General features: G+C 69.2%; 50 protein-coding genes and 2 pseudogenes (2 of these 52 running past the window's edge). 19 read left to right on the top strand and 33 right to left on the bottom strand.

Translation table 11 applies throughout. The features are described from left to right. The 3 genes and pseudogenes from LK06_RS22035 to sigE form a co-directional block, all read right to left on the bottom strand. Positions 1–1,195, bottom strand: a pseudogene (locus tag LK06_RS22035) (S1C family serine protease) (it extends 697 nt beyond the left edge of the window). 126 nt (positions 1,196–1,321) lie between these two features. Then, entirely contained in the window at positions 1,322–2,410 is a 1,089-nt protein-coding gene (locus LK06_RS22030) for an anti-sigma factor family protein (RefSeq protein ID WP_078858886.1), read from the bottom strand. Further along, a complete protein-coding gene (gene sigE, locus LK06_RS22025; protein ID WP_039658016.1) occupies positions 2,407–3,120 on the bottom strand; it encodes an RNA polymerase sigma factor SigE in 714 nt (237 codons plus the stop codon). Before sigE ends, LK06_RS22030 begins: the two co-directional genes overlap by 4 nt. Positions 3,121–3,354: 234 nt before the next feature. On the opposite strand from sigE, the gene LK06_RS22020 reads away from it, so the two are divergent. Then, positions 3,355–4,053 (top strand): O-methyltransferase, encoded by a 699-nt coding sequence (locus tag LK06_RS22020; RefSeq protein ID WP_071659144.1) that lies wholly within the window; start codon positions 3,355–3,357, stop codon positions 4,051–4,053. Between the two features lie 84 nt (positions 4,054–4,137). Here the strand turns inward: LK06_RS22020 and LK06_RS22015 are convergent, their stop codons facing one another. Then, entirely contained in the window at positions 4,138–4,305 is a 168-nt protein-coding gene (locus tag LK06_RS22015) for a DUF3117 domain-containing protein (protein WP_018544333.1), read from the bottom strand. Between the two features lie 375 nt (positions 4,306–4,680). On the opposite strand from LK06_RS22015, the gene chcB reads away from it, so the two are divergent. Then, entirely contained in the window at positions 4,681–5,484 is an 804-nt protein-coding gene (gene chcB, locus LK06_RS22010) for a 2-cyclohexenylcarbonyl CoA isomerase (protein ID WP_039658013.1), read from the top strand. Positions 5,485–5,546: 62 nt separating this feature from the next. On the opposite strand, the gene LK06_RS22005 is transcribed toward chcB, so the two are convergent. Together LK06_RS22005 and LK06_RS22000 are read right to left on the bottom strand one after the other, a co-directional pair. After that, positions 5,547–6,179: a DNA-3-methyladenine glycosylase I gene (locus tag LK06_RS22005; RefSeq protein WP_039658011.1), complete on the bottom strand. Its 633-nt coding sequence runs from the start codon at positions 6,177–6,179 to the stop codon at positions 5,547–5,549. Beyond that, a complete protein-coding gene (locus LK06_RS22000) occupies positions 6,176–6,538 on the bottom strand; it encodes a DivIVA domain-containing protein (protein ID WP_039658010.1) in 363 nt (120 codons plus the stop codon). Before LK06_RS22000 ends, LK06_RS22005 begins: the two co-directional genes overlap by 4 nt. Before the next feature lie 124 nt (positions 6,539–6,662). On the opposite strand from LK06_RS22000, the gene folP reads away from it, so the two are divergent. Then, positions 6,663–7,523, top strand: coding sequence for a dihydropteroate synthase (gene folP, locus LK06_RS21995; RefSeq protein ID WP_043408115.1), 861 nt, complete (start codon positions 6,663–6,665; stop codon positions 7,521–7,523). A gap of 313 nt (positions 7,524–7,836) precedes the next feature. Here folP and LK06_RS21990 read toward each other — a convergent pair whose 3' ends face one another. Both LK06_RS21990 and dapE read right to left on the bottom strand, forming a co-directional pair. After that, a complete protein-coding gene (locus LK06_RS21990; RefSeq protein ID WP_039658007.1) occupies positions 7,837–8,595 on the bottom strand; it encodes an LOG family protein in 759 nt (252 codons plus the stop codon). Between the two features lie 153 nt (positions 8,596–8,748). Then, positions 8,749–9,828 (bottom strand): succinyl-diaminopimelate desuccinylase, encoded by a 1,080-nt coding sequence (gene dapE, locus LK06_RS21985; RefSeq protein ID WP_043433723.1) that lies wholly within the window; start codon positions 9,826–9,828, stop codon positions 8,749–8,751. 97 nt (positions 9,829–9,925) lie between these two features. Here dapE and LK06_RS21980 point away from each other — a divergent pair, with 97 nt between their 5' ends. Further along, positions 9,926–10,915: a heavy metal transporter gene (locus LK06_RS21980; RefSeq protein ID WP_174673913.1), complete on the top strand. Its 990-nt coding sequence runs from the start codon at positions 9,926–9,928 to the stop codon at positions 10,913–10,915. 286 nt (positions 10,916–11,201) lie between these two features. Beyond that, positions 11,202–11,654: a hypothetical protein gene (locus LK06_RS21975; RefSeq protein ID WP_039658004.1), complete on the top strand. Its 453-nt coding sequence runs from the start codon at positions 11,202–11,204 to the stop codon at positions 11,652–11,654. Positions 11,655–11,790: 136 nt separating this feature from the next. On the opposite strand, the gene LK06_RS21970 is transcribed toward LK06_RS21975, so the two are convergent. Further along, positions 11,791–12,918, bottom strand: a complete 1,128-nt coding sequence (locus LK06_RS21970; RefSeq protein ID WP_052318935.1) for a bifunctional succinyldiaminopimelate transaminase/glutamate-prephenate aminotransferase — start codon at positions 12,916–12,918, stop codon at positions 11,791–11,793. Between the two features lie 121 nt (positions 12,919–13,039). Beyond that, positions 13,040–13,360: a ferredoxin gene (gene fdxA, locus LK06_RS21965; RefSeq protein ID WP_039658003.1), complete on the bottom strand. Its 321-nt coding sequence runs from the start codon at positions 13,358–13,360 to the stop codon at positions 13,040–13,042. Positions 13,361–13,500: 140 nt separating this feature from the next. Here fdxA and LK06_RS21960 point away from each other — a divergent pair, with 140 nt between their 5' ends. Beyond that, a complete protein-coding gene (locus LK06_RS21960) occupies positions 13,501–14,658 on the top strand; it encodes a GNAT family N-acetyltransferase (RefSeq protein ID WP_071659143.1) in 1,158 nt (385 codons plus the stop codon). Positions 14,659–14,687: 29 nt separating this feature from the next. Continuing rightward, positions 14,688–15,554 carry a transglutaminase family protein gene (locus tag LK06_RS21955; protein WP_039658002.1) on the top strand — a complete coding sequence of 289 codons (867 nt, stop codon included), beginning with the start codon at positions 14,688–14,690 and terminating at the stop codon, positions 15,552–15,554. A 15-nt stretch (positions 15,555–15,569) separates the two neighbouring features. On the opposite strand, the gene LK06_RS21950 is transcribed toward LK06_RS21955, so the two are convergent. The 8 genes from LK06_RS21950 to LK06_RS21915 form a co-directional block, all read right to left on the bottom strand. After that, positions 15,570–16,184, bottom strand: coding sequence for a response regulator transcription factor (locus LK06_RS21950; protein WP_039658001.1), 615 nt, complete (start codon positions 16,182–16,184; stop codon positions 15,570–15,572). 10 nt (positions 16,185–16,194) lie between these two features. Then, positions 16,195–17,373, bottom strand: coding sequence for a sensor histidine kinase (locus LK06_RS21945; protein WP_043433727.1), 1,179 nt, complete (start codon positions 17,371–17,373; stop codon positions 16,195–16,197). Between the two features lie 5 nt (positions 17,374–17,378). After that, positions 17,379–18,119, bottom strand: a complete 741-nt coding sequence (locus tag LK06_RS21940; protein ID WP_039658000.1) for an ABC transporter permease — start codon at positions 18,117–18,119, stop codon at positions 17,379–17,381. Then, a complete protein-coding gene (locus LK06_RS21935; protein ID WP_043433721.1) occupies positions 18,116–19,045 on the bottom strand; it encodes an ABC transporter ATP-binding protein in 930 nt (309 codons plus the stop codon). The genes LK06_RS21940 and LK06_RS21935 overlap by 4 nt, the downstream gene beginning before the upstream one ends. Positions 19,046–19,350: 305 nt before the next feature. After that, the gene (locus LK06_RS21930) at positions 19,351–21,765 is read right to left on the bottom strand and encodes a membrane protein (protein WP_039657997.1); all 2,415 of its coding nucleotides are present in this window, start codon (positions 21,763–21,765) and stop codon (positions 19,351–19,353) included. Between the two features lie 155 nt (positions 21,766–21,920). Further along, a complete protein-coding gene (locus LK06_RS21925) occupies positions 21,921–22,337 on the bottom strand; it encodes a DUF6113 family protein (RefSeq protein WP_039657995.1) in 417 nt (138 codons plus the stop codon). Continuing rightward, on the bottom strand, positions 22,334–23,245 hold the full coding sequence (gene mshB, locus LK06_RS21920; protein ID WP_052270339.1) for an N-acetyl-1-D-myo-inositol-2-amino-2-deoxy-alpha-D-glucopyranoside deacetylase: 912 nt from the start codon (positions 23,243–23,245) through the stop codon (positions 22,334–22,336). Before mshB ends, LK06_RS21925 begins: the two co-directional genes overlap by 4 nt. Before the next feature lie 321 nt (positions 23,246–23,566). Then, entirely contained in the window at positions 23,567–23,761 is a 195-nt protein-coding gene (locus tag LK06_RS21915; protein WP_039657993.1) for a hypothetical protein, read from the bottom strand. A 226-nt stretch (positions 23,762–23,987) separates the two neighbouring features. Between LK06_RS21915 and LK06_RS21910 the strand changes: the two genes are divergently transcribed. Beyond that, positions 23,988–26,120: a S9 family peptidase gene (locus tag LK06_RS21910; protein ID WP_039657992.1), complete on the top strand. Its 2,133-nt coding sequence runs from the start codon at positions 23,988–23,990 to the stop codon at positions 26,118–26,120. Positions 26,121–26,230: 110 nt separating this feature from the next. Here the strand turns inward: LK06_RS21910 and LK06_RS21905 are convergent, their stop codons facing one another. Genes LK06_RS21905 through LK06_RS21885 form a run of 5 tightly spaced genes read right to left on the bottom strand, consistent with a single transcriptional unit; the run spans position 26,231 to position 31,846 of the window. Beyond that, positions 26,231–27,328, bottom strand: a complete 1,098-nt coding sequence (locus LK06_RS21905) for an ABC transporter ATP-binding protein (RefSeq protein WP_039657990.1) — start codon at positions 27,326–27,328, stop codon at positions 26,231–26,233. Next, positions 27,312–28,295 carry an ABC transporter ATP-binding protein gene (locus LK06_RS21900; protein ID WP_039657988.1) on the bottom strand — a complete coding sequence of 328 codons (984 nt, stop codon included), beginning with the start codon at positions 28,293–28,295 and terminating at the stop codon, positions 27,312–27,314. Before LK06_RS21900 ends, LK06_RS21905 begins: the two co-directional genes overlap by 17 nt. 7 nt (positions 28,296–28,302) lie before the next feature. After that, positions 28,303–29,295 carry an ABC transporter permease gene (locus LK06_RS21895; protein WP_043433719.1) on the bottom strand — a complete coding sequence of 331 codons (993 nt, stop codon included), beginning with the start codon at positions 29,293–29,295 and terminating at the stop codon, positions 28,303–28,305. Further along, positions 29,288–30,211, bottom strand: a complete 924-nt coding sequence (locus LK06_RS21890) for an ABC transporter permease (protein ID WP_039657985.1) — start codon at positions 30,209–30,211, stop codon at positions 29,288–29,290. Before LK06_RS21890 ends, LK06_RS21895 begins: the two co-directional genes overlap by 8 nt. A gap of 6 nt (positions 30,212–30,217) precedes the next feature. Further along, the gene (locus tag LK06_RS21885) at positions 30,218–31,846 is read right to left on the bottom strand and encodes a peptide ABC transporter substrate-binding protein (RefSeq protein ID WP_039657983.1); all 1,629 of its coding nucleotides are present in this window, start codon (positions 31,844–31,846) and stop codon (positions 30,218–30,220) included. Positions 31,847–32,321: 475 nt separating this feature from the next. Between LK06_RS21885 and LK06_RS21880 the strand changes: the two genes are divergently transcribed. The 6 genes from LK06_RS21880 (at position 32,322) to LK06_RS21855 (ending at position 39,522) form a co-directional block, all read left to right on the top strand. After that, entirely contained in the window at positions 32,322–33,350 is a 1,029-nt protein-coding gene (locus tag LK06_RS21880; protein WP_174673912.1) for an ABC transporter permease, read from the top strand. A gap of 79 nt (positions 33,351–33,429) precedes the next feature. After that, positions 33,430–35,199 (top strand): ABC transporter substrate-binding protein, encoded by a 1,770-nt coding sequence (locus tag LK06_RS21875; protein WP_039657979.1) that lies wholly within the window; start codon positions 33,430–33,432, stop codon positions 35,197–35,199. Between the two features lie 119 nt (positions 35,200–35,318). After that, positions 35,319–36,299 (top strand): ABC transporter permease, encoded by a 981-nt coding sequence (locus tag LK06_RS21870; RefSeq protein WP_039657978.1) that lies wholly within the window; start codon positions 35,319–35,321, stop codon positions 36,297–36,299. A 52-nt stretch (positions 36,300–36,351) separates the two neighbouring features. Further along, entirely contained in the window at positions 36,352–37,389 is a 1,038-nt protein-coding gene (locus tag LK06_RS21865; protein ID WP_039657976.1) for an ABC transporter ATP-binding protein, read from the top strand. 24 nt (positions 37,390–37,413) lie between these two features. Beyond that, on the top strand, positions 37,414–38,457 hold the full coding sequence (locus LK06_RS21860) for an ABC transporter ATP-binding protein (RefSeq protein ID WP_086083457.1): 1,044 nt from the start codon (positions 37,414–37,416) through the stop codon (positions 38,455–38,457). Positions 38,458–38,781: 324 nt separating this feature from the next. Further along, positions 38,782–39,522, top strand: a complete 741-nt coding sequence (locus tag LK06_RS21855) for a class I SAM-dependent methyltransferase (RefSeq protein ID WP_039658154.1) — start codon at positions 38,782–38,784, stop codon at positions 39,520–39,522. A gap of 252 nt (positions 39,523–39,774) precedes the next feature. Here LK06_RS21855 and LK06_RS21850 read toward each other — a convergent pair whose 3' ends face one another. Continuing rightward, positions 39,775–40,902: a M48 family metallopeptidase gene (locus LK06_RS21850; protein WP_159025323.1), complete on the bottom strand. Its 1,128-nt coding sequence runs from the start codon at positions 40,900–40,902 to the stop codon at positions 39,775–39,777. 393 nt (positions 40,903–41,295) lie between these two features. Beyond that, positions 41,296–42,417 (bottom strand): ABC transporter ATP-binding protein, encoded by a 1,122-nt coding sequence (locus tag LK06_RS21845; RefSeq protein WP_086083455.1) that lies wholly within the window; start codon positions 42,415–42,417, stop codon positions 41,296–41,298. 22 nt (positions 42,418–42,439) lie between these two features. Between LK06_RS21845 and LK06_RS21840 the strand changes: the two are divergent. Then, positions 42,440–42,613: pseudogene (locus LK06_RS21840) on the top strand (zinc ribbon domain-containing protein); the annotation flags it as partial. Between the two features lie 70 nt (positions 42,614–42,683). Here the strand turns inward: LK06_RS21840 and LK06_RS21835 are convergent. The 6 genes from LK06_RS21835 to LK06_RS21810 form a co-directional block, all read right to left on the bottom strand. After that, positions 42,684–43,748, bottom strand: a complete 1,065-nt coding sequence (locus tag LK06_RS21835) for an ABC transporter ATP-binding protein (RefSeq protein WP_043435709.1) — start codon at positions 43,746–43,748, stop codon at positions 42,684–42,686. Positions 43,749–43,758: 10 nt separating this feature from the next. Further along, entirely contained in the window at positions 43,759–44,739 is a 981-nt protein-coding gene (locus LK06_RS21830; RefSeq protein ID WP_039657939.1) for an ABC transporter permease, read from the bottom strand. A gap of 83 nt (positions 44,740–44,822) precedes the next feature. Continuing rightward, a complete protein-coding gene (locus tag LK06_RS21825; RefSeq protein WP_039657941.1) occupies positions 44,823–46,631 on the bottom strand; it encodes an ABC transporter substrate-binding protein in 1,809 nt (602 codons plus the stop codon). 150 nt (positions 46,632–46,781) lie between these two features. Further along, the gene (locus tag LK06_RS21820; protein WP_039657943.1) at positions 46,782–47,816 is read right to left on the bottom strand and encodes an ABC transporter permease; all 1,035 of its coding nucleotides are present in this window, start codon (positions 47,814–47,816) and stop codon (positions 46,782–46,784) included. 573 nt (positions 47,817–48,389) lie between these two features. Continuing rightward, positions 48,390–50,306: a translational GTPase TypA gene (gene typA / locus LK06_RS21815; protein ID WP_039657944.1), complete on the bottom strand. Its 1,917-nt coding sequence runs from the start codon at positions 50,304–50,306 to the stop codon at positions 48,390–48,392. Between the two features lie 162 nt (positions 50,307–50,468). After that, on the bottom strand, positions 50,469–52,664 hold the full coding sequence (locus LK06_RS21810) for an ABC transporter family substrate-binding protein (protein ID WP_039657946.1): 2,196 nt from the start codon (positions 52,662–52,664) through the stop codon (positions 50,469–50,471). 295 nt (positions 52,665–52,959) lie between these two features. On the opposite strand from LK06_RS21810, the gene LK06_RS21805 reads away from it, so the two are divergent. The 4 genes from LK06_RS21805 to LK06_RS21790 are packed head-to-tail and all read left to right on the top strand — an operon-like array spanning position 52,960 to position 56,837. Next, positions 52,960–53,247 carry a hypothetical protein gene (locus LK06_RS21805; protein ID WP_039657948.1) on the top strand — a complete coding sequence of 96 codons (288 nt, stop codon included), beginning with the start codon at positions 52,960–52,962 and terminating at the stop codon, positions 53,245–53,247. A gap of 27 nt (positions 53,248–53,274) precedes the next feature. Beyond that, a complete protein-coding gene (locus tag LK06_RS21800) occupies positions 53,275–54,093 on the top strand; it encodes a hypothetical protein (protein WP_039657950.1) in 819 nt (272 codons plus the stop codon). Positions 54,094–54,114: 21 nt separating this feature from the next. Next, positions 54,115–56,070 (top strand): fumarate reductase/succinate dehydrogenase flavoprotein subunit, encoded by a 1,956-nt coding sequence (locus LK06_RS21795; protein WP_039657952.1) that lies wholly within the window; start codon positions 54,115–54,117, stop codon positions 56,068–56,070. Further along, positions 56,067–56,837 (top strand): succinate dehydrogenase/fumarate reductase iron-sulfur subunit, encoded by a 771-nt coding sequence (locus tag LK06_RS21790; protein ID WP_039657954.1) that lies wholly within the window; start codon positions 56,067–56,069, stop codon positions 56,835–56,837. Before LK06_RS21795 ends, LK06_RS21790 begins: the two co-directional genes overlap by 4 nt. Here LK06_RS21790 and LK06_RS21785 read toward each other — a convergent pair. Both LK06_RS21785 and LK06_RS21780 read right to left on the bottom strand, forming a co-directional pair. Beyond that, positions 56,818–57,123: a hypothetical protein gene (locus tag LK06_RS21785; protein ID WP_159025227.1), complete on the bottom strand. Its 306-nt coding sequence runs from the start codon at positions 57,121–57,123 to the stop codon at positions 56,818–56,820. The two genes, LK06_RS21790 and LK06_RS21785, sit on opposite strands and share 20 nt — an antisense overlap. Positions 57,124–57,198: 75 nt before the next feature. After that, positions 57,199–57,354: the 3' portion of a glycoside hydrolase family 18 protein gene (locus LK06_RS21780; protein WP_052270338.1), read on the bottom strand. 906 nt of this gene lie beyond the right edge of the window; only the last 156 of its 1,062 coding nucleotides appear in the window; its start codon lies beyond the right edge, outside the window; it ends in the stop codon at positions 57,199–57,201.

Below are 57,354 nucleotides of genomic sequence, written 5' to 3'. Positions count from 1 at the left end.
CGCCGTGCACCTGCACGACGGCGAGGTCGTAGCCACTATCCCGGCCGACGACCTTGGCCTTGGCCAAGTCGCCGCTGCTGAACGTCACGGATACCTCGCCGTCCGACCCAGCGGATTCGACGACGTGGTTGTTGGTGAGGATGTGCCCCTCGGTGTCGAGCACGAAGCCGGTGCCGGTGCCCGCCTCGTCGGCCCCGGTGACGTGCAACGTGACGACGCTGGGCAGCGCGCGGGCGGCGATCCCGGCCACACTGTCCGGCGCCCGCCCGGCGGGCACGCCCCCGGCCTGCGGAAGGTGTACACCACCGCCCAACCCGTCACGCTCGACATAGGCTCCGGCGACCCCACCGATGCCGGCGGAGACGAGCGCGATCACCAGAGCCCACCCGAGCAGGCGCCGCTTCGCCCGTCCAGCGTGTTGGCCATACGTCGACATGGCGGCAGCGGTCTGCTGCCCCGGGGCGTGTGCGAGCGCTTCTTCCTCGGGTGAGCCCGCGCCCCAGGGACCGTAGCGGCCCCAGGGGGCGGCCACGGCCCCTGACGACTCGGGAGTGGCCACTGCCGACGCCGGGGCCGGAGCCTCAGCCGGCGGCGCAGAAGCCGCCGGCACGGATGCCGAAGCCACCCTTGGTGCAGGCGCCGGTGGACGGACCACAGGGACCGGTACGGGGCTGCCGGGTGCCGGCGCCGGTGCCGACGGAGTGGCGGTCTGAGGTACGGCCGCCCTCTGCACCGGAGTGACCGTCGGGTGCTGCACGGGCGGTGCCGGAGCCCAGGGGCCTGGCTCGCCGTACGGTGGGGTGCTGTAGGGGTCGGGGGCGTGCAACGGCGTCGGGCGCTCGGCCGAAGCGGCCCAGGGGGCGCTGCCCGCCGCTTGAGCCGCAGCCCGGCCCGGTCCTCCCACCACGCCGGGCCCGTCGCCGTCCTCCCGTTCGCCCTCCCGCGGGGCCGGTACGGGAGACGCCACCGGCTTGGCCAGCTCGAAATCCCCTTCGGCGTCACCGGCCGCGCCCCCTGGCGCTCCCGTATCGGCTCCGCGTTCCGGCCCGATCACCGGACGGTCCGGCTCGGTTCCCGGCGCGGTCTCATCGGCCAGGACGCCTTCCGGTACGACGCTCTCGCTTGCCTCGGCGGCCGCCACCGCCGCCGCGCCCTCCAGCCCTCTCCCCGGCGGGACGCGGTTCCCCTCGTTCATGCTCTCTCCACGGCTGACCGCGCGCTCGGGCAGCGGCAACGGAACGTCGACTCTGCACCCGGACCATCGCCGCGGGCACGGTCCTCACGGGATTCAACCAGGTTCGCGGTCCGGTGCAGAGACCCGTCAGGGGGTCTGGTGGGGAGCGGTCGGGGATGCCGGGTGAGCGAGGGCCGTGGGGGACGCCGGGTGAACGGGCGACGCCGGGTGAACGGGGGGCGTGGGGAACGCCGAAGGAGCGGGGGTGGTGTCGGGGACGGGGGCAAGGGCGGGCAGCAGACCGGAGCCGGTCGCCGCGGGAGGTACGGACCGGTTACGCAGGGGGAGGAACACGGAATCGTGCAGCGAACGTATCAGCGGGGACAGGACGGCCGCTCCCGCGGTCACCGGCGCCGTCAGGCTTCCCGCGCTGTCGTCCGGAGCCCGTTTCGGAACGGGGGAGGACGCTCCGGGCAGCAACGGCGCGGACAGGGAGGTCGGTGCCATCGGCGTCCGGCCCATTCCGCCCTGGGTGAGCAGTGGTCCCACCGAACGGCGACGTTGGGTGTCGGGCGTGGGCGCTCCCGTCCCCCTGCCGGTGCCCGTGCCCGCCGAGCCGGCCGGGAACACGTTGCTGCCGGTTCCGGTGCCGCCACCGCGGGCCTCTGCAGTCATGCCGCCCGAACCCGCGAGGGTCACTCCGCCGAGGGCCACCGCGGCCAGTGAAACCGCGCCGGCGGCGACGAACGCGAACCGCAGACCGCGCGGGGCCGAGCGGCCGTCGTCCGGGCGGCCGACAGGCTGGATGCGGAAGCCGCGCTCCTGCCGCTCGGGGGCGGGGTGGTGCGGTCGGGCCGGAACGTATCCGAACGCGAAGCGTTCACCGCGCCGCATTCCGAAGGCCCCGGAGGTTCCGGAGTCCGGCACGTCTGCGTGGGGTCCACCCCTGGACGACGGCGTGCCGCCGCCGTCCAGGCCTCCTCCCCCGGGAAGGCCCTGAAGGCGGGCCAGGAAGCTCTCCGAGGGCGGAGGCGGGGCCGCCTCGGCGAACACGTTCTTCAGCGCGCGCTGCGCTTCCGCCTCCGCCTTGCACCGTGCGCAGGTGGCCAGGTGTGCGAGGACCCGCTCACGCGTTTCATGCCCGAGCTCTCCGTCCACCAGGGCGGAGAGCCGGTCTCCCAGATGCTGCTCTGCGAGGTGCGCCTTCTCGACTGGGTTCGGCCATGTTCCACTCACGCGGTCGCGCCCCCTCCCCCCAGAGCGGGCACGCGGGTCAGGAAGGAGCGCCGCTCGGCCGCGCGGGCCTCCGGGGAGCGGTGCGCGAGGGCTTTGCGTAGCTGGGAGCGGCCCCGGTGGATACGGGAGCGCACGGTGCCGAGCTTCACGCCCAGGGTCGCGGCGATCTCCTCGTACGACAGCCCCTCGATGTCGCACAGCACGACGGCGGCGCGGAACTCGGGCGCAAGCGTGTCGAGGGCCTGCTGGACGTCGGCGTCGAAATGGGCGTCATGGAAGAGTTGCTGTGGGGTGGGCTCGCGGCTGGGCAGACGCTCGGCCGCGTCGTCACCGAGGGCGTCGAAGCGGATACGCTGCTTGCGCCGGACCATGTCCAGGAAGAGGTTCGTGGTGATGCGGTGCAGCCACCCCTCGAAGGTGCCCGGTGAGTAGGTCGACAGGGACCGGAACACCCGGACGAAGACCTCCTGGGTGAGGTCCTCGGCGTCGTGTTGGTTACCTGTCAAACGGTAGGCCAGGCGGTAGACGCGGCTGCTGTGCGTGCTGACGATCTCCTCCCACGTGGGCGGAGTCCACGCCTGCCCGTCCGCGTCGGTGGAGAAGGTCGCGGTCTGGGCGTCGCCTGCGGCGAAGCCGGCGGCGTGGCTGTCAGCAGCGGTGTAGGTCACGGATTTCGGCCTGCCCGCCGACCCGAGGAAGCGCCGCAGCACTCCACCCCGATCCCCGGGCGTGGCCGCACCTCCCCTGTCGGCTCTGGTGGTGTCCAGTGGAGCCCCTACCATAGCCACCTCGCCCGTTAGCTCCGGATAAGCGGTTTTACGAGAATTTGATACTTGCTGATGCGACGCGCACGGCTGTATCAGCACGCGCTCGGTGTCCTGAACCACCTCTTACCCCCCGTTGCCTCCCCGGTCACCCGGTCAACCCTTTAAACGCCCGGTCCCATCTGCGGGTTCCCGACGCCAACGGATACAGTCACGCCGAGGCAACCGCGGGGACAGGAGAGGGTCATTACCGGCAACCGGCAGACGAGCTGGGCGTTCGCCGACGCCTATGTCGCCGAGGACGAAGCACTGCACTGGGCCCGTGAGCGGGCCCTGGAGGCAGGGCTGCGCTCGGTGTCTCCCGGCACGGGATCCGCGCTGCGACTGCTCGCCGCCTCGGTGGACGCCAAGGCGGTCGCGGAGATCGGCACCGGCTGCGGGGTCTCCGGAATCCATCTGCTGCACGGCATGCGTGCGGACGGGGTGCTGACCACGGTCGATCTGGAACCGGAGCACCAGCAGTTCGCCCGGCAGGCCTTCCGCGCCTGCGGCTTCGCCAGCAACCGGGCCCGCTTCATCCCGGGCCGCGCCCTGGACGTGCTGCCCCGGCTCGCGGACGCGGGCTATGACCTCGTCTTCTGCGACGGGGACCGCCTGGAGTACGTGGACTATCTCGCTGAATCGTTGCGCCTGCTGCGTCCGGGGGGCCTGGTGGTCTTCGAGGGCGTCTTCGCCGACGGCCGCACGGTCGACTCGGGGCCACAGCCGCCGGAGGTGCTCCGCCTGCGGGAGCTGCTGCGCACGGTGCGCGAGAGCCAGGAGCTGGTGCCGTCACTGCTGCCGGTGGGCGACGGGCTGCTGTGCGCCGCCAAACGGTAAGACCGCGGGCCAGGACGGCCGGGAACACGGCTGCCCCGACACCGCGTACGGTGCCGGGGCAGCCGGGAGGACAGATGACTAACGTCAGACGACGACCTTCTTGAGGGCATCGCCGAGCGCCTCGGCCTCGTCAGGGGTCAGCTCGACGACGAGTCGACCGCCGCCTTCGAGCGGAACGCGCATGACGATGCCCCGCCCCTCCTTGGTCACCTCGAGCGGGCCATCGCCCGTCCGCGGCTTCATGGCCGCCATGCTCGTTCCCCTTCCTGAAACCAGCTCATCGTCTGCCGACGGCCCCGGAAGGGGCATCCACGAACCGAAACGGACACGCGACACCGGCATCGAACACATTGCTTCCCAGCCATTATCCCGCATCGCAGGACCCGATGACCAACATCGGTCGGCATCGCTTGGGCAACGCGCGCGAGCAAAACCACCCAATTCGGCGATGTGGCTGCGATACTGCGCCACCGTGCGGACACCCACCAGCCGACTCCACTCCGGTTTTCTTTGACGCAGGTCACACGTCCGGTCCGGCTCTTGGACGGCGATCTCCGCCATGCTGTCCTTCAGACATGGACGTACTGAGCGGTACGTCACCATCGGCGACACCGGAGGGGATGCCCCATGGCAGACACCGTGCTCTACGAGGTGAGCGACGGACTCGCGACGATCACGCTGAACCGCCCCGATGCGATGAACGCGCTGAACGTCGCGTCCAAGGTCGCCCTACGGGAGGCGGCGGAGGCAGCGGCCGGGGACTCGGCCGTACGGGCGATCCTGCTGACCGCCGCCGGAGAACGCGCGTTCTGCGTGGGCCAAGACCTCAAGGAGCACATCGGACTGCTCGCCGAGGACCGGGAGACCGGGGCCGGGCAGACGATGAGTACGGTCAAGGAGCACTACAACCCGATCGTGCGGGCCCTCGCCGGGGCGCCCAAGCCGGTGGTCGCAGCGGTGAACGGAGTCGCGGCCGGGGCCGGCCTCGGCTTCGCGCTCGCGGCCGACTACCGGATCGTGGCCGACACAGCGGGCTTCAACACCTCCTTCGCCGGCGTCGCGCTGACCGCAGACTCCGGGATCTCCTGGACCCTTCCCCGTGTGGTCGGCCCCAGCCGCGCCACCGACCTGCTGCTCTTCCCGCGCAGCATCAGCGCCCAGGACGCCCTTGAGCTGGGCATCGCCAACCGGGTCGTCCCCGCGCCCGAGCTGCGAGCCGAGGCCGAGAAGACCGCGCGGGCACTGGCCCAGGGCCCGACGGTGGCGTACGCGGCACTGAAGGAGGCGGTGGCCTTCGGCCTGACGCACTCCCTCGCCGAGACGCTGGAGAAGGAGGACGAGCTGCAGACCCGCGCCGGGCAGTCCGAGGACCACGCGATCGCGGTGCAGGCGTTCGTGAACAAGGAGAGGCCGAAGTACCTCGGCCGGTAGCCGGCGATCGTGTGCCGTGGCGGGGCGCTGGGAGGCTACGGCCCCAAACGCCCGCTACGGCGTCACCGGCCCGGTGCCGGAACTCCCCCTGAGGGGGCACCGCGAGACGGACCGGAGGTACGCGCGACGCAGGCTTCCAGGTGATCGTCCACCAGCCCGCACGCTTGCATCAGCGCGTACGCCGTCGTCGGGCCGACGAATCTGAGACCACGCTTCTTCAGTGCCTTCGACAGGGCGGTGGACTCGGGGGTGATCGCCGGAACGTCGGCAAGGGTCTTCGGAGCCGGGCGGCCGGCCGGATCCGGAGCGTGGGACCAGATCAACTCGTCCAGCTCGCCCGTTGCCCAGCCGGCGAGCACCCGCGCGTTCGCCATCGTCGCGTCGATCTTGGCGCGGTTGCGGATGATGCCGGGGTCGGCCAGCAGCCGCTCGCGGTCCTCATCGGAGAAGGCGGCGACCTCCTCGATGCGGAAGCCGGCGAAGGCAGCACGGAAACCGGGGCGGCGGCGCAGGATCGTGATCCAGGACAGGCCGGACTGGAAGGCCTCTAGGCTGACCCGCTCGAAGAGGGCGTCATCTCCGTGGACCGGGCGGCCCCACTCCTGGTCGTGGTAGGCCACGTAGTCCTCGGTGGACAGGGCCCACGGACAGCGCAGGCCCCCGTCCGGCCCGGCAAGGGCGGCTCCGTCGCTCATCGCTGGTCCCCCTGCTCGGGCTGCTCGGGCTTGTCCAGCCGGACCTGCCCGGTGACGGCTCGGGCTCCGGCCAGCGCGGCTTCCAGATCGCCGATCCGGGCGTCCCGCTCGGCGAGTTCGGCGGCGAGACGGCCCAGTGCGTCATCGACGTCGGCCATGCGGTAGCCGCGCGGGACGACCGGGAAGCGCAGGTCCTCCACATCGGCCCGGTCCACCGGGCGGTCGGCGGGCAGCGGATCCTCCAGCCGCTCCGGCGCCACCTCGGGCAACGCGCCGCCCTCACCGCCGCTCACCACGGCGAGTGTCACCGCGGCGACCACGACGGCCAGCGCGACGATCAGGAACAAGAACATCACCATCGCCGAGGGTCCCCACACTCTGTGCCGGATGCTGAAACTGTCAGGGTCCGATCGTGCCATGCGAGTCTGGCGGCTAGGGTCGCAGGCGCCGTACTGCGGGACGCACGAGGAGAGGTCACAGCGGATGCTCAGGCTGGGCAGGCGGGAATTCGGGCCGCACGAGCTGGTGGTCATGGCGATCGTGAACCGGACCCCCGACTCCTTCTACGACCGAGGAGCCACCTTCCGCGACGAGCCGGCGCTCGCGCGCGTCGAACAGGCCGTCGCCGAGGGCGCCGCGATCATCGATATCGGCGGGGTGAAGGCCGGGCCGGGCGAAGAGGTGACGGCCGAGGAAGAGGCCCACCGGACGGTCGGCTTCGTCGCGGAGGTGCGACGCCGGTTCCCCGATGTGATCATCAGCGTGGACACCTGGCGGGCCGAGGTCGGCGAGGCCGTGTGCGAGGCGGGCGCGGACCTGCTGAACGACGCGTGGGGCGGGGTGGATCCCGGACTCGCGGAAGTCGCGGCGCGGTACGGGGTGGGGCTGGTGTGCACGCACGCGGGTGGTGCGCAGCCGCGGACCCGCCCGCACCGAGTGACGTACGACGACGTCATGGCCGACATCCTCGGCGTGACCGTGGGACTGGCCGAACGGGCGGTGTCGCTGGGCGTGCCGCGGGAGGCGGTCTTGATCGACCCGGGGCACGACTTCGGGAAGAACACACGGCACAGCCTGGAGGCGACGCGGCGGCTGGACGAGATGGTCGCGACGGGCTGGCCGGTGCTGGTGTCCCTCTCCAACAAGGACTTCGTGGGCGAAACACTGGACCGCCCGGTGAAGGAACGGTTGCTCGGTACGCTCGCCACGACGGCGGTGTCGGCGTGGCTGGGGGCTCAGGTGTACCGGGTCCATGAGGTTGCCGAGACGCGCCAGGTGTTGGACATGGTCGCGTCCATCGCCGGGCACCGGCCTCCGGCGGTGGCGCGCCGGGGGCTGGCCTAGGCCGGCCCGGGGCGCACGGGATCGAGCAGCCTCCCGCACGGGAACGGCCGGCGTTCCGAAGCCGGGCCCCCTGAACGATCCGGAAGCCGGCTCTCGCTCCGGGAACGGCCGGAACGCCCCCCGTACGGGCAGGGGCGACCCCCTGGTGGCGGTTGGCCCCTGGTGTGGCCCGTACCGACCCGTGCGGCCCGTACCGACCCGTGGAGCCCGTGGAGCCCGTGCTGTCCGTGCTGTCCGTGCTGTCCGTGCTGTCCGTGGGGAGTACGCAGCGATCAGCCGGGGGGCGCTTCCGTTCGGCGGGAACGGGCCCGCCCTATCGCCCTGTCTCCTTCGAGACCAGTGCCACCGCCTCCTCCACCTCGTCCGTCACATGGAACAGCAGGAGGTCCTTGTCCGCGGCCTTGCCCTGTGCCACTAGTGTGTTCGTCAGCCAGGACACCAGGCCGCCCCAGTACTCGCTACCGAAGAGCACGATCGGGAAACGGGTGACTTTCTGGGTCTGAACCAGGGTGAGGGCCTCGAAGAGCTCGTCCAGCGTGCCCAGCCCACCGGGCAGGACCACGAAGCCCTGCGCGTACTTCACGAACATCATCTTGCGGACGAAGAAGTAGCGGAAGTTCAGGCCGATGTCGACGTAGGGGTTGAGTCCCTGCTCGAAGGGCAGCTCGATGCCGAGTCCGACCGAGATGCCGCCCGCCTCGCACGCGCCCTTGTTGGCCGCCTCCATCGCGCCCGGGCCACCGCCCGTGATCACCGTCCAGCCGGCTTGCACCAGACCGCGGCCGAGCCGGACGCCCGCGTCGTACTCGGCCGAGTCCACCGGCGTACGCGCCGAACCGAACACGCTGATGGCGGGCGGGAGTTCGGCGAGGGTACCGAAACCCTCGATGAACTCCGACTGGATGCGGAGCACACGCCAGGGGTCCGAGTGGACCCAGTCCGTAGGGCCGCCCGCGTCCAGCAGCCGCTGGTCCGTCGTACTGGACGTCACCTGGTTCCGCCGTCGGAGGACCGGTCCGAGCCGCTGCTCGTCCGGCGGCTGTTTCTTCCCCTCGGGGTTGCCGGTAGCCATGTGCGCTCCCTCCGCTTGCCGGTAGTTCGACCTCAGCCTAGATCTACGCGGGTTACGGAGGGAGGACGTGCGCGTGTCCGCCACGAAGCGCGGTGCGGCACGGCTTGGCGCGGCACGGCGCTGAACGACCGTGCACGGCACCGCGCCGCGCCACTACGCACTGAGCCAGTTCCGCAGGCGCTCCTCACCCGCGAGGATCTTCGCGGTCTCCACTCGCTCGTCGCGTTTGTGGGCCAAGTGCGGATTGCCGGGCCCGTAGTTGACGGCGGGGATCCCGAGCGCAGAGAACCGGGACACGTCCGTCCAACCGTACTTCGGTCGCGGGGTGCCGCCCACCGCCTCGATGAAGGCCACCGCGGCCGGATGGGTCAGGCCGGGCAGCGCTCCACCGCTATGGTCGTCGATGACGAACTCCTCGACGTCGCATTCCGCGAACACCTCGCGAACGTGCGCGATCGCCTCCTCCGCCGTGCGGTCGGGGGCGTACCGGAAGTTGACCGTCACCACGCACTCGTCGGGGATGACGTTGCCCGCGACTCCGCCGCTGATGCCCACCGCGTTCAGTCCCTCGCGGTACTCCAGGCCATCGATGACCGGGTACCGCGGCTGGTAGGAACCCAAACGGGCCAGGATCGGGGCCGCCGCGTGGATGGCGTTGGAGCCCATCCAGCCACGCGCCGAGTGGGCCCGCTCCCCCTTGGTCTTCAGCAGCACCCGGAGCGTGCCCTGGCAGCCCCCCTCGACCTCGCCGTCGGAGGGCTCCAGCAGGACCGCGAAGTCGCCGCGCAGCCACTCCGGGTGCGCCTCGGCCACGTGCTTGAGGCCGTTGAGGTCGGCCGCCACCTCTTCGTTGTCGTAGAAGACGAAGGTCAGATCGCGGTTGGGGGCGGGGACCGTGGCCGCGATGCGCAGTTGCACCGCCACACCCGACTTCATGTCACAGGTGCCGCAGCCCCAGAGCACACCGTCCTCGTCCAGCCGGGACGGCACGTTGTCCGCAATCGGGACGGTGTCGATGTGACCGGCCAGGACGACGCGCTCCGCCCGGCCCAGTTCCGTGCGGGCGATCACATTGTTGCCGTAGCGGTCGACCGTGAGGTGGGGCAGGGCACGCAGGGCGGTCTCGATGGCGTCCGCCAGCGGCTTCTCGGTGCCGCTCACCGAGGGGAAGTCCACGAGTCGCGCGGTGAGTGCGGCGGCGTCGAGCGCGAGGTCAAGCGATGTGTCGGCCATGCTCACGACCCTAGCGCCCTGCCTACGGGGACCAGGGCCCCCCGACAGTGTGCGGACCCCGCGTGAAGGCCTGACGGGGCTCCAGTACCTTGTACGCGTGCCAGAGCCGTCCCCCACTCGCCCCAAGCGTCACGGCCGCCTCCTCCGGTTCACCGCGGCCCTGTTGGTCCTGTGCGGCATCGCCGCGTACCTCGTGGTGCAGTACGTCACCGGCGGCGGCGCACGCGGCTGCAAGGTGGTGTCAGCCTCGGGCGGCGCGACATCGTACGAGTTCACACCGGAGCAGGCAGTGAACGCGGCGACGATCGCCGCCGTCGGCACCGAGCACGACATGCCCGAGCGGGCCGTGACGATCGCGCTGGCGACTGCCCTGCAGGAGTCGGGCCTGCGCAACATCGAACACGGCGACCGGGATTCGCTGGGGCTGTTCCAGCAACGGCCATCGCAGGGCTGGGGCACCGAGCGGCAGATCATGGATCCGTCGTACGCGGCGGGCATGTTCTATGCGCACCTGGCCAAGGTGCCGGACTACACGGATCTGCCACTGACGGTGGCCGCGCAACGGGTGCAGCGCAGCGGCTATCCGGAGGCGTACGCGAAGCACGAGGTGGACGCCTCGCTGCTGGCCGCGGCGCTGACCGGGCGCGCGGCGGCCACGCTGACCTGTGACGGGCGCCCGGCACGCACGGCCTCGGCGACCGGTCCGGACGCAGTACGGGCGGCGCTGGTAAGGGACTTCGGACGGGACGCGCTGCGGGAGGCCGGTGCGCAGGTGGGCGGTACGCCCGTGCCGGCGCCGACCCCCGCGCCGAGCGTGACCTCGACCGCGCGCGGGCGGACCGTGACCGTCCCGGTGCCCGAGGGCGCGAAGGCCGACGCCACCGGACGCACCGAACGGGAGCGGGGCTGGCAGCTGGCGCACTGGGCGGTCGCCAACTCCTCGGCGCTGCACATCGAGCGGGTCTCGTATGCAGGACGGGAGTGGAGCGCGGGCCGTGGTGCCGACCGGTGGGGGCCGGTTGGCCCGGCGGACGCCGGTGGTGCGCAGGAGTCCACCGGGGCGGTCAGGATCGTGACCGGACAGTAGTGCGGGGCGTCGCTCCGGCGGGTTGTGCGGCTTCGGACGGCCCGGCCGTCCGGGCGAAAGCTGCGAGGAGGCCTGGAACCCTTGGCACGCAAGGGCCGTAAGGATTCTGCAGGACTTCAACCAGACGGACTTTGCCCGTTTTTATCCACAACTGATAATGCGATGCGTTATGCATTCTTTACCGGGGGCGTCCGCAACCTTCGTGGGCTTCGAGCGGTAGTCACGGCGTCCGAGCCCGGAAACGATCCCGGGCGCATCACCGTTCTCTCCCGTCGAATGGAGCATCATGACCCTCCCTCTGACCCGCCGGATCGCCCGTGCCGCGCTGCTCGTCGCAGCGGGAGCGGCTGCCGGGGTCGGTGCGGCCGGCTCCGCCAGTGCGGCCGCGAACCTGCCGGCGGCCACCCCGAACCTGGGCGGCCTGACCGCCCTGGACGGAGCGCACCTCGGCAACACCGTGGACGGTGCCACGCAGAACGCCACCTCGCTCGCCGGCCACGCGGGCGGCAAGGCGGTCGAGCAGGCGGTACCGGCCGCCGGCAAGACAAGCGGTGACACCGTGCAGAAGGCGGCGCCCGTGGCACAGCAGGCCGCGGGGGACACGGCCGGCGCCGCGGGAGGTGTCCTCGGGGACACCGCGGCCGGTGCGACGAAGGGAGGGCTGCCGACGGACTCGCTCACCAAGGGCGGGCTGCCGACATCGTCCCTGCCGTTGAAGGGCCTGCCGCTGGGGGGCTGAGCGCCCGCCACGATGGCCGACGAACGGGGTCCAGGTCTCTTGCTGGGCCCCGTTCGTCGCGTGAGCCCCTGCCGCACGCCGCGCACGGGCAGGGGGGGCGACCCTGCCGGGGAAGGCGACCCTGCCCGGGGGGCGGCTACAAGCGCGCCACCGCCGCGCGCACCCGCTCGTCCGTCGCCGTCAGGGCCACGCGGACGAACCTGTCGCCCGCCTCACCGTAGAAATCGCCCGGCGCGACCAGGATGCCCAGGCCGGCCAGGTGGGAGACGGTGTCCCAGCAGGACTCGTCCCGGGTGGCCCAGAGGTAGAGGCTGGCCTCGCTGTGCTCGATGCGGAAGCCGTGGCCGAGCAGCGCGCCACGCAGGGCCTCGCGGCGGGCCGCGTAGCGCTCGCGCTGCACACGGACGTGTTCGTCGTCGCCCAGGGCCGCCACCGCGGCGGCCTGCGTCGGCGCGGGGGTCATCATGCCGCCGTGCTTGCGGATCTCCAGCAAGGGGCCCAGGACGGTCGGGTCGCCCGCGATGAAGGCGGCACGGTAGCCGGCCAGGTTCGAGCGCTTGGAGAGGGAATGGACGGCCACGACCCCGTCGTAGGAGCCCTCGTTGACGTCGGGGTGCAGGACCGAGACCGGGTCGGCATCCCAGCCCAGCTCCAGGTAGCACTCGTCGGAGACGAGCAGCACGCCGTGCTCGCGGGCCCAGGAGACGATGCCGGCCAGGTCCTCCTTGGACAGGACCCTGCCGGTGGGGTTGGACGGGGAGTTCAGCCAGAGCAGCTTCAGGCCGGACGGGTCCAGCTCGCGCGGGTCGTCGTAGACCTCGTAGTCGGCTCGGGCCAGACGGGCGCCGACCTCGTAGGTCGGGTAGGCCAGGCGCGGGTAGGCCACCTTGTCACCGGGACCGAGGCCGAGCTGGGTCGGCAGCCAGGCCACCAGCTCCTTCGAGCCGACGACCGGCAGGACGTGGTGGTGGGTGACGTCGCGGGCACCCAGGCGGCGCTCCAACCAGCCGGTGATCGCGTCGCGCAGGGCGAGGGTGCCCCACACGGTCGGGTAACCCGGGGAGTCGGCCGCGTCCATCAGGGCCTTCTGGACCAGCTCGGGGACCGGGTCGACCGGAGTGCCGACCGACAGGTCGACGATGCCGTCCGGGTGGGCGGCGGCCGTCTTCTTGTACGGCTCCAGCTTGTCCCAGGGGAAGGCGGGGAGACGGTCGCGGAGCGACTGCCCGTGGGAGGCGGACGGACGGGCGGAGGCTGCGGGCACGGGAATCAGGCTCACTTTCGTCAGTGCGGCAAACGCCTCGGTCCCGTACGGCGGCGATCGGGACGATCGGACCGTACGGGACCGAGGCGGCGCGGTTGCGGGCCGCTTGGCACTCAGACGGTCACTGGGCCTGCGGCGGCAGCGCGGCGATGACGGGGTGGTCGCGTTCGATCAGCCCCAGTTTGCTGGCACCGCCGGGAGACCCCAGCTCGTCGAAGAACTCGACGTTCGCCTTGTAGTAGTCCTTCCACTCCTCCGGAGTGTCGTCCTCGTAGAAGATCGCCTCGACCGGGCAGACCGGCTCACAGGCACCACAGTCGACGCATTCGTCCGGGTGGATGTACAAGGACCGCTGGCCCTCGTAGATGCAGTCGACCGGGCACTCCTCGATGCACGCCTTGTCCTTGACGTCGACACAAGGCTGCGCGATGACATAGGTCACGCTGTCGTTCCTCCTCGATAGGGCGCTGGCGGGCCTCCTCAGGCTCCGCCGCCTGGCGCGCGGGAGCGCGGCGTCGTCGATGCCCGCCCCTAGTATCTCCGTTCCGGAGCATGATCCGAACAGGAGGGGTGAACTGACCGATGGAAATCTCGCCGGCAGGACGTCCAGAAGTCCGTATCACCCCAGCTGACGTGGGAAAACGAGTGTCGGTACGACGCCTGGGCGAACCTGGAGCAACGCAGCAGAAGTTCACCGACACGGTGGGTGTTCTCACATCGTGGAATCATTCCATGCTCATGATCACACAACGGGACGGACGGAGTGTCCGCATCCCGGAGACCACGCTGGTCGCGGGGAAGGTCGTGCCCGCTGCCCCGGCGCGCCGCAGGGGTCCCGCCGCGAGCTACCCGGAACTCGCACGGATCGCCGCGCGCGCGTGGCCCCCGGTGGAGAGCGAGCGGCTCGGCGAGTGGGAGCTGCGGGCAGCGGTTCATCAGGCGTCGCGCGGTGGGGGGCCCTCCGATCCGCCGGCTCCGGAAGGTTCTCCCTGCGGGACGACGTCCGGGCGACGGCTGGGGTTCACCCGGCGGGCCAACAGCGTGCTGCCGCTCGGCGACCCCGGTGTTCCGCTCGACGCGGCCCTGCAGCACGTACGACGCTGGTACAGCGAGCGTGGTCTGCCCACCTACGTCCAGACCGCCACCGGGGCCGAGGGCACGCAGGAGCTGCTGTGCGCGGAGCTGGAGCGGCGCGGCTGGACGCGGGAGGTGACCGCCGGTGTGTGGACCGGCGCCCTCGCCCCGGTCGCGGACCGGGCCGACGGCACGGGAGTGGTCCTGTCCCGCGCGGCGGACGAGGCGTGGCTCGCGCGGTACCAGCGCAAGGGGGTGAGTGAGGTGGCCCTGCGGGTGCTCGGCGGCGGCCCGTCGGTGTGGTTCGCCTCCGTGCCGGGTGCGACGGCCGGTGCGCCGTTGGCGGCGATCGGACGGTGCGTCGTGGACGGACGGTGGGCCGGGTTCGCCGCGGTCGAGGTGGACCCCGCCCGGCGACGGCAGGGACTCGCCACCGAGGTGATGGCTGCGCTCGCCCGGCGCGCGCTGGACGAGGGCGCGTCGGCGGCCTGGCTGCAGGTGGAGGCGGACAACGAAGGAGCCCGAGCGCTCTATGCCGAGCTGGGCTTCGCGCCGCATCACGCGTACCACCATTACCGGGCGCCCGAAGACCGCCCGGACACCGGGCCGGCGCCGGCCGACGGACTGCCGGGTCCGTCCGGTCGGGACGGCGGCGGACGGCAGTAGGAACCGGTGTGGAAGGGCAGGAGTCTGGCATGCATCACCCGAATCTGCCGCCCCCGTACCCGCCTCCGCCGGAACGGTCCGCCGAGGTGCGGCGGCGGTTCGCCGAAGAGGCCCGCTCCGAGCGGCCGGACCTGTCGGCGCTGTGCCTGCTGATCGGTGCTCATGCGGACGGTTCGCTGGACGAGCCCGGAATCGATGCCGCGCAGCTGGAGCTGGACCGACTGGCGGGAGAGTTGCCGTACCGTCCCGGGGGCCCGCACGCATGGGCTGAGGCCGTACGGCGGCTGCTCGGTACGCACCACGGGTTCCACGGGACCGCGGCCGACTACCAGCGGCTGGAGTCCTCGCTGCTGCACGAGGTGCTGCGACGGCGGCGGGGGCTGCCGATCCTGCTGTCCGTGGTGTGGATCGAGGTCGCCCGCAGGGCGGGGGCTCCGGTGTACGGGGTGGCGCTGCCGGGGCACTTCGTGGTCGGGTTCGGGGCCGCGGAGGAGCAGGTGCTGGCCAATCCGTTCGACGGCGGGCGGGTGCTGACCGGCGCCGACACCGAACTGCTCGTGGCCGGGGCCACAGGGGCACCGCTGGATCCCTCGATGCTGGAGCCAGCCGTGGTCATGGACGTCGTCCAACGCGTTCTGAACAACATCCGGGCGTGGGCCGGCGCCCGCCCCGAACGGTCGGATGTCGCCCTGCGAGCCGTGGAGCTGGCCCTGCTGGTGCCCTCGCATCCGGCTCGCCTGCGCTACGAAAGGGCACAGCTGCTCCTGCGGTGCGGGGAGTTCCTTCAGGGCGCCGAAGAAATGGACGCCTACGCCGATCTGATCGAAGTCGTCGACGAGGCGGCGGCCCGGAAAGTACGGCAGCAGGCCCACACCGCGCGGGCGATGCTCAACTGACCCTTCGCCGGGCCGTCACAGCCAGCCCTTCTCCCTGGCCGTCCGCACCGCCTCGGCCCGGTTCCGCACGGCCAGTTTCTGGATGGCTGTGGAGAGGTAGTTGCGGACCGTGCCCTGGGAGAGGTGGAGAGCCTTGGCCAGTTCGGCGTTGGTGGAGCCGTCGGCCGCCGCGCGGAGCACCTCGCGTTCGCGCTCGGTGAGCGGGTTGGCGCCCTCGGCGAGGGCCGCCGCCGCGAGGGTGGGATCGATGACCCGCTCGCCGGCCAGCACCTTGCGGACCGCCTCGGCCAGTTGGGCGGCCGGTGCGTCCTTGACGAGGAACGCGTCCGCGCCCGCCTCCATGGCGCTGCGCAGATAGCCGGGCCGCCCGAAGGTGGTGAGGACGACGAGCTTCACCCGGGGATACTCGCGGTGCACCCGGGCCGCTGCCTCGATGCCGGTGCAGCCCGGCATCTCGATGTCGAGTAGCGCCACGTCCACGCCGTGCGCGCCGACGGCGGCGAGCACTTCGTCCCCACGTGCGACCTGGGCGACGACCTCGATGTCGTCCTCCAGGCCGAGCAGCGCGGCCAGCGCCTCGCGGACCATCGACTGGTCTTCGGCCAGCAGGACCTTGATCGAGCTCGTCATGCCCCGGATCCTACGTCCGCCGGGTGCCCGCGGGCACCCGGGCGACCAGCCGGAACCCGCGCTTGACCCGACCCGCCTCCAGGGTTCCGCCGACCTTCTCCAGACGTTCCGTCAGTCCCGTCAGACCGTTACCCGGACCGGAGCCAGACCCGCCGGATCCGTTGTCCTCGACGCTGAGTTCGACAACCGGCCCGTCCAGGGTCTGGCGGTGTGCCAGCTGGACCAGGCAACGGTCGGCGCCGCTGTGCCGGACCACGTTGGTGACCGCCTCGCGCAGCGTCCAGGCGAGGGCGGACTCGGTCTCCTCGGGAACACCGGCGAGGCCGGGTTCGGCGGGCAACTCGGCGACGACACCGGCAGCGTTCAGGGCGACCTGGGCGCCGGCGAGCTCGACGGCGAGCCGGGGGCGCCGGTATCCGGTGACGGCCTCCCGCACATCGACCAGGGCCTGCCGGCTGACCTGTTCGATGTCGGCGACCTGCTGGGCCGCCTTGCCCGGGTGTCCGGGCAACATGCGGCCGGCCAGCTCGCTCTTCAACGTGATCAGCGAGAGCGAGTGGCCGAGCAGATCGTGCAGGTCACGGGCGAGGCGCAGCCGTTCCTCATTGGCGGCGAGCTGGGCGACGGTGGCCCGTGCCTTGCGCAGCTCCACCGTCGTCCGCACCAGCTGACCGACGCCGACCATCGCGAACCCGATGAGCACGACCAGGACCAGCAGGTTGCCCGCGACCCCCTCGTCGGTGTGCAGTCCGACGAGGTACATCACCACCGCCGTCGCCGGGACCGCCCAGCAGGCCGCCCGCACCGGCAGGGACACCCCGCAGGCCACCGAGAGGTAGACGAAGAGCCCGAGCCACGCGCCGCCGAGGGTGTAGGCCAGGACGAGGGCCAGGATGCCGAGAGCCGCGAGCAGGCCGGTGGCCTGACGTGGGGAGAACGGCCGTCCCATGTGCCGGAAGACAAGCGTCAGGTAGGCCCCGACGAAGACGGTCAGGCCGAGCGAACCGGCCACGGTGGCGACCGTCGTGTGCCGGCAGTCCACCAGGTCGTGGACCGGCGGGCTGAGGTAGATCAGCCACACACCGATCCACAGCGCTCTGATCTTCACCTCGCGCCGGATGCGCAGGCCTCGGCCCGGCCGTACCCGGTTCCCGGTCCGCTGCTCGCGGGTTCCGGGGCCTTCCGTCATCGTGCTCACGCCTTCAGCGTGTCCTTCCGGTACAGCCAGGCCGCACCACCCGCGAAGAGGACGAAGTAGACGGCGAGAATGGCGATGTCCGCCGTGTGCGGGGCCTGGCTCTGTTCGATCGCGCGTCCCAGTGCAGCGTACGCGTGCGTGGGCAGCCACTTGGCGATGTCCTGAAGGATCTGCGGAAAGGTCGTGGACGGCATCCACAGTCCGCCGAGGATCGACAGGCCGAAGTAGACGATCATCGTGATGGGGCGGACCGCGTCCCCGGAGGCGACGTATCCGATGGCGACGCCGAGCGCCGCGAAGACCAGGCTGCCGGCCCAGATGACGCCGGTGAGGGCGAGCCACTGCCACGCGGCGAGGTGGACGTGCTTCAGGGCGGCGGCGGCCAGGAACACCACGATGATGGACGGCAGGCTCACCACGGCGGCACCGGCGGTCTTGGCCAGGACGTAGCCGCGTCCGGGCAGCGAGGTCAGCCGCAGCTGCCGTACCCAGCCGCTCTCGCGTTCCTTGGCGATGCGCTCGCTGTTGCCCATCAGCACCGCGGTCAGAGCGCCGAAGGAGGCCATGGAGACCATGAGGTAGGTGGCGACGGTCAGGCCGCTACCGCCGACCTTCCCCTCCGAGCCGGAACTGCTGGAGAAGATCAGGTAGATGACCGAGGGGTAGAGCACCGAGAAGAACAGGAACTTCTTGTTGCGCAGGGAGCGGATCAGTTCGAGTTTGATGAGGGCGTTCACGACTGCTTGGCCTCCTCGGCCTCGGTGATGGCGACGAAGGCCTGCTCCAGACCGAGACCGGCGACTTCGAGGTTGCGGGGGTAGAGGCCGAGCTTGTAGAGGGCGTGGACGGTCGCGTCGGCGTCGGACGACTGGATGCGCACGGTCTGGCCGGAGACGTCGATCGAGGTCAGGAAGGGCAGCGCGCGCAGGGCGGCCTCGTCGATGGGCCCGTCCAGGTCGAAGGAGATCCGGCGGGCTCCCGCCCTGGCCTTGATCTCGGCGGCCGTCCCGTCCGCGAGGAGCCGGCCGCGGTGCAGCACGAGGACCCGGTCGGCGATGGCGTCGGCCTCTTCGAGGTAGTGGGTGGCGAAGAGCACCGCACGGCCCTGGTCAGCCTGTTCCCGCATGGTGGCCCAGAAGGCCTGGCGGGCGGCGACGTCCATGCCGGTGGTCGGCTCGTCCAGGATGATCAGATCACTGTCACCGGCGGTGGCCAGGGCGAAGCGGACCCGCTGGGCCTGGCCGCCGGAGAGCTTGTTGACCTTGCGGTCGGCGATCTGTGTGATGCCGGCACGGGCCAACACGTCCGTCGGCCGGTACGCCTTGGGATGAAGGGAACAGGCCAGCTTCACCAGTTCGGCGACGGTGACCTCGTCCATCAGGCCGCCGCTCTGCAGCATGGCCCCGACCCGTCCGGCGGTGATCGCTTCGCGCGGGCTGGTGCCGAACACGTTCACCGTGCCGCTGTCGGGGTGCTTGAGCCCGAGCAGCAGGTCGAGCGTGGTGGACTTGCCCGCCCCGTTCGGGCCCAGGAGGGCGACGGTCTCACCGGGGTACAGCCGGAGCGAGAGCCCGTCGACGGCCCGCACGCTGGCGTACGTCTTGGTCACCTGGTCGAAGCCGACCACCGGGGTGGTGGTGGCTGGTGCCGCTGTCGTCGTCATGCCCCCATGCTCGCCGGAAGGGGCCCGGGCCCAGCAGTGTCGGCGGTCCCGAGTGCCGGATGACAGATGTCATACGGATCGGGTGACGGACACGGCGAGGGGGCGTCGCCTGGGACGCCCCCTCGGTGAGGCGGACCAGTGCCGCGGCAGGCGATGCTTGTCCGTCAAGGAGCGGCGTCCGTGCGTACTCTCGGCGTGCTGGCCGGACGTCCTCGTACTGGAGTACTGGAGTACGTGGGCTTCCGGTCGGTGCGGCAAGCGTGCGTACGGACGCCGCGACGGAGCGAACGTCACCTGTTGCGGAACTAGCCAGGGTTGGTGTCGATGACCGCGACCCGGTTGGTCGTGCTCGTCAGCGCCCGACGCAGGGCGAGGTAGACGTCCTGGGGCGTGACGGCCGTCTTCTTGCCGTTGGCACGGGTGATCAGCACCCCGTCGAACGTCTGACCGTAGAGCTGCTGGAGGGCGGCCAGGTCCGGGGCGTCGGTCAGCTTGCCGCCGCTCACCCGCTTGACCCGGAGGAACTTCCACAGCGACTTCTGCGGACTCATCGGGATCGAGTGGGCCGCGTCCGTCTGCACGATCACATTGGCCGACATCGCCGGTCCGGCGAACTCCTTCATCTCCCGGTCGACCTCGGCCTTCGACACCGTGGGCTGTTGGGTGGCCGTCGGCACGGTGACCGGGGTCGCCGTGCCCGTCTCCACCTGGGTCCGGTAGGCCTGTTCGACCACCCGGGCCGAGCGGCCCGGGTCGATGGACTTGCCCGCCTTGCCGTAAACGGCCACGGCCCTGCCCGGTTTGAACTCGATGGTGCCTTCGGTGACCGACCCAGAGCCACCGCCGGCCTGCTGGAGCGCGGCCTGCAGTTTCTCCTCGTCCACCGGCATGACCGGCTCGACCGCGCGCTTCTGCCCGAAGAGGGAGCCGATCACATGGACCGGGTTGTAGTCGCTCTTCGCGGCCGCGCTCACCGTGGCCTGGTAGTCGAACTGAAGGCCGGCGTTCCCCGGCGTGATGGAGACCGTCTTGCCGTCCACGGAGAGCTTCAGCGGCTGGTGCACCCGACTGCCGAAGGCCTCGTCGAGCTTCTTCAGGGCGTCGTCGCGCGTACCACCGCCGATGTCGACGCCGAGCACAGTGGTGCCCTTGGGCACGTCGGTGTGGTTCATCAGGAGTCCGGCGCCGTAGGCACCGCCCGCGACGACGAACACTGCGGCGCCGAGCAGCACCAGCTTGCTGCGACCCTTCTTCTTCGGCTTGGCCCCCGTCTTGGCGCCCGCCTTGGGCGCGGTGGCGGACGGCTCGGGCTTGCGGTCCGTGGACGAGGCCGGACCACCCGAGTGGGAGCCGGGACCGAACGGGGAGTTGCCCGTGTTCGGGATGACCGGGATGCCGCTGGTGACGGTGTGCCCGGAGACGTTGTCGGCGGCCGGGGACTGGTGGCCGGGCGTGCCGGGACCACCTAGGGACGAGGTCTGCGGGGTGAGGACCGCGGTGTCGTCACTGATGCCGCCACCCCCCACGCGCCCAGCGGGTCCGCCGGGTGCCGTACCCGCACTCGCCGGGGCGCCGGGGACACCAACGCCCCGCGGGCCGCCGAAAGTGGCGCCCGCGGGCCCGTCGAAGGGCTCGCCCGGCTCCATGCCGAGGTGACCGGCGGGCGGTGTGAGGGTGCCGTCTCCGGTCACCGGGCCGCTGGTGGGTCCGACCGGCCCCGCTGGACTGCCGGTGATGCCGAGGCCGCCCTGCCCACCCGAGCCGTCAGGATCGCCGGGCCCGGCCGGTCCGCCGGGGCCGTGCGCGCCGGCGGCGTGGCCGAAGCCGTTGTGGCCGCCGGCCCCAGCCATACCGGTGCCGCCGCCGAAGCCGTCATACCCGCTGGTGCCGGCCACCGGCTCGCCCCGACCGGCGAAGCCGTCCTGACCGCCGTTCTCCGAGAAGTACGGCAGGCCGTCCCGGTGCGGTTCGCCGCCGCTGGAGGTGCCGGGGTGAGAACTGCTGCTCCGGGGACCCGCGGCAAGCGCCTCGGTCACGTCGAAGGAACCGGTGCCGCCGCCGTGTCCAGGGGCGACGGGGCCGCCCGTGGCGCCGGGCAGGCCCTTGCCCTTCGTCCCGCCCGGCCGGGTGGTGCCCGGGGCGCTCATGGAACCGACCACCCGGCCGGGACGGGCTGCGCCAGGGCGCCCGCCGGTGGTACCGGCCGTGCCGGGCGCTGCCGGACCGCCCGAACGGGCCTCCGGCGTGCCGGAGGAGGCGGAGGAACCACCGGCGATTCCGGCCCCGTTCGGGCCACCGCCACCCGGACCGCCCTTGGCGGCAGACGACTTACGGGGCGCGAACCAGTCGCTGGTCTTCTCATCGGCCGGAGCCGCAACCGGGGCGGAGGGCTCTGCGGGGGCCTCGGCGCTCCTGGAGGCCGCCTGGGCGGGCGTGGGCCGCGAATCAGCAGCGGACGCATCTCCCTCGACGCCTTCGCCGTCCCCGACGGGCTTGCGTACGACAACCGGCGGAATGGGCCGGGATCCGGGGATGTTGATCCGGATCCGCGTCGTCAGCGTGGTCTCGGTCTTGCGTTCCTCCGGCTGCGTGCCCGAACGGGCCGCGTCCGTACCGTCGTCGGAAGCCATGGGGGTCCCGTAGGGCGGTGTGCCGGAAGGATATGCGGCTCCGCCGCGCCCGTCGGGCCCGGAGGACGGAGTGTCAGTTTCACGACTCAAGGCAGGTTCTCCCAGTTGGCTCCGCCGCCCGTTACCTCACTGCTCGGGCGGCTCGGCGGCGCGCACCACCATACTGGCCGCTTCCGGCACGTATCCCACGACCGCTGAGGAAACCTGCGCCGAACCCCGCACGCTCCCCGCGGCGAAGCGGTACGTCACTTGCCAAGTCGGGCGGGACCACGGCCGGTTTGCCGCCCGCCGACGAGGGTGGCGCAGATCACAGCAAGGGCCATGCCGCCGAACAGGAAGAGGTAGGAGCCCCCCGCGGCACCGAAGAAGAAGTCACCTTCGGGGCGTGCGGTGGTGAGCAGGATGACGGAGACGGTCCAACCGACGGCCGGCGCAACGGCACCGCCCCGACCTTCGGTGGCGTACGCCCCTCCGATGAACAGCCCGGCCGCGCCCGCGAGGGCGAGCAGCAGACCACCGGGGAACCAGGCCGCTTGTACCAGGGTCCCGGCGAAGGCCACGACCGCGCCGAGCAAGAACAGACCGACATAGGCGGCGAACCGCCCGGCGGAGGGCGTCCGCAACGGCTGGGCCAGCGGTGAACCGTGTCCACTGTTGCTCATGATCCCTCCCCGGTGCCGGCATCCATCCCGACGCCGGCGAACAGATCGCTCTCCCCGACCTGCACCTCACCGCGCACCAATTCGTAGTACTCGGTGGTGAAGAGCGGTTGGGCACGGTCGTTGGAGAGCGCGAAGTACGGCTCCGCCACGGCGACCTGGGTGGCATGGGCGCGCATCGCGGCTGCCTTGGCGGCGGCGTACGCGGTTCCGTCGATGACGGTGGTGATCCGCTGGTCGTCCACCACGCCCGGCACCTCGTCGACGGCCGCGCTCTCGCCGAACGGCAGCGCGGGCAGTTCGTCCTTGAGCCGGGCGAAGGCGGCCACGGCGACCGCGCGCGGGACTCGGTTCCAGTAGACCTTCTCGATCCGGTGGCCCCGCTCGGCCGCGAGGTCAATGGCTCGCATGGCGACACGATGGGCCTGGATGTGGTCGGGGTGGCCGTAACCGCCGTTGTCGTCGTAAGTGACCAGGACTTGGGGGCGGACTTCCAGGATGACCTCGACGAGGTGGCTGGCGGCCTCGTCGACATCAGCCTGCCAGAAGCACCCGGGGTCGCCATTGTCCGGAATGCCCATCATCCCGGAGTCGCCGTACCGACCCGCTCCGCCGAGCAGCCGTGCGTCGCCCACGCCCAGCTCACGCACGGCGGCGGCCAGCTCACCGCGCCGGTGCGCGCCGAGCGCGGGGCCGGTCAGGTGCCGCAGCTCCGGCGGGATGACCTCCCCCCGCTCGCCGAGGGTGCAGGTGACCAGGGTCACATGGGCACCCTCGGCCGCGTACCGGGCCATGGTCGCGCCGTTGTTGATCGACTCGTCGTCCGGGTGCGCATGCACCAGCAGCAGACGCCGGGCGGCGCGAGAGGAGGGTTCCCCTTGCCGGAGGCCAGGGGAGGGCAGTTCCGTCATGGGACCACCCTACGAGCCCCTCGTCCTGGCGGCGGCCACCCCTGCCCGCTTCTCCCTCTTGTCTCCCTCATGACCGTCCAGTGCGTGGACGGAGCCCGCGCAAACCGTCCGATCCGGTCGGTGGCGTCCGTCACCTCCACCCCGCCGGTGGGGCGCGCCGCCGCAGACCTCCACCGGTCAGTTCGGCGTCGTGCGCGGTTCCACCGTGTCGCCGCATGGCCCCGGAAGGGGCCGCGGAGCTTCCCACCGGGTGGCGGGAAGCGGCGGAGCGCGACGGCCGACGGCACGGGCGGGAGGCCACGAGTGGCGTCCCGACCGACGTCAGAACTTGATGCTGCCGAGCATGCTGGCAACGTTCGTCGTCAGCTCGCTGATCGTGGGAGCAACGGTGGAGGAGGCGAGATAGAAGCCGAGCAGGACGCACACGATCGCGTGGCCGCCCTTCAGTCCTGACTTCTTGATCAGCAGGAAGACGATGATCGCCAGCAGCACCACCGCCGAAATCGAGAGTGCCACGGCGGCTCACCTCCAAAGGTCCCGGGGACACGGGGATTCTTGACTATGGGGGTTGTGACTCTGCCGTACGTCGTCAGCCGTACGTCAGTTGTAGATCAATAGAGCAAATCCGTGCAGACGCCAGCAGGTTCATACCCACTCAGCGGTAGTGATCATAACTATCCGTACTCGCGCATCGCTCGGCGCACGGCCGCACAAGGGGGCGCATGGCCAATATGGTCGGGGTATGACAACCGAGGTTGATCCCTTCCCCCGCCGGCACGCCCGAACCCAGCGGTTCACGCTCGGCGCGCCGCGTGCCTTCACCGTGGCTCCCGACGGGTCGCGCGTCGCGTTCCTGCGCTCCGGCTCCGGCACCGACCGGGCCAACTCCCTGTGGGTGCTGGATCCACGGGATGGTGCGGAGCGTCTGGCAGCCGATCCGCGCGTCCTGCTCGGCGGCGCCTCCGAAGAGCTCTCGCCGCAGGAGCAGGCGCGTCGGGAACGCAGCCGGGAGGGTGGGGCCGGCATCGTCGGCTACGCCACTGACGCCGCGGTGGAGTTGGCGTCTTTCGCCTTGTCAGGGAGGCTCTTCACGACCGAGCTGCAGGCCGGGACGACGCGTGAACTCCGCGTCCCGGGGCCGGTGATCGACCCACGTCCCTCCCCCGACGGACGGCACATCGCGTATGTCGCCCGGGGCGCCCTGCGGGTCGTGGGCGTCGGCGGAGAAGACGACCGGGCGCTCGGCGGCCCAGAGTCGGCAGAGGTCACCTACGGCCTGGCGGAGTTCGTCGCGGCCGAGGAAATGGGGCGTTCGCGGGGTTTCTGGTGGGCACCGGACGCACGTCGGCTGCTGGTGGCGCGCGTGGACGACACGCCCGTACGGCAATGGTGGATCGCGGACCCCGCCCACCCGGAGCGTGAGCCACGCAACGTCCGGTACCCCGCGGCCGGCACGCCGAACGCGGACGTGCGGCTGTTCCTGTTCGGCCTGGACGGGGAACGCACGGAGGTGCTGTGGGATCGGTCCCGCTATCCATATCTTGCCCATGTGCACTGGTCAGAGGCGGGTGCACCACTACTGCTGGTGCAGGCACGGGATCAGCGCAGCCAGTTGTTCCTGGCGGCGGACCCCACCACGGGGAGCACCCGGATGGTGCACGCCGATGAAGATCCAACTTGGCTTGAACTTTTCCCTGGGGTGCCCTGCTGGAGCCCCTCCGGGCAGCTTGTCCGGATCGCGGACGAGGGTGGCGCACGGGTGCTCGCCGTCGGCGAACGCCCCTTGACCAGCGGGCAGTTGCACATCCGTGCGGTACTGGACGTCGGGGCGGACGACGTACTGGTTTCCGCCTCGGCCGGCGCGGAGGCGGAGGCCGCGGAGATTGGCGAAGTCCATGTGTACCGGGTGAACGAGCTGGGCGTGGAGCGCGTCTCCCAGGAGCCCGGCGTGCACTCGGCGGTGCGCGCTGGGGGCGTGACCGTGTTGGTGACCGCGACACTGGACCGGCCGGGCACCCGCGTCCAGGTGCTGCAGGACGGAAAGCCGGCGGCGACCGTCCGGTCCCACGCTGAAGATCCTGGCGTGTCCCCACGAGTGACGCTCACCGAAGGGGGCGCACGTCGAATTCCGTGCGCCGTGCTTATGCCACGTGACTACCACGGTGACGCTCCCCTGCCCGTTCTCATGGACCCCTACGGCGGTCCGCACGGCCAGCGGGTCACCGCCGCGCACAACGCCCACCTCACCTCCCAGTGGTTCGCCGACCAGGGGTTCGCCGTGATCGTCGCCGACGGCCGGGGCACCCCCGGACGCTCGCCGGCCTGGGAGAAGGCGATCCGGGACGACGTGGCGGCCATCGTGCTCCAGGACCAGGTGGACGCGCTGCACGCCCTCGCCGGAGAGTTCCCGCTGGATCTGGACCGGGTGGCGATCCGGGGCTGGTCCTTCGGCGGCTACCTGGCGGCGCTGGCGGCGTTGCGCCGCCCCGATGTCTTCCACGCGGCGGTGGTCGGCGCACCCGTCACCGACCTGCGGTTGTACGACACCCATTACCAGGAGCGGTACCTCGGCCACCCGGACGAACACCCGGAGGTCTACCGCCGCAACTCGCTGGTCGACGACGCCGGCCTGGTCGACCCGGCCGAGCCGCACCGCCCGATGCTGATCATCCACGGACTGGCAGACGACAATGTGGTCGTCGCCCACTCCCTGCGACTGTCCTCCGCCCTGCTGGCCGCCGGCCGCCCGCACGAGGTCCTGCCGCTGTCCGGGGTGACGCACATGACCCCGCAGGAGACCGTCGCGGAGAACCTGCTGCGGCTGCAGTTGGACTTCCTCCGGCGATCGCTGGCGGACCGGGGCAAAACCCGGTGAACTGCTTTAACACGCGGGCAACTTCACGGAAGCGGTACCGATATACGGACGCGGGAGTCTGAACAGCGTACGGCCGTGCGGGTGCCGTGAACGGGCCGGGATGCGTCATGTCATCCCGGCCCGTTGCCGTTCTCGGCCGCGGGCTCCTGCGACGGCTCCGGCAGGGCCGCGTCCTCGGGCGGCACCACCTTCTTCTCCTCCGCGAAGTGGCAGGCCGAGTCGTGGGCCGCGGGACCGGCGGTGTCCCGGAAGACGGCGGGTACCGCTAGGGCGGGCACCTCCAGGGCGCACCGCTCCTGGGCCTTCCAGCACCGGGTGCGGAAGCGGCAGCCGGAGGGGATGTTCGTCGGGGAGGCGACATCACCCGTGAGGATGATCCGATCACGGTGTTCCCGGGCCTTGGGATCCGGGACCGGTACGGCCGACAGCAGCGCCTGGGTGTAAGGGTGGGTGGGATGGTCGTAGATCTCGGCGTCCCGCCCGGTCTCCACGATCCGGCCCAGGTACATGACGCCGATCCGGTCCGAGATGTGCCGGACGATCGACAGGTCGTGTGCGATGAACACATAGGAGAGGTCGAACTCTGTCTGGAGCCTGTCCAGCAAGTTGATCACCTGGGCCTGCACCGAGACGTCCAGGGCGGACACCGGCTCGTCGGCGACGATGACCTCCGGTCGCAGTGCCAGCCCCCGTGCGATGCCGATGCGCTGACGCTGCCCACCGGAGAACTGGTGCGGGTAGCGGTTGACGTACTCCGGGTTGAGACCGACCACGTCCAGCAGTTCCTGGACCCGGCGGCGCCGGTCGCCCTTCGGCGCCACCTCCGGGTGGATGTCGTACGGCTCTCCCACGATGTCGCCCACCGTCATCCGGGGGTTGAGGGAGGTGTAGGGATCCTGGAAGACCATCTGGATGTTGCGGCGGACGGCCTTGAGCGCCCGGCCGGACAACGTGGTGATGTCCTCGCCCTTGAACCTGATGGCCCCTGCCGTCGGCCGCTCCAGGTTGCAGAGCAGCTTGGCGACCGTCGACTTGCCGCAGCCCGACTCGCCGACGACACCCAAGGTCTCGCCCCTGTTCAGGGTGAAGTCCACGCCGTCGACCGCCTTCACCGCGCCGACCTGCTTCTTGAAGAGGATGCCCTGCATCAGCGGGAAGTGTTTGACGAGGCCGCTGACCTCCAGGACCGGCTCACTGGTCGTGGCCATGCAGGCACTCCCTCCAGAAGTGGCAGGCGCTGCCCCGCTCTTCGGAGACCTCGTAGAGCGGAGGCGGGTCGGTGTGACATACGTCCTGGACCATCGGGCAACGCGGGTTGAAGGAGCAGCCGGGTGGGATGTTCATCAGGTTCGGCGGCAGGCCTTTGATGGCGTACAGCTCCTGCCCCTTCTGGTCCAGGCGGGGGATGGAGTCCAACAGACCGCGGGTGTAGGGGTGGGCCGGCGCCTTGTAGATGTCGTGCACGGGCGCCGACTCGACGATCTTCCCGGCATACATCACCACGATCCGGTCGGCGACGTCCGCGACGACCCCCAGGTCATGCGTGATCAAGACGAGTCCCATGTGGTACTCGCGCTGCAGCTCCGCGAGCAGATCCATGACCTGGGCCTGCACGGTGACGTCCAGGGCGGTGGTCGGCTCGTCGGCGATGATGAGCGCCGGTTCCAGGGCCAGCGCCATGGCGATCATGATGCGCTGGCGCATACCACCGGAGAACTGGTGGGGATAGTCGCGCACCCGCTGTGCGGCGCCCGGGATGCGCACCCGGTCCATCAGTTCCACCGCCCTGGCCCGCGCGTCCTTCTTCGACATGCCCCGGTGCACGACGAACATCTCGCCGAGCTGGTCCCCCACCGAGAGAACGGGGTTGAGCGCCGACAGCGCATCCTGGAAGATCATCGCCATTCCGGCGCCCCGGATCCTGCGCCGTTCCTCCTCCTTCAGTTCGAGCAGGTCCTGCCCCTGGAAGAGGATCTGCCCGTCGGTGATCCTCCCGGGCGGCATGTCCAGGATGCCCATGACGGCCTGCGCGGTGACCGACTTGCCGGAGCCCGACTCGCCGAGCACGGCCAGGGTCTCCCCCGCTTCCACGTGGTAACTGACGCCGTTGACGGCCCGGGCGATCCCGTCCCGGGTGCGGAACTCCACGCGCAGATCGCGCACTTCGAGCAACACGGCACCGTCACCTCAGCTTCGGGTCGAGGGCGTCGCGCACCGCGTCGCCGAGCATGATGAAGGCCAGCACCGTGATCGCCAGGGCCCCGGCGGGCCACAGCAGCGGGTGCGGGGCATTGCGGACGTAGGGGGAGGCGGCGGAGATCTCGATGCCCCAGGAGACGCTGGGTGGTTTGAGCCCGACACCGAGGTAGGACAAGGTCGCCTCCAGGGCGATGTAGGTGCCGAGGGCGATGGTCGCGACCACGATCACGGGCGCTACGGCGTTCGGGGCGATATGCCTGAGCAGGATGCGGGAGTGGGAGGCGCCGAGGGCGCGGGCGGCCTGAACGTAGTCGTTCTGCTTGGCGGTGATGACCGAGCCGCGCGCGATGCGGGAGATCTGCGGCCAACCGAGCAGCACCATGAACCCGATGACCGGCCAGACCGTATTGCTGGTCACCACGGAGAGGAGGACGAGACCGCCGAGGACGACCGGGATGGCGAAGAAGATGTCGGTCATCCGGGACAGGAAGGAGTCCGGCAGCCCGCCGAAGAATCCGGCGAATCCGCCCAGCACCGACCCCAGGACGGCGACCCCGAGCGTGGCCAGCACACCGACCGTCACCGAGGTGCGGGCTCCGTACACGGTCCGCGTGTAGACGTCGCAGCCCTGGCCGTCGAAGCCGAAGGGATGACCCGGCTGGGAACCCTCCTGGGCCTTGGCGAGGTCACAGGTGAGGGGGCTCTGCCAGGTGATGGCGCCGGGCCACAGGGAGATGAAGACCAGGAAGAGGATGACGAGGGCGGAGATGAGGAAGACGGGGTTGCGCCTGAGGTCCCGCCAGGCGTCGGACCACAGGCTGCGCGGCTTGCCCGCCGGCCCACCCCCCTCCGGCCCTCCGGGGGCGGCCGACGGTGGCTGCTCCAGCGTGACCGCCTCGCTGGCTCCGAGGTCCATGGCACCGCCCATGCCGGTGCCGGCGATCGCGCCCTCGGGCTCGTACTGCTGCTCAGGCATAGCGGATCCTCGGGTCGAGTACGGCGTACAAGAGGTCGACGAGCAGGTTTGCGATCAGGAAGACCAGCACCAACACCGTCACGAACCCGACGACCGTCTGGGTGTTCTGCCGCAGGATGCCCTGGTAGAGCTGGTAGCCGACGCCGTGGATGTTGAAGATCCGCTCGGTGACGATCGCGCCGCCCATCAGTGCGCCGATGTCGGCGCCGATGAACGTGATCACGGGGATCAGGGAGTTGCGCAGCAGATGCCGGGTGATGACCCGACGCCGGGGCAGCCCCTTGGCGACCGCCGTGCGGACGTAGTCGGACCTCTTGTTCTCCGCGATGGACGTGCGGGTGAGTCGGGTGACGTAGGCGAGCGACACGGAGGCGAGCACCAGTCCGGGCACGATCAGCTCACCGAAGGTGGCGTCCGGGGAGACGGACGGTTTGATCCAGCCCCAATTGACCCCGAGCAGCAGCTGGAGCAACAGACCGGTGACGAAGGTGGGTACGGAGATCACGATCAGGGTGGCAAGGAGCACCCCGGTGTCGACGGGCCGTCCGCGTTTGAGACCCGTGACGACACCGAGCGTGATCCCGATGACGATCTCGAAGAGGATGGCCACGAGGGTGAGCCGGACGGTGACCGGGAACGCCGAAGCCATCAACTCGGTGACCGGCTGACCATTGAACGCCGTACCGAAGTCTCCGGTGAAGACGTTCCCCATGTAGGTCGCGTACTGCTGCCAGACCGGCTTGTCCAAGCCGAACTCCCGCTTCAGCTGGGCGGCGGTCGCCGGGTCGCAGGCCCGCTCCCCACACAGGCCGGCGATGGGGTCCCCCATCACGTTCACCATGAGGAAGATCAGCAAGGTCGCCCCGATGAACACCGGGATCATCTGCAGCAGTCGCCGGACGACGTAGCGCCCCATGACAGCTCAGCTGACCTTGATCTCGTTGTAGACCGGGACGCTGAACGGATTGAGCGCCACGTTGGACAGCCGCTGGGAGTAGCCCGCGCTGCCGTTCTGGTACCAGAGGGGAATGGCGGCCATGTTGTCCCGGACCACCTCCTCGGCCTGCTGGAAGGTGGACACCGCCTTGGTCGTGTCGGTCTCGGCGTTGGCCTGGTCGACGAGCTTGTCGAACTCCTGGTTGGACCACTGGCCGTCGTTGGAGGAGGCGTTGGTGTAGTAGAGGGGCTGGAGGAAGTTCTGGATGAGCGGGTAGTCCATCTGCCAGCCCGCACGGAACGGACCGGTCATCTTGTGCTGCCCGATCTGGTTGCGGAAGTCGGCGAAGGTGCCGACCGGGTTGCCGACGCAGGCCCGGTTGTTACCGAGGGCGTTGTTGATGGAGTTGCACACGGCGTCCACCCACTGCTTGTGCGAACCGGTGTCCGCGTTGTACGTGATCTTGATCTGCCCGCCGGGCAGTCCGCCGCCCTCCTGGATCAGCTTCTTGGCCTGGGCCGGGTCGTAGTCACAGGCCGAACCGCACAGGCCTTCCTTGTAGCCGCCGTCCTTCCCGAGGACGGGCGAGGTCCAGTCGGTGGCCGGGGTGCGGGTGTTGTTGAAGATCGTCTGGGTGATCTGCTTGCGGTTGATCGCCATGGACAGGCCGGTGCGGACCTTCTCGGCGCCGGACGTGTCCCAGGCCTTGTCGTAGTAGGGGAAGGCGAGGGTCTGGATGATGCCGGCGGGGGTGTTGATGTAGCGGTCGCCGAGGTCGCTCTTGACGTTCTTCAACTGCGAGGCCGGGATGTCGTCGACCAGGTCGAGGTTGCCGGCCAGCAGATCTGTGTAAGCGGTGTTGTTGTCGGTGTAGACCTTGAGGGTCACTCCGCCGTTCTGTGCCTTGTCCTCGCCCGGGTAGCCGTCCCATCTCTTCAGGGACATCTGCGAGCCCTTCGCATAGGACTCGATGGCGTAGGGGCCGTTGCCGATCGGCTTCTTCAGCCAGTTCGCGTGATCGGTGAAGAAGGACTGGGGCAGTGGGTCGAAGGCCGCGTAGCCGAGGGTGTCGGGGAAGCTGGAGAACTTCTGGTTGAGCTTGACGGTGAAGGTGTGGTCGTCCACCACCTTCAGCCCGGACAGGGTGTCGGCGCTCTGCGTACCGCTGGCGGGGTGAACCTGGTCGTAGCCGTCGATGTAGCCGAAGAAGTAGGCGTTCTTCTGGTTGTTCTTCAGGCTCGCCCCGTAGTTCCAGGCGTCCACGAAGGACTGGGCGGTGACCTGCTCCCCGTTGGAGAAGGTCCAGCCGTCCTTGACCTTGATCGTGAAGTTCTGCGAGTCCGTGGTGTCGATGGACTCGGCGAGCCAGTTCTCGGCCTTGCCGCTCTCGGGGTCGTACCTCTTGAGGCCCCGGAAGATCATGTCGAGGACCTTGCCGCCCTGCACCTCATTGGTGTTGGCCGGCTCCAGCGGGTTCTGCGGATCGCCCCAGGAGGAACTGAGCACCGCGTCGTTCCCCCCGCCGCCGCTTGAGCCGCCGCCTCCACAACCGGTGGCGGCGAGCGCCACCGCCGCCGCTCCGGCGACCCATCGGGCGTGCGCGGTTCCACGCATGGCGTGCCTCCTCCGTGAGCATCATTCCGTTACGGGTCAATATCGACGGATAAGGCACATGACGCATGCAGACCGACCGGTTAGTGGGCCTTTGGAGGTGCATGTCATCCAAATGCAGTCATCCCCGAAGGGGGGACCTGGACGATCTTGAACGGGAGGGCGCAACGGATCTTCGGACAACGATGCCAAAACGTTGGATTGCGATGTGTGGATGTACACATTTCGGCACTCCACCGTCCGCATATCGAACCCATTGTCCGTTTGGGTACACTTCGCCCGAACTGAAGCACGGATTGATTACAGCGCACTTCCTGCGCAGCTACGGAACAGTCAAGCACGAGTAAAAAAAGTAAAGACGCAACCAAGGCGGTCGAGAATTTATTGACCTTGAATGAATTGCGTTGAAAAAGTCCGGCGTAGCCCGTAGGGGAGCGCCCTGCGGAGTCATCAGACCCTCCCTTGGGCCAGGAGCACCATGACCCCCCCAACTCCATCAGCGGCTGCCCCGCTTGAGGTGACCGACGAGACCGCCGAGAAGACGACCTCTTCGAACGGCTCGCAGGGCAGCGAGAGCAGGTCCCCGGGCCAGCTGGCCTGGCGCCGTTTCAAGCGGGACCGTGTCGGCGTGATCTCGGCGATCGTCGTGATCCTGTTCTTCGTCGTCGCGCTGGCCGCACCGCTCATAGCGAAGCTGTACGGCAAGGACCCGTACACGACGTACGGCATCAACACGCCGGGCCTGCTCGGCGACAACGGCCTGCCGGCGAAGCCGAACGGCGGCATCGACAGCGAGTTCTGGTTCGGCATCGACCCGCAGCTCGGCCGCGACGTCTTCACCTTCCTGCTGTACGCGATCCGCAACTCGCTGCTGATCTCCACCGCCATCACCTTGCTCGTGGTGGTCATCGGCGTGGTGATCGGCGTCACCGCCGGCTACATCGGCGGCAAGACGGACTGGTTCCTCGGGCGAGTGATGGACATCCTGCTCGCCTTCCCCCAGCAGTTGTTCTTCGTCGCGTTCACCCCGGTGGTCATGGCGTTGTTCGTGCCCCCCAACGAGAACACGCCCACCTGGATCATCGTGATCTCGCTGGTCCTGCTGCTGACCGTCTTCGGTTGGGCCTCCATGGCGCGCCTGCTGCGCGGACAGGTGCTGGCCCTGCGCGAGCGCGAGTTCGTCGAGGCCGCCAAGGTCACGGGCGCGTCTCCGGCCCGCATCATCTTCAAGGAACTGCTGCCCAACCTGTGGACGCCGATCCTCATCCAGGGCACGCTGATGCTGCCGCTGATGGTCACCACGGAGGCAGGTCTCGCCTTCCTCGGCGTCGGTCTGCAGGACCCGACCCCCGACTGGGGCGTCATGATCGGGTACGCGGCCAACTTCTACCAGGACGACATCACCTTCCTGTGCTTCCCGGGCATCACGATCGTGCTCTTCGTCCTGGCGTTCAACCTCCTCGGTGACTCGGTGCGCGACGCACTCGACCCGAAGACCAAGCGCTGACTCCGGCCCTCTTCAGGACCACGGCAACGGTGCCGGGTGCCGGTTTTCTTTCATCAACCCACTTCCAAGGCAGGATGCGATGTCCTTCTCGCGCAGAAACTTCCTGATAGCCACCGGTGTCGCCGCCGCGTCGACCTCCGTGCTGTCCGCGTGCAGCAGCGGCAACTCCAGCAGCAGCAGCGGAGGCAAGGGCGGCAAGCAGAAGGCGGCCGAGGCTCACACGACCACCATCAAGATCGGTACGGCGGAGGACTCCAAGGGTCCGGCTCAGGAGGTCAGCGGCGCCAAGAAGGGCGGCAAGGTCTACCTGCTGAACGACGACGACTTCTCGCACCTCGACCCGCAGCGCGTCTACTACGCCTGGAACTCGCTGGCCGCGATCGTCCTCTCCCGCACCCTGACCGGCTACAAGGTCGCGGACGACGGCTCCATGACCCTGGTCGGCGACCTCGCCACCGACACGGGCACCATGAAGGACGACGGCAAGACCTGGACCTTCACCCTGAAGGACGGCGTCAAGTGGCAGGACGGTTCCGACATCACCGTCGATGACGTCCGCCACGGCTTCGAGCGCGCCTTCGCCAACTTCATCACTGAGGGCGCCAGCTACGTCCAGACCTGGCTGACGGGTACGCAGAACTACCGCAAGGCCTACCCCGGTCCCTTCAAGGGCAAGCACCTGAAGTCGATCGAGACCAGCGGGAAGAGCATCACCTTCCACCTCTCCGAGGCGCGCCCGGACTTCAACTACGTCCTCGCGATGCACTCGTACGCGCCGACCCCGGTGAAGCACGACACCAAGCAGGACTACGACAAGAAGCCGTACTCCAACGGTCCTTACAAGATCAAGTCGCACGTCACCGACAAGTCGATGGTCCTGGTCCGCAACGAGCACTGGGACCCGAGCACGGACCCGATCCGCAACGCCTACCCGGACGAGTTCGACTTCACCTTCGGTATCGAGGCGCAGACCGCCGCCGACCGTCTCATCGCCGACTACGGCAAGGACCAGTTCGCCGTCTCCTGGCGCACCATCCCGCAGGAGAAGGTCCAGCAGGCCACCGAGAAGGCCAAGGACCGCATGTTCGAGGGCCTGGGCAGCGGCGTCAGCGTCTACTGGATCAACCAGACCCGCGTGACGGACATGAAGGTCCGCGAGGCCATCATCCGTGCCTGGCCGACCGCGGCCATCCGCCAGCTGTACGGCGGCGCGAACCGTGGCGACTACGCGACCGGCATCATGAGCCCGCAGGTGGCCGGCTACAAGTCGCAGGACGTGTGGGGCAGGCTGAAGAACCCGGCGGGCGACCCGGCGACGGCCAAGGCGGTCCTGAAGAAGGCCGGTAAGCTCGGCACCAAGATCGTCTACGCCTACCAGAACGACCCGACCAACGCCAAGGTCAAGGTCATCGTCGAGAACGCCCTGAAGGCGGCCGGCTTCGACGTCGTCACCAAGTCCCTCGACTCGACCACCTACTACGACCAGGTCGGGAAGATCGACAACCAGTACGACATCTACTGGGGTGGCTGGGGTGCCGACTGGCCGACCGGTTACTCGGTCTTCCAGCCGCTCTTCGAGAGCGACCAGATCCGCGACGAGGGCACCAACTACTGCCACCTGAAGAACAAGGACGTCGACGCGGCGATCAAGGCCGCCACGGCGGAGACGGACCAGAACAAGGCCAACGAGATGTGGGCCGCCATGGACAAGCAGGTCACCGAGCTGGGCGCCTTCATCCCCGACGTGTACATGAAGCGTCTGTACCTGCACGGCTCCAAGCTCGGCAACGTCAAGATGGACCCGAACTTCGACGGCTGCATGCTCTACAAGATGTACGTCAAGGCCTGATCCATCCCTGAGAGGTGGGGCGGCTACCAGCCGCCCCACCCTCGGCTCGTCCACCGGGCTTCCGGTCACCCCGGCCCGGCCCGATCCGCACGACGGCCCTCCCAGGAAAGCCAACCCCCATGCTTCGCTTCCTCGTCCGCCGACTAGTCGGCGCCGCGATCACGCTGCTCATCATCAGCGCGGTCACGTTCATGCTCTTCTACGCGGTGCCGCGCGATCCGGCCAGGATCGCCTGCGGCAAGGTCTGCTCGCCGGAAACGCTCAACCTCATCCGGCACAACATGGGAATCTCAGACTCACTGCCGGTCCAGTACTGGCACTGGCTGTCAGCGATCTTCGTGGGCCGGGACTACGCGGGCTACGGCCACTGCAGCGCCCCGTGCCTGGGCTACTCGTTCGTCAACCGCGAGCCCGTCCTGTCGACGATCCTCCGCCGCTTCCCGATCACCGCCTCCCTCGCCATCGGTTCCGCGGTGGTCTTCCTCATCCTCGGTATCGGCGCCGGCATGCTCGCCGCCGTGAAACAGGGCCGCCCCACCGACAAGATCGCCAGCTCCGGCTCGCTGATCGCCTCGTCGATGCAGATCTACTTCGTCGGCCCGGTCGCCATGTACCTCCTCGTCTACCAGACGCACCTGCTCGACCAGCCCGCCTACACGTCCTTCACCGAGGACCCCGTCGCCTGGTTCAACGGACTCCTCGTGCCCTGGCTGGTCCTCTCCATCATCTTCACCGCCAACTACACGCGTATGACGCGCTCCCAACTGGTGGAGACGCTGAGCGAGGACTACGTGCGCACGGCCCGCGCCAAGGGCTTGTCCCGGCGCAACGTCTTCTTCCGCTTCGCCTGGCGCGGCGCCATGGGCCCGATCGTCACCATCTTCGGCCTGGACCTCGGTGTCCTGCTCGGCGGCGCGATGATCACCGAGAAGACCTTCAGCATCCAGGGTCTGGGCATGCTCGCGGTGAAGTCGGTGGTCAAGACGGACCTGCCGATGCTGCTCGGCGTCATGGTGATCACCGCGGCCTTCGTCGTGATCGCCAACATCATCGTCGACGCCGTCTACGCCCTCATCGACCCGCGGATCCGGCTCGCCTGACACCCGCCCGCCTCCGACAGCTACCCCGCATCACCCTCTCTGGAGCGTCCCCGTGACGAGCACCGATTCACAGCCCTTCCTGTCCATCAAGGACCTCAAGGTGCACTTCTCGACCGAGGACGGCACCGTCAAGGCCGTCGACGGCCTCTCCTTCGACCTCGCACGCGGCAAGACGCTGGGCATCGTGGGTGAGTCGGGGTCCGGCAAGTCGGTCACCAACCTGACCATCCTGGGCCTGCACAACCCGGACTCGACCAAGGTCGAGGGCTCCATCGAGTTGGACGGCGAGGAGCTGAACGGCGCCTCGGAGAAGACGCTCGAAAAGCTCCGCGGCAACAAGATGGCGATGATCTTCCAGGACGCCCTGGCCTCGCTGTCGCCTTACCACACCATCGGCACCCAGATCGGCGAGGTGTACCGCAAGCACACCGGCGCCTCCAAGGCCGAGGCCCGGGCGCGGGCGATCGAAATGCTGAAGCGCGTCGGCATCCCGCAGCCGGACAGCCGGGTGGACAACTACCCGCACGAGTTCTCCGGCGGTATGCGCCAGCGCGCGATGATCGCCATGGCACTGGTATGCGACCCGAAACTGCTGATCGCCGACGAACCGACCACCGCGCTGGACGTGACCGTGCAGGCCCAGATCATGGACCTGCTCAAGGACCTGCAGCAGGAGTTCGGCACCTCGATCATCTTCATCACCCATGACCTGGGGGTGATCGCGGACATCGCCGACGACGTGCTGGTGATGTACGGCGGCCGGTGCGTGGAGCGCGGCCCGAAGGCGGAGGTGCTGCGTGCACCGCAGCACCCCTACACGTGGGGCCTGCTGGGCTCCATGCCGAGCCTGGAAGGCCCGGTCGACGTGCCGCTGACCCCGATCCCGGGTTCGCCGCCCTCGCTGCTGAACCCGCCCTCCGGCTGCCGCTTCCACCCGCGCTGCGCCTTCGCCGACAAGGTCGAGGGCGGCAAGTGTGCCAAGGAGCGCCCGTCCCTGGAGATCATGGACGGCCGCGGCAACGCCTGCCACCTGACCGACGACCAGCGCCGCGAGTTCCTTTCCCACGCGGTCGCCGGCAAGGCCCACTGACGTAAGAGACGGGATTTCACCACCATGAGCAGCACCACTCCCCTCCTGGACGTCTCCGGGCTGACCAAGCACTTCCCGATCAAGGGCGGATTCCCGATCCGGCGTACGGTCGGCGCGGTGCAGGCCGTGGACGGGCTCGATTTCCAGGTCACCGCGGGCGAGAGCCTGGGCCTGGTCGGTGAGTCCGGCTGCGGCAAGTCGACCACCGGCCGGCTGATCACCCGTCTGCTGGAGCCCACGGGCGGCACGGTCACCTACCGCGGCCAGGACATCACCCACGCCAACCGCAAGGAACTGGCGCCGATCCGGTCCGAGATCCAGATGATCTTCCAGGACCCGTACGCCTCGTTGAACCCGCGGCACACCGTCGGCAAGATCATCTCCGGTCCGATGGAGGTCAACGGGATCCAGCCGGAGGGCGGCCGGGAGAGGCGGGTCCGCGAACTGCTGGAGATCGTCGGTCTCAACCCCGAGCACTTCAACCGGTTCCCGCACGAGTTCTCCGGCGGCCAGCGCCAGCGCATCGGGGTGGCCCGCGCACTGGCCCTGAACCCGAAGCTGATCGTGGCCGACGAGCCGGTCTCGGCCCTCGACGTCTCCATCCAGGCGCAGGTGGTCAACCTGCTGCAGGAGGTCCAGAAGGAACTCGGCATCGCGTTCGTGTTCATCGCCCACGACCTCGCGATCGTCCGGCACTTCTCCCAGCGCGTCGCCGTCATGTACCTCGGCAAGATCGTCGAGATCGCCGACCGCGACGACCTGTACAGCAACCCGCGCCACCCCTACACCCGGGCCCTGCTGTCCGCCGTGCCCGAGGCGTCGGTCGACGACGAGCCGCGCGAGCGCATCCGCCTCGTCGGCGATGTGCCCTCCCCGATCAATCCGCCGTCCGGCTGCCGCTTCCGCACCCGTTGCTGGAAGGCGACGGAGAAGTGCGCGACCGAGGCTCCGCCGCTGGTGCAGGTGGAGGGCAACAAGCCCAGCCACCTGACGGCGTGCCACTATCCCGAGACGGCGGACACCGTTCCTGCTCCGCGCCTCTCCAAGGACCCCGAGGCGGCGGCCTGACACACCCCGTTTCCGTCAGCCGCCCCCTTGCGGAACGGACTTTCCCGGCCCATTGACCCGAGCCCATGAACGTCCGCTCCAGGGGAAAAGGCCCGCGCCTGCCCAGGTGCGGGCCTTTCTGCGCCCGGACTCCGGTGGCTGCCCCGCGAGCGGCCCCGCCGCATCCGCCGCTTGCACGGCCCGCTGGGCCGGGGCAACACGCCTGATTCCCCCTGGTCATCGTCGGCGCTGCGACAGCCGCTCCCGACGCACGGTGTTGAAAGACGTTCATGAAGTGGGCAGGAAACTGACGCACCGTTCAGCATCGTGTGTCAGACTGCCGCGGTGGTAGATCACTCGTTCGCCGATCTTTCGCTTGCCGCGCTCTACGACAGCCTCAACCCCTGGGATCCGGGGGACGACTTCTACCTCGGGCTGGTGATGGACGCCCGCAGTGTGCTGGACGTCGGCTGCGGTACCGGACGGTTGCTCCGGCAGGCCCGGGCCGACGGGCACCGGGGGCGGCTGATGGGCCTGGATCCGGCCGCCGCCATGCTCGTACAGGCGCGCCGCGCCGCCCCCGAGGTCGAGTGGGTACTCGGCGACGTGCGGGCCCGGCAATGGGACAAGGAGTTCGACCTCGTCGTCATGACCGGGCACGCCTTCCAGGCACTGGTCCGGGACGACGAGATCCGCACGTGTCTGCGGGCGGTCCGTGCCGCCCTCGGCGACGGTGGGCGGTTCGTGTTCGACACCCGGAATCCGGGGGCCCGTGCCTGGGAGGGCTGGAGCCCGGAAAGGGTGTACGAGGTCACGGCCACCGACGGAACGCCCGTGCGGGTGTGGCACGAGGTCCAAGACGACGGACTGCACCAAGGCCTGGTCCGCTTCACCGAGACCTTCGAGGGCGACGGTTGGCCGGCACCGCGGGTGAGCCACAGTGTCCTGCGGTTCCTGGACACCGAGACGCTGGAAGGTTTCCTCACGGAGGCCGGCCTGGCGGTCGTCGAGCAGTACGGGGACTGGGGACGGGGGCCGCTCACCGCCGCCGGTGAGGAGATCATCACCGTGGCCCGGCGGATCTAGGGGGTGTGACCACATGGGGTCGCCCGGTCCGACGTACACCTCCTTCCGCCGGGCGCCTGCCCGGCGGAAGGAGGGCCTGTGCAGGAGAGGTGTCACGGGAGCGCGGCGGAGCCAGCGGGCGGACTCCGGTGCACGCGGAACCCGAAGGGCGTCATCGCTCCGCCCGGCCCACCCCGCCGGACCGGGCGAGCGGCTACCCAACGAACGACGCGGCCGGCGGCATCACTGCAGACGCACGTACCCTTGCCCGCATCAGATGCTCTCCCGGAGCCATGCGGCGAACACGGCCCTGGTGGGTTCCAGTTCCGCGTCGATCGACCGGCTTTCGGCACTGGTCACCGGCACGGGAAGCTCAGCGAAGGAGAGTTTGCGGACGAATTGGATCCGCAGGTAGGTCGGCGGGAAGCCGGTTCCGGCCGCGTCTCCCCGCAGTTCGGAAAGCCGCAGCCGCCGTGCCCGCTCCGTGCCCGGCACCGAGTTCATGTGGTCACGCAGCTCCTCCCAGACATCGCCCTCGCTCCGGGCCGCCCGCCGGAGTGCGAAGACGGCGGTCTCACGCAGCAGCAGCGCTTCCAGCAGCCCCTCGACCGAGCGGGCCGAGGCGAGTCGGGCAGCCGCCTCGTCCGCCCCGTACTCCGCTTGCTCGCCGGAACGCTCTCCGAGTCGGCTCAGCAGTCTGTGGAGCAGGTGCACGGTGTGGACCAACAGTTCTTGGAGCGGACGGAGGAGCGCCTCGCCGAAGTTGGCCATGCCGACGCCACTGCGGCCGGCCCACCGACGGGCTGAAAGCACGGCTGCGTGGCGTTCCCTCTGCTCGTCCGTGCCGGGACGGAACACGTCCGCCCAGGACACGAGCGCGTCCAACGCCGCCTGGATCCAGCGTCCGCTCAGGCGTGCTCCGACGCGGGCATGGGCGAGTTCGTATCCGAGTAGGGCGAGCCGTTCGTCCGGGGTGAGGCTCTCCCAGAGCGGCAGGCCCAGGACGAGGACCCGGCGCCTGCGTATCCCCACGACCTTGTAGGCGGAGCGGAACCGGCCGTCGACGGCGATGAAGTCCACGGGACGGGTCCCGAGTCCGGCGGAGATCCGGTCGGCGACCTCGTACAACGTGGGCGCGGTGTCGGGGGCGAGGACGTTCCCGGGCATCCGGCCGAGGCGGGGACGCAGCAACACGGCGATCAGCAGTGCGAGGACACCCAGGATCCGTTCCGGCCAGGTACCTGCCGCCGCAAGCAGCCATACTCCCGCGCCGGTGAGTGCGAGGGTGACCAGGTTGACAGCAGTCGCGAGCACGATCGCGCCGTAGAGGGCGGCATTCGACGGTGCGGCCTGCGTCCCGTTCGCCAGTACGCGATGGAACAGCCGCTCGTGCCGGGCCACCGCACGGGACCGGCTCCTCCACGAGCCTTCGCCGCCGATCGGGTCGAGATTCCAGTCGCAGGCCGGACACCAGACGCTGAACCGGGGGTCCGAGGCCCGCAAGGTGGCACGGCACTGGGGACAGGCTGCGTCTGTGTTCTCCTGCATAATCCGTGATCATGGCGCCTCGGAGTACCCGAGGACAAGGCTCTGACCTGGCATTTTGACCGCCCATTGCCAAGTCGTGAGCATGTGTCCATGTTCCGGAACAGGCGTCGCCCCGAGGGGGGACGGGCGCCCGCGGCCCCTGGAAGGCGGTGACCGGGGACCGGCTGAGGCCCTCACCCCCGCCTCGCCACTGATGTGGGCGCGATATGTGTCGGTGACTCCCGGGCACGCCCCGCCGGCGAACGCCTACTCCGTCGCGTCCTTCTCCGGTGCCACCGGGTTCCGGTCCAACACGACGCCCTCCTGTCGTACCTCGGTCGTCGGCTCCTCGGGGAAGTGGCAGGCGGTCAGATGGCCATGGTGGTCCCCGGAGAGCCGGATCAACGGCGGTTCCTCGGTCCCGCACTTCTCCGTCGCCTTCCAGCAACGGGTGCGGAAGCGGCAGCCGGACGGCGGGGAGATGGGGGACGGTACGTCACCCTCCAGGCGGATGCGCTCACGCGGGGCGCCTGCCTCCTCGGCCAGGTTGACCTCGGGAACCGCGGACAGCAGGGCGTGGGTGTACGGATGGCGCGGGCGGGCGTAGATCGAGTCGCGGTCCCCCACCTCGATGATCTTGCCGAGGTACATGACGGCGACGCGCTGGGAGAAGTGCCGGACCACCGCCAGGTCGTGGGCGATGAACACGAACGCGATGCCGAGTTCCTTCTGGACCTCCTGCAGCAGGTTGACCACCTGCGCCTGGATGGAGACGTCGAGGGCCGACACCGGCTCGTCGGCCACGATCAGCTTCGGGTTCAGGGCCAGTGCGCGGGCCACCCCGATGCGCTGGCGCTGGCCGCCGGAGAACTCGTGCGGGAACCGGTTGAAGTGCTCGGGGTTGAGACCGACGATCTCCAGCAGTTCGCGGACCCGCCTCTCCCGGCCGCCCTCCGGCTGGATCCCGTTGACCTCCATCGGACCGGAGATGATCTTGCCGACGGTCTGTCGCGGGTTCAACGACGAGTACGGGTCCTGGAAGATCATCTGGATCTCGGACCGGATCGGCGCCAGTTCCTTGCGGTTGGCGTGGGTGATGTCCTGGCCGCGGTAGGTGACCGTGCCGCCCGTGGGCTCCAGCAGACGGGTGATCAGCCGGCCGGTGGTCGACTTGCCGCAGCCGGACTCACCGACCAGGCCGAAGCTCTCGCCGGCGTGCACGGTCAGGTCGATGCCGTCGACTGCCTGCACCGCGCCGATGGTGCGGCGAATCGGGAAGCCACCCTTGACCGGGAAGTGCTTGGTCAAGGCTGAGACCTCCAGCAGCGGGTCCCCGTCGGCGCCGGCGCTCCTCGCACGCGGGGCCGGGAGGACCAAGTCCTCATTCATCTGGTTCCTCCGTGGATAGTTCCGCACCTGGACGTGCGACTGCGGCACGGCCCATGACCGGGACGTGAACGCAGCGCAGAACCTTCTGGCCGCCGGGCTGGCGGTGACAGTCTGTGGAGCTGGTGTAAGACCTCAACGGAGTTCTCCGGGCGGGCAGTCAGCGACGAGGCAGGAAACCCCACGGCGCGAGCCGTAGGAATCCCCCTCGTCCACGAGGGGGAGGAAGTCAAGACGGTGTCCTCCTATGAGAGGGAGCGAGGAACGACCTAGCCCAGTCGGGGCTTGATCTCCTCGATGAAGATGGTCCGTTTCTGGTCGGCGGTGAGGTGGCAGGCCGACGCCCGGTCCGGGGCCAGCGACGGGCGTTCCCGCACGCAGCGCCCCCTGCCCTCCACTCGCTCCTGGTAGCCGCAGCGGGGGTGGAAGCGGCAGCCGGAGGGCGGGTTGAGCAGCGAGGGCGGCGAACCCGGGATCGGCGAGAGCAGCCCGCCGGGGTCGGAGTCGAGACGCGGCATCGAATGCAGCAGGCCCCAGGTATAGGGATGCTGGGGCGCGCGCAGCACCTCGTCGGTCGTGCCCCGCTCCACCGCGCTTCCGGCGTACATCACCATGACGTCGTCGGCCATGTCGGCGATCACCCCCAGGTCGTGGGTGATGAAGACGATGCCGGACCCGAACTCCTGCTGCAGGTCCTTCAGGAGGTCCAGGATCTGTGCCTGGACGGTCACGTCCAGGGCGGTCGTCGGCTCGTCGGCGATCAGCAGGTCGGGGTTGCAGACCAGCGCCATGGCGATCATGGCGCGCTGGCGCATGCCTCCGGAGAACTGGTGCGGGTAGTCCCTGGCCCGTTCCCTGGGATGGGGGATGCCAACCTTGCCGAGCATCTCCACGGCACGCTCCCAGCCCTCCTTCTTGGAGGCACCGTTGTGCTTCATGTACGGCTCGGCGATCTGCCGTCCGACGGTGTAGTACGGGGAGAGCGCGGTGAGCGGGTCCTGGAAGATCATGGCGACCTTGTTGCCGCGCAGCCTTTCGAGTTCCGGCTCGCGGGCCGTGGTCAGTTCCTGACCGTCCAGCAGGATTTCGCCCTCGATCGTGGTGAACATCGGGTTGTGCAGGCCGAGGATGGTCAGGTTCGTCACCGACTTGCCCGAACCGGATTCGCCCACGATGCCGAGCGTCCTGCCGCGCTCCAGGTCGAAGGAGAGCCCGTCCACGGCACGCACGACGCCGTCCTCGGTCCGGAAGTTGACGTACAGGTCCCGCACCGAGAGCAGCGGGCCGGTGCCGACGGGGGCTGGAGCACCGGATGCTTTGGTCGAAGTGGTCACGGCAGTGCTCCTAGGCCAGCCGCACGCGCGGGTCGATGAAGGCGTACGCGGCGTCGACGATGATGTTGAACAGCAGGATCATGGCGGCGGCGAACAGCATCACGCCCAGCAGCAGCGGCAGGTCGTTGAAGGCGACCGCCTGGACGGCCAGTTGGCCCAGCCCCGGCAGGCTGAAGGTGTACTCGGTGATGATGGCGCCGCCGAGCAGGGCGCCGAGATCGATGCCGAATATGGTGACGATCGGGATCAGCGAGCCGCGCCAGGCGTAGCGGAAGAAGACGTAGCGCTGGGACATTCCCTTGGCACGGGCGGTGCGGACGTGTTCCTCCTGCAGCTGTTCGATCATCGAGGACCGTGCCATACGGGTGTACTGGGCCGCGAAGATCGTGGAGAGGACCACCCAGGGGAGGAGCAGTCCGCTGAACCAGCTGACCGGGTCCTTGGTGAACTCGTTGTAGGCGGGCTTGTCCAGCCAGTGCGTCTGGTAGACGAGGATCGCCAGGGCCAGCGGGCCGAGGAAGTAGATCTGCAGGGAGCTGATGACCATCGCGCCGGCGGTGGCCGTCTTGTCGATCAGCGTGCCGCGCCGCCAGGCGGCGAGCAGACCGGTGCCGAGACCGAGGAAGAGGAAGCACACGGCCGCACCCAGGGTGAGGGAGACGGTGGTGGGCAGGCGGTCCATCAGCGTGCCCCAGACCTGCTCGTTGGTGTGGTACGAGTAGCCGAAACAGGGGGCCGGGCACGGACCCTGGGCGAATTGGTGGCTGCCCAGGACGAGGTTGTGCAGGAAGATCCAGTACTGCTCCGTGATGGGTTTGTCCAGGCCGAGCACGTGGTGGATGTTCGCGATGCTGCCGGGGTTGCAGCTCTTGCCGCACATCAGCAGCGCGGGGTCCCGGGGCACCCCGAAGAACAGCAGGAACGTGACGATGCTCAGCAGGAACAGGATGACGACAGCACCGATGATCCGGCGGACGAGGAAGCGCAGCATGACAGGCAGCTCTCAGACGTCGGCGGTCCGGGCGGCCGTACCCGGCACACCGTGGGGGCGCGCCGGGTACCCGCGGGGGACGGTTACTTGATGTACAGGCGACGCGGGTCGATGCCGCCGATCACGTCGTCGTAGACGAGGCCACCGACCTTGGAGCCGGCGATCTGGGTCTGCTTGTAGTACGCGGTCGGGACGACGTTGATGACATCCTTGACGAGGTACTGGTCGAGTTTCTCCCACTCGGCCGCGGACTTGACCGGGTCGGTGATCTGGTTGATCCGGTCGATCTCGCTGTTGACCTTCGGATCGTTGACCTGCGAGTAGTTCTGCGCGCCGTTGGCGATCACGCGGCCGTCGTACAGCGGCGGGATCACGGTCGAGGCGGACGGCCAGTCGGCACCCCACGCAGTGTGGAAGATGTCGTAGTTGTTGTTCAGCTTGGAGACCTGGTCGTAGTAGTTCTCGGCCGGGATCTCCTGGCGCTGGACGTCGAAGCCGGCCTTCTTCAGGCCTGCCGCCATGGCCGTGGAGTACTGCTGGCCCTCGGGGGTGTTCACGTAGCCGAAGGTGAGCTTCATGTTGAGCTTGCCGGCCTTCTTCAGCAGCTCCCTGGCCTTCTGAGGGTCACCGGCGGGCTTCTTCTTCTTGCCCCACGGGTCGAAGGAGGGGTCGTAGCCGGAGACGGTCGGGGAGATCAGGCCGCCGGCGACCTCCATGGCGTCGGTGCCGCCGTAGGCACGCAGGAACGGGGTGATCGGCAGGGCGTAGGCAATGGCCTCGCGAACCGTCTTGTCCTGCATGGCCGGGTGGCTCAGGTTGATGTTCATCTGACCCACGTACGGCTGGTAGCCGGAGACCCTGCGGGACTTCAGCTTGGGGTCGCGCAGCACCTGGGAGAGGTTTCCGGCGTCCACCTGGTTGTTGAAGCTGACGCCTGTCCGGTCCGCACCGGTGTCGGCGAGCAGGGCCTTGGTGGAGGTCTCGAACTGCTGGTTGAAGGTGAAGTTGAAACGGTCGACGTACTGATGGCGGATCGGGTCCGTCTTCGGATCCCAGTTGGGGTTCTTGACCAGCACCATGGACTTGCCGGACTTGAATGACTGGATCTTGTACGGGCCGGTCGCCTCCGGCGCCTTGTCGTACTGCTGCTTGGTGTCGCCCTTCGCCGACACCACCGCGTAGCCGGACATCGCCAGCGCGTAGGGCAGGTCGGGGTGCGCGTGCTGGAAGTGGAAGATGACGGTCTTGTCGTCCGGGGTCGCAAGAATGCTGTCGGGCAGGTGCTTGCCCTTGTACGGCCCGTCCTTGAGGAGCTTGCGGTAGTCGGCGCCCGAGGTGTCGGCCAGCCACTGCTGGAGGTAGGTGGGACCCTGGTTGATGAAGGGCGCGAAGAGCCGCTCGATGCTGTGCCGGATGTCCTTGGACGTGATCGGGGAACCGTCCTGGAACTTGATGCCGTCCTTGAGCGTGTACTTCCAGGTCTTGCCACCGTCGGTGGTGGTGCCGGAGTCGGTGGCGAGGTCCCCGACTACCTCGTGCTCCTTGCCGTCGTTGCTGGTGGCCTTGTAGCCGGTGAGACCCCGGTGGATGAGCTGGGCGACCGACATCTCGTCGGAGACGTATATCTGGCCCGGGTCGAGGTGGGCGTAGCTGTCGCGCTGCAGCACCTCCATGGTGCCGCCGGTCTTGGCGCCGGGCACGGCGGGGGCCGGGCCGGTGGAGTCCGCCGCGTCACCGAACTTGATGGGCGCCTGCTGGCGCTTGGCGCTCTGCTGGTCCTTGTTGTCGTTGCCACCGCTGTCGCTGCCGCCCTTGCTGCAACCGGCGAGCGCAAGCGCTCCGGCCGCGAGCACGGAGAATGCGCCGTATGCGTGGCGTCTGCCCCTACTCATCACGAGGATTCCCACCCATCTGTGTGTCACCGGCGCCGTCTGCGTGTCACCGGTGCGAAGAGAACTGCTGGCAGTGCAGTGCCATAGCTGGAAGTGAAGTGCCGTGCGATGACGTTGAACTGACGTTCCGTTCCGGCTGACGTGCTGCGGTCAGCGCGCGGTCTTGGGATCGAACGCGTCCCTGACCGAGTCCCCTAGCAAGTTGAACGCGACCACGAAAATGATCATCGAGACGCCGGGGAAGAACATGTAGGTGATGTCGTTCTGCATCACCAGTTCGGTGGAGGCCTTGGCGAACATCTGGCCCCAGTCCGGCGTCGGTTGGACGATGCCCACGCCCAGGTAGGACAGCCCGGCCTCGGCGGTCACGAAGCCGGGCAGCAGGTACGTCGCCTGCACCAGCAACGGCGTGACGATGTTCGGCAGGATCTCCTTGCGGATGATCCGCCACGAGGACGCCCCGCTGACCTTGGCTGCCTCGATGAACTCCCGTTCGCGCAGGGCGAGTGCGGTACCCCGCAGGATGCGACCGAGACCCATCCAGCCCAGGAACCACTGGACCGTGATCAGCGCGATGACGCGGACGTACGTGGGCGTCTCGTCGCGCGGGCTGACGAACAGGGAGACCACGACCGGCATGCTGGCGATGAAGAACAGCTGGGCCGGGAAGGCAAGCAGGAAGTCGATGAGCCGACCGAGGAAGTAGTCGGTCTTTCCGCCCAGGTAGCCGGCGGTGACGCCGAGCAGGATGGCGGTCACGACCACTGCGACGGTGACGACGACGGAGATCGTCAGCGAGGTGCGGATGCCATAGATCAGCTTGGTGAAGACGTCGTAGCCGTTTCCGGGTTCGAGACCGAACCAGAACTTCCCGCTGATACCGCCGTTGGGCTGCACCGGTACACCGGCGCTGTCGAAGAGCTCCGGGCGCTCGTCCGCGTACACCGTGTACGGGTCCTTGCCGTACAGCTTGGAGATCAGCGGGGCGAACAGCCCGACCAGAAAGAAGAAGCCCACGACGTAGGCCGAGATCACGCCGGTGCGGTCACGCTTGAAACGCGTCCACATCAGCCGGCCGGGAGAGCGGCCTTCGAGTTCGACGACGTCGCTCTTCGCTTCCGCCCCTGGTCCGCCGTCGACGACGACCGAACTTCCGCCGCCCTCAATGTCGATAGGACTTGTCACGGTTCGTCCGCTCCACAGGTATGGGTGTGAGAGGTGCCGGGATACCGAGGACGCGCGCAACCGCAGCCGGACGCGCGTAGTTCTGCAGCCGAATCACACCGCTGGAAGCGACAAACCGACCCACCTGGTGTTCGTGACGCCGTGCATGGGGGTTCCTCCTCATGACTTCACGCGTTCACCGACAGGAGAGGGTCACCGTCTTCCCTTCGACACCCCTGACGAAGGGTCAGACACCCCCTGATGCTCGTGAGTCACGGCGCTGTCCCCACAGCGCGAGACCCATTGACCCGAGCGCTACGCGGCTAACTATCTGGCATGAGCCAGGTGGCGACCACCGTCTTTAAATCTCAATTCAGTCACAGCTACCGCGAAGAACTTCCAAAAACTGGACAAACGGTCCGCGGGGAGAAGGCCGCGAAACGGACGTGTTACCTGGGTATCGGTGCAGAGTCTCCGCATTCCGGACAACGGATCCGGGAAATCGATCAATGACTGCTGAAAAGGGATTGCAAAAGCCCGGGCCCCTGTGATCGGGGACCCGGGCTTCAGTGACTTCGCGTCAGAGGGCTCGGCTCAGGCGTGCTTGGCGCGGCTCGCGGCGCGGGCCCGCTCCCGCTGGTCGAGCACGACCTTGCGGATGCGAACGGCCTCCGGGGTCACCTCGACGCACTCGTCGTCGCGGCAGAACTCCAGCGACTGCTCCAGCGACAGCTTGCGCGGCGGCACGATCGACTCGGTCACATCGGCGGTCGAGGACCGCATGTTGGTGAGCTTCTTCTCCTTGGTGATGTTGACGTCCATGTCGTCGGAGCGGGAGTTCTCACCGACGATCATGCCCTCGTACACCTCGGTACCCGGCTCCACGAACAGCACGCCGCGCTCCTGCAGGTTCGTCATCGCGAAGGCGGTGACGGCACCGGAGCGGTCGGCGACCAGCGAGCCGTTGTTGCGCGTCTGCAGCGGGCCGAACCAGGGCTCGTGCCCTTCGTGGATGGAGTGGGCGATGCCCGTGCCGCGGGTCTGGGTCAGGAACTCGGTCCGGAAACCGATCAGACCGCGGGAGGGGACCACGAACTCCATGCGGACCCAACCCGAGCCGTGGTTGGACATGTTGTCCATCCGGCCCTTGCGCACGCCCATGAGCTGCGTGACCGCGCCCATGTGCTCCTCGGGCACGTCGATCGTCATGCGCTCGACCGGCTCGTAGACCTTGCCGTCGACGTCCTTGGTGACCACCCGCGGCTTGCCGACGGTCAGCTCGTAGCCCTCACGGCGCATGGTCTCGACCAGGATGGCGAGGGCCAGCTCACCGCGGCCCTGCACCTCCCAGGCGTCCGGCCGGTCGGTGTCCAGCACGCGAAGGGAGACGTTGCCGATCAGCTCGCGGTCCAGGCGGTCCTTGACCTGGCGGGCGGTGACCTTGCGGTCCTTCACGGCCGTCTTCGCGTCCGCGCCCTTACCGGTGCCACCCCGGCCGACCAGCGGCGAGGTGTTCGTGCCGATGACCATGGAGATCGCCGGCTCGTCCACCGTGATCAACGGCAGCGCGACCGGGTTCTCCGGGTCGGCCAGCGTCTCACCGATCATGATGTCCGGGATGCCTGCCACGGCGCAGATGTCGCCGGGACCCGCCACCTCGGCCGGCTTGCGGGTGAGCGCCTCGGTCATCATCAGCTCGGAGATCCGCACGTTCTGCACGGCCCCGTCCCGCTTGATCCAGGCGACGGTCTGGCCCTTGCGCAGCTCGCCCTGCTCGACCCGGAGCAGGGCGATACGGCCGAGGAAGTTGTCGGCGTCGAGGTTGGTGACATGGGCCTGGAGCGGGGCCTCCTCCTCGTAGTTGGGGGCCGGGATGTGCTCCAGGATCGTGGAGAAGAACGGCTCCAGGCTGGTGGAGTCCGTCGGGACCGAGCCGTTGTCCGGCTTGGTCAGGGAAGCGATGCCGTCCCGGCCGCAGGCGTAGACGATCGGGAACTCGATCTGCTCCTCGTCCGCGTCCAGATCGAGGAAGAGGTCGTAGGCCTCGTTGACGACCTCGTCGATCCGGGCGTCGGGACGGTCCGTCTTGTTGATGCAGAGGATGACGGGGAGGCGGGCCTGCAGCGCCTTGCGCAGCACGAAGCGGGTCTGCGGGAGGGGGCCCTCGGAGGCGTCCACCAGCAGGACGACACCGTCGACCATCGACAGACCACGTTCGACTTCGCCGCCGAAGTCGGCGTGGCCGGGGGTGTCGATGATGTTGATGGTGATCGGTTCCCCGCCATCCTTCGGGTGGTACTTGACCGCCGTGTTCTTGGCGAGGATCGTGATGCCCTTCTCACGCTCCAGGTCGTTCGAGTCCATGACCCGGTCGTCGACCTGATCGAGCTGGTGGGCGGCGAACGCGCCGGCCTGCTTGAGCATGCCGTCGACGATGGTGGTCTTGCCATGGTCGACGTGGGCGACGATGGCGACGTTGCGGATGTCGTGACGCGTTGCAGTCACAGCCATGGTGCGGCGTACTCCCGGAGTGTGAGGAAAGCCTTCGCGTACGTCGGTGATACGCGGGCCCTGCCGGGCTTGACACGCCACGGCCTCACCCCATGCTACGTGGCCCCGCGAGGTAAGGCCTCCGCAGGGCCACACGGCTCGGTCCGTCCCGGGGCTCGCGGCTCAGTCCGCCTTGGGGCTCGCCGGGACCTTCGCCCCCTTCTTCAGGAAGCCCATGTCCTCGTAGACCGGCGTCTGGAAGCCGAAGGCACCCGCGTTGACCAGGTTCTTCTTGACCGCCACCAGCTGTGGCCGCTGGTAGAGCGGAATAGAGCCGGCCTCGGCCCAGATCCTGGCGTCGGCCTTGCGGATGAGGTCCTTCTCCTCGCCCCCGTCCAGGGTCGCCGCGGCCTCGTCGAAGAGCTGGTCGACCTGGTCGGTGCCGACCCGCGTGTAGTTCTGCCCGATGTTCACCGATCCGTCGGCCGCCGGTACGGGCTTGGCGTAGATCGGCCGGGCGTCCGTCGCCGGGAAGGCGGACGACGGCCACGAGTACAGCGCGAGGTCGTAGTCGCCGGAGGCGATGTGGTCCTTGAAGTAGCTCTCGTCCGACACCTTGCTGATCGTCGCCCGGATGCCGACCCGGTCCAACATGGCCGAGATCCGCTCGGCGACCGAGTTCAGGGTGTCGGAACCAGGGCCGGAAGGCAGGACGAAGCGGAGGGCGAGCAGCTTGCCGTCCTTGGCGAGCGGCCCGGCCGGGGCAGCGGCCGGCGCCGCCGTGCCCTTGGGGGCGTACGCACCGGGCGCGCCACCGTTCCTGCCCTCCTGTGCGAGGGGCTTGCCGCCCTTCTCGCCGTGCTCGTGCTTCTCCTCGGCGGACTCGTGGTGCCTGCCCTTACCATCGGTCTCCTCCCCCCGGCCCTTGTCGTCCTCGCCGACGATGTACTCGCCGTCCTTGCCGCCGTCGGACTTGTCCTCCTGCTCGCTCTTGTCGCCCTCGGAGCCGGCTGCCTGCTCCGCCTTCTTCTGCTTCTTGACCGGGCCGCCGGGCACCCAGCCGGCGTCGGCGAGCAGCGCCTGCGCCTCCTTGGTGTCCTGCCCGCCGATGGCGCCGCTGCCGTCTGCGTACGCGGCCTGCCCGGACAGCGCGAGATGGCTGTCGACCGGGACGGCGGGCAGGCCCAGCGGGGTGAGCACCAGCTTGGCGAGTTCGTCGCGGTCCAGGGCGCGGGCGACGGCCCGCCGGACCCTTTCGTCGGCCAGGGGCCCCTCGGAGCCGTTCAGCGCGAGCTGGGTGTAGGCGGGCTCCAGGGACTTGCGGACGTCGAAGGCGCGCAGGTTCTGCTGCTCCTCCAGGTACTCGCCGATGGCCTCGCGCAGCTTCTTCTTGCCGGCCTTCGCCTCGTCGGAGTCGAAGCCGTGCGCCAGCGCCCAGGCCTGCAGCTTCTTCGCCGAGGTCTTGCCTGCGCCCTGGAGCGGGGTCCCGGTGCCCTTCTCGCGCCCGGCCAGTCCGATCCGCTGAGCGTCGACGGGGTCGATCGCGGCGATGTCCACGGTGCCGTCGGCGAGCGCGGCGGCCCGCTCGTCGCGGGGCACGGCGTGCAGCACGATCTCGTTCAGCTTGGCGGGTCTGCCCCACCAGCGCGGGTTGCGGGTGAGGACGACGTCCTTGTTGGCGGTGTCGACCTTCTCCACCTTGAAGGGACCGGCGGTGACCTTCAGCTTCCGGCGGGCTCCGTCGTTGAAGGCGTCCGGGGTGCCCATGACGTCCTTCGGGTACAGCGGGGAGAACAGCGACTTCCAGTCGGCGTAGGGGCGGGAGAAGGTGACCCGGACCTGGAGATCGCTGGCGCCGCGCTCGATCTTGGCGATGTGGTCGTAACCGGCGTTGCGGGCGGTCCAGTAGGCGCTGTTCTTGCCAGACAGGGCGCGCCACTGGGCGACGAAGTCGGCGGCACCGATCTCCCGGCCGTCGCTCCAGACGGCCTGCTGGTTCACCTTGTACAGCACGACCTGACGCGGCTCGGTCTCGATGACCTTGGCTGACTCCAGATAGTCGGGGTTGCGCACCGGCCGGCCAGTTGCGTCGATCCGGAACATCGACGGCAGCACGGCCTGGGCGACACGGGTGGTGCCGGCGTCGGCGTCGGCCTGGAAGGTGTTCAGGGTCTCCGGAACCGCGTCGACAGCCCACTTCACGGTGCCGCCGTCGGCAACCTGACCGCGCGCGACCGGGGCGATGTCCTGCCCGGCGAGCGGGCTGCCAGCCTTGTCGTCGGAGCCGCAGCCGGCAAGGAGCGGCACCGCGAGCGCGCCCGCGGTGAGAAAGGCGGCCGAGCGCAGGACCGCGCGCAGGCCGACGCCGTGGTGGGACATCTCTGTTACCTCCGGGAAGCCTGGAGCGTGACGATCACGTTTGGCGGTATATGGAGCTGATCAGATCTATGCGGTCTATGCGGCCACTGAAGTGGAAGGGTTCCGGCCACAGTGGGCGACACGGCGACGACGAGCGGTAACCCCACCCGTGCGGCGCAATGCGATCGGGAATGCATCCGCACGCCTCGGCCAATCGCTGCAGACGCCTTCACATCGGCCGGTGCGGCACGCACACTCCATGGAGCATGAACGTTGCCGCCTGGGCCCGCCGGACCCGTGGAAGTGAGGGCAAGTCATGTCCATCCGCGACGACATCGCCTCGGTCCAGCACTCCCTCGACGATCTGAACCGGTCCCTGGGACGCCTGGAGCACCAACTCGGCAACCACGGCCTGGAGATGCGCCGGGTCCGGCTGGACGCCGACCATCTGCGGGAGAGCGTGGCGCTGCTGCGGGCAGCCGCCGCCCCGGAAGCGCCGCACCAGCCCGACCTCGTCACCATCTCCGACACGCCGTACGACATCAGCCTGTGGACGGACTCGGACGACGAGGGTGTGGGCGCTCAGAACCGGCACGCCCCCTGACACCTCGAGACCGACCGGAGTCCTGCATTGGCCACTGGTACGGAACACCGATCCCACAGCGGCGTACGCACCGGTACACGCGCCGCCATCGCCGCCCCGCACCTACGGACCGACCGCTGGTGGCTGGCGCCCGCCGTCACCACGGCCGGTCTGTTGGCCTTCGTCGTCTACTCGACCTGGCGGGCCTTTTCGAACGCCGACTACTACTCGGCGCCGTATGTGTCGCCGTTCTACTCGCCCTGCCTGGCGGACAACTGCACGACGATGCGGGGCGGGCCGAACGCCAACCTCTTCGGGAGCTGGTGGGGCCTGTCCCCCGCGATCATCATCCTGGTCTTCCCGCTCGGGTTCCGCCTGACCTGCTACTACTACCGCAAGGCGTACTACCGCGGCTTCTGGGCGTCCCCGCCCGCCTGCGCGGTGCCCGAGCCACACCGCACGTACACCGGTGAGACCCGTTTCCCACTGATCCTGCAGAACGTCCACCGGTACTTCTTCTACGCCGCCCTGCTGGTGGCCGGCGTGCTGACCTACGACACCGCGCTCGCCTTCCGGGATACGCACCACCGCTGGGGCCACATGGGCCTCGGCACCCTGGTGTTCCTGGCCAACATCGTGCTGATCTGGGCGTACACCCTCTCCTGCCACTCCTGCCGGCACATCGTCGGCGGCAAGCTCAAGCACTTCTCCCGGCACCCGCTGCGGTACCGGGCTTGGCAGTTCGTCGGCAAACTCAACGCCCGGCACATGCAATTGGCGTGGGCGTCACTGCTGAGCGTGGCACTCGCCGACTTCTACGTCTATCTCGTCGCGTCCGGGGTCTTCGACGATCCGCGCTTCTTCTAGTGACTGGTGGGGGACTGGCTGATGTCCGTGGTGGACCGGCAGGAGTGGGACGTCGTCGTGGTCGGTGCCGGCGGCGCCGGGCTGCGGGCCGCGATCGAGGCACGCGAGCGGGGCGCGCGTACGGCGGTGATCTGCAAGTCCCTGTTCGGCAAGGCACACACGGTGATGGCCGAGGGAGGCATCGCGGCGGCCATGGCCAACGCCAACGAGAACGACAACTGGCAGGTGCACTTCCGCGACACCATGCGCGGCGGCAAGTTCCTCAACCAGTGGCGGATGGCCGAACTGCACGCCCGGGAGGCCCCGGACCGGGTGTGGGAGTTGGAGACCTGGGGTGCGCTGTTCGACCGTACGAAGGACGGCCGGATATCCCAGCGCAACTTCGGCGGCCACGAGTACCCTCGCCTGGCGCATGTCGGCGACCGTACGGGCCTGGAGCTGATCCGCACCCTGCAGCAGCGGATCGTCGCACTGCAACAGGAGGACTTCAAGGAGACCGGGGACTTCGAGTCCCGGCTGAAGGTCTTCCAGGAGTGCACGGTCACCCGCGTGCTCAAGAACGGTGACCGCGTCTCGGGGGTCTTCGCCTACGACCGGGAGTCCGGCCGCTTCTTCGTCCTCCAGGCACCCGCCGTGGTCCTGGCGACCGGCGGCATCGGCAAGTCCTTCAAGGTCACCTCGAACTCGTGGGAGTACACCGGCGACGGCCACGCCCTGGCGCTGCTCGCCGGGGCGTCGCTGCTGAACATGGAGTTCGTGCAGTTCCATCCCACGGGCATGGTCTGGCCGCCGTCGGTCAAGGGCATCCTCGTCACCGAGTCGGTGCGCGGCGACGGTGGGGTGCTCAGGAACTCAGAGGGCAAGCGGTTCATGTTCGACCATGTCCCGGACGTCTTCAAGGAGAAGTACGCCGAGTCGGAGGAGGAGGCCGACCGGTGGTACGAGGACCCCGACCACAACCGCCGGCCACCCGAACTGCTCCCCCGCGACGAGGTGGCCCGGGCCATCAACGCCGAGGTGAAGGCGGGCCGCGGCTCACCGCACGGCGGGGTCTTCCTGGACGTGTCCACCCGGATGCCCGCCGAGGTGATCCGGCGCCGGCTGCCGTCCATGTACCACCAGTTCAAGGAGCTGGCCGACGTCGACATCACGGCGGAGTCGATGGAGGTCGGGCCGACCTGCCACTATGTGATGGGCGGTGTCGGGGTCGACTCGGACACCGCTGCCGCGCGCGGGGTGCCGGGACTGTTCGCGGCCGGCGAGGTGGCCGGCGGCATGCACGGCTCCAACCGCCTGGGCGGCAATTCCCTCTCGGACCTGCTGGTGTTCGGGCGCCGGGCAGGCTGGCACGCGGCGGAGTACGCGCAGGGACAGACGGACCGCACGCCGGTGGACGACGCAGCGGTCGGCGCCGCTGCGGCGGAGGCCCTGCGGCCCTTCTCCGCGCCGGCAGAGGATGTGGCAGGCCCTCCGGAGAACCCGTACGCCCTGCACCGAGAACTCCAGCAGACCATGAACGACCTGGTCGGCATCATCCGCCGGGAGACCGAGATCGAGCAGGCCCTGGAGAGGCTCGCCGAGCTGCGGGTGCGGGCGCGGCGGGTGACCGTCGAGGGCCATCGTCAGTTCAACCCCGGCTGGCACCTCGCCCTGGATCTCAGGAACATGCTGCTGGTCAGTGAGTGCGTGGCGCGGGCCGCACTGGAACGCGCCGAGTCACGCGGCGGGCACACCCGCGAGGACCGTCCGACGATGGACCGCCGGTGGCGCAACGTGAACCTGCTGTGCGCACTGACCCGCCCCGTCGGCAACCCCGCGGAACCCGACCCCACCGACGTCCTCGCAGCGCCCGGCCCCGCCCATGGCCCAATCCGGCTGACCCGCGAGACGACCCCGTCCATCCGTCCCGACCTGCTCGCCCTCTTCGAGAAGGAGGAGCTGGTCAAGTACCTCGCCGAAGAGGAGCTGTACGAATGAGCGGCTACCAGGCCAGTGTGAAGGTGTGGCGCGGCGATGAGCAGGGCGGTGGCCTCAAGGACTTCACGGTCGAGGCGAACGACGGCGAGGTCGTCCTGGACATCGTCCACCGTCTCCAGGCGACGCAAGCGCCCGACCTGGCAGTGCGCTGGAACTGCAAGGCGGGCAAGTGCGGTTCGTGCTCGGCTGAGATCAACGGCCGACCGCGCCTGATGTGCATGACCCGCATGTCGGTGTTCGACCGTGCGGAGACGATCACCATCACACCGCTGCGCACCTTCCCGGTGATCCGGGACCTGGTGACAGACGTCGGCTTCAACTACCGCAAGGCCAGGGAGGTCCCGGCGTTCGCACCGCCGCCCGGGCTCGGTCCCGGCGAGTACCGGATGCTGCAGGAGGACGTGGACCGCTCGCAGGAGTTCCGCAAATGCATCGAGTGCTTCCTGTGCCAGGACACCTGCCATGTGGTCCGTGACCACGAGGAGAACAAGACGGCGTTCGCCGGACCGCGCTTCCTGATGCGCATCGCCGAACTCGACATGCATCCGCTCGACTCGGCCGCCGGAAGGGGCCTGGACCGTGCGCGCACCGCACAGGACGCACACGGTCTCGGCTACTGCAACATCACCAAGTGCTGCACCGAGGTCTGCCCCGAGGGCATCAGGATCACGGACAACGCGCTGATCCCCATGAAGGAACGGGCCGCCGACCGCAAGTACGACCCGCTGGTGTGGCTGGGATCGAAGATCAGGAGGTGGTCTTCCTAGCACCGGAGCGGCCGGGTCGCTGGCTCAGCATCCCCAGGTACAGGCCCGCCATGAAGGCGATCCAGCCGATCCAGGGCAGGGGGCCGTAGCTCCCGGCGAGCGGGCCCAGGTAGATCCATGTCGCCCCACCGACGGCGCATGTCAGGCAGCTGTACCCCCACAGTGTCGGGCGCAGCACCCGGGACCTGCCCCAGGGCACCACCCAGCCGGTCGCGATGCCGGCGACGCCGCACACCGCCAGCAGCCCGAACGTGACGGCCACGCCCACCACCAAGAACATGTGCATGATCAGCATGTTTCCACTGGTCACGGACCCCGGCCAGCCTGAACACCGCGCTGCCGCATATGGATTGCGTCAAGGTCAGCGGGCCCAAGCGTCCCGGTACGCTCGCCAGTCCGCCTCCGTCGCCGCGAAGTCCACGTACAGGGCGACGCCGAAGCGGGTGCGGGCCGCGTCGGTGCGGGACAGGCCGAGGCGGACACCGCGGACGGCTGCCGGGACCGTCTCGGCGTGGGC

The organism is Streptomyces pluripotens (genome assembly GCF_000802245.2).
GTDB lineage: Bacteria > Actinomycetota > Actinomycetes > Streptomycetales > Streptomycetaceae > Streptomyces > Streptomyces pluripotens.
The sequence above is the reverse complement of the archived record's forward strand: the minus strand, read 5'-3'. Positions and strand labels throughout refer to the sequence as shown.

Excerpts from the sequence above, each read along its gene's own strand:
- LK06_RS22015 (WP_018544333.1), bottom strand. The coding sequence starts at position 4,305 with ATGGCGGCCATGAAGCCGCGGACGGGCGATGGCCCGCTCGAGGTGACC.
- chcB (WP_039658013.1), top strand. The coding sequence starts at position 4,681 with ATGGCAGACACCGTGCTCTACGAGGTGAGCGACGGACTCGCGACGATC.
- LK06_RS22005 (WP_039658011.1), bottom strand. The coding sequence starts at position 6,179 with ATGAGCGACGGAGCCGCCCTTGCCGGGCCGGACGGGGGCCTGCGCTGT.
- LK06_RS22000 (WP_039658010.1), bottom strand. The coding sequence starts at position 6,538 with ATGGTGATGTTCTTGTTCCTGATCGTCGCGCTGGCCGTCGTGGTCGCC.
- folP (WP_043408115.1), top strand. The coding sequence starts at position 6,663 with ATGCTCAGGCTGGGCAGGCGGGAATTCGGGCCGCACGAGCTGGTGGTC.
- LK06_RS21990 (WP_039658007.1), bottom strand. The coding sequence starts at position 8,595 with ATGGCTACCGGCAACCCCGAGGGGAAGAAACAGCCGCCGGACGAGCAG.
- dapE (WP_043433723.1), bottom strand. The coding sequence starts at position 9,828 with ATGGCCGACACATCGCTTGACCTCGCGCTCGACGCCGCCGCACTCACC.
- LK06_RS21975 (WP_039658004.1), top strand. The coding sequence starts at position 11,202 with ATGACCCTCCCTCTGACCCGCCGGATCGCCCGTGCCGCGCTGCTCGTC.
- LK06_RS21960 (WP_071659143.1), top strand. The coding sequence starts at position 13,501 with ATGGAAATCTCGCCGGCAGGACGTCCAGAAGTCCGTATCACCCCAGCT.
- LK06_RS21955 (WP_039658002.1), top strand. The coding sequence starts at position 14,688 with ATGCATCACCCGAATCTGCCGCCCCCGTACCCGCCTCCGCCGGAACGG.
- LK06_RS21950 (WP_039658001.1), bottom strand. The coding sequence starts at position 16,184 with ATGACGAGCTCGATCAAGGTCCTGCTGGCCGAAGACCAGTCGATGGTC.
- LK06_RS21945 (WP_043433727.1), bottom strand. The coding sequence starts at position 17,373 with ATGACGGAAGGCCCCGGAACCCGCGAGCAGCGGACCGGGAACCGGGTA.
- LK06_RS21935 (WP_043433721.1), bottom strand. The coding sequence starts at position 19,045 with ATGACGACGACAGCGGCACCAGCCACCACCACCCCGGTGGTCGGCTTC.
- LK06_RS21925 (WP_039657995.1), bottom strand. The coding sequence starts at position 22,337 with ATGAGCAACAGTGGACACGGTTCACCGCTGGCCCAGCCGTTGCGGACG.
- mshB (WP_052270339.1), bottom strand. The coding sequence starts at position 23,245 with ATGACGGAACTGCCCTCCCCTGGCCTCCGGCAAGGGGAACCCTCCTCT.
- LK06_RS21910 (WP_039657992.1), top strand. The coding sequence starts at position 23,988 with ATGACAACCGAGGTTGATCCCTTCCCCCGCCGGCACGCCCGAACCCAG.
- LK06_RS21905 (WP_039657990.1), bottom strand. The coding sequence starts at position 27,328 with ATGGCCACGACCAGTGAGCCGGTCCTGGAGGTCAGCGGCCTCGTCAAA.
- LK06_RS21895 (WP_043433719.1), bottom strand. The coding sequence starts at position 29,295 with ATGCCTGAGCAGCAGTACGAGCCCGAGGGCGCGATCGCCGGCACCGGC.
- LK06_RS21890 (WP_039657985.1), bottom strand. The coding sequence starts at position 30,211 with ATGGGGCGCTACGTCGTCCGGCGACTGCTGCAGATGATCCCGGTGTTC.
- LK06_RS21885 (WP_039657983.1), bottom strand. The coding sequence starts at position 31,846 with ATGCGTGGAACCGCGCACGCCCGATGGGTCGCCGGAGCGGCGGCGGTG.
- LK06_RS21880 (WP_174673912.1), top strand. The coding sequence starts at position 32,322 with ATGACCCCCCCAACTCCATCAGCGGCTGCCCCGCTTGAGGTGACCGAC.
- LK06_RS21875 (WP_039657979.1), top strand. The coding sequence starts at position 33,430 with ATGTCCTTCTCGCGCAGAAACTTCCTGATAGCCACCGGTGTCGCCGCC.
- LK06_RS21870 (WP_039657978.1), top strand. The coding sequence starts at position 35,319 with ATGCTTCGCTTCCTCGTCCGCCGACTAGTCGGCGCCGCGATCACGCTG.
- LK06_RS21860 (WP_086083457.1), top strand. The coding sequence starts at position 37,414 with ATGAGCAGCACCACTCCCCTCCTGGACGTCTCCGGGCTGACCAAGCAC.
- LK06_RS21845 (WP_086083455.1), bottom strand. The coding sequence starts at position 42,417 with ATGAATGAGGACTTGGTCCTCCCGGCCCCGCGTGCGAGGAGCGCCGGC.
- LK06_RS21830 (WP_039657939.1), bottom strand. The coding sequence starts at position 44,739 with ATGCTGCGCTTCCTCGTCCGCCGGATCATCGGTGCTGTCGTCATCCTG.
- LK06_RS21825 (WP_039657941.1), bottom strand. The coding sequence starts at position 46,631 with ATGAGTAGGGGCAGACGCCACGCATACGGCGCATTCTCCGTGCTCGCG.
- typA (WP_039657944.1), bottom strand. The coding sequence starts at position 50,306 with ATGGCTGTGACTGCAACGCGTCACGACATCCGCAACGTCGCCATCGTC.
- LK06_RS21810 (WP_039657946.1), bottom strand. The coding sequence starts at position 52,664 with ATGTCCCACCACGGCGTCGGCCTGCGCGCGGTCCTGCGCTCGGCCGCC.
- LK06_RS21805 (WP_039657948.1), top strand. The coding sequence starts at position 52,960 with ATGTCCATCCGCGACGACATCGCCTCGGTCCAGCACTCCCTCGACGAT.
- LK06_RS21795 (WP_039657952.1), top strand. The coding sequence starts at position 54,115 with ATGTCCGTGGTGGACCGGCAGGAGTGGGACGTCGTCGTGGTCGGTGCC.
- LK06_RS21790 (WP_039657954.1), top strand. The coding sequence starts at position 56,067 with ATGAGCGGCTACCAGGCCAGTGTGAAGGTGTGGCGCGGCGATGAGCAG.
- LK06_RS21785 (WP_159025227.1), bottom strand. The coding sequence starts at position 57,123 with ATGCACATGTTCTTGGTGGTGGGCGTGGCCGTCACGTTCGGGCTGCTG.